Below are 57,671 nucleotides of genomic sequence, written 5' to 3' on the forward strand. Positions count from 1 at the left end.
CGTCGCACGAGCTTATGCAACTTCTAGCGATACAATAAGAAAACATTTTAAAAATCACAATGATGAGTTTTTAGAAAACGTTCATTATTTTTATGATATTAATCCTAGATTTCAATCAAAAGTAACCAAATGGACTTTAGAAGGCGTTTATATGTTAGGCTTTTTTATTAAAAGTGTCAAAGCAAAAGAATATCGTAAAAAAGTAGCAAGGCTATTGAGAGAACAAAGCGAAGAAAAACTAAAAAGCCTAAATAATAGCATCTCAAACCTAGAAAAACGAAATAAGCGAGTTGCACTAGGCTATAAATCACAATTAGCACAGCAGAAAGAAAAGTATGAGTTAAAGCTCAAGGTTTTAGAGTGCGAACTAGAACATAAAAACAAGATTGATTATGATAAGCCAAGCCAAGAGCTAAAGAAAGCATTGGCAGAGCGTGGGTGGTTGCTTATGAATAAGAATGATTTTTTATTTATCGCCGAACACTTAGCTACTAAAATCAATAATGGAGTTTCTTATATTTTAGGCACAAATAAGCCAAAGTGCTTAAATCAATTAGCAACAATCGCGCACCACGCTTGTATTAAAAAATATGAGAGTAATATTGATTATTTGCTTGGTAAAAAAATTAAATATTGGGGACTAACAGATCATATTGAAGAACTAAAAATAAAAAGAGCTGATAGCGTATGTTCGCCTATTCATAATAAATGGGTTATTGAAGATGGAGAACAAATCGCAGGTTGGGAGCTAATGGCTCCCTAATACGGAAATAAATTTTATTTTAATTTATTTACTATGGCTTTGCAAATTAACCAAATAAACACTATAATTAAAATGTTTCAGCCTTGTTGGCTTAGTCGCCCCCTTATCGCAAGATAATGGCTCGGGTTTCCCCCACCTTTTAGGTGTGGGGTTAATTTATTACTTCATTTATAAGTATTTGTTTTATATTTAAAAAATCATTCTTTAGCAATTTAATTTTAGCTTGATACATAACTCTTTTATTATCAAACACTTTAATTTGAGATAATAAAGCAGTTTGTAAGCTTCCATTACTATCAAAAACATAACGATATTTATTAGCCTTTTCATATATTCTAGAACTTAGTGGCACACCTAAAAACAGCCTATTACCAGCACTATCAAAAAGCTTATTAATCACTAGTACAAGTCTAGCATAGTCTTTACCCTTGCCATATACTTCATTACCTATATTTAGTCCAACTTTGACCCAATAAACTTCTCCGACTTTTATATTTTTATATTTGTTAGTATTGTTATGTGTTTTCTTTTTTATTTCATTCCACTCATCGTAATTCATAGAAAGTCCTTAATATACTTCTCTAAATAATCTCCCCACCATTGCATTAATTCCCTTTTAGCTTCTAGCTTATGACTTCTATCATATATACCTTTTACCCCACCAACAGTATGGGCTAAACATAGCTCTATAATCTCGCTTGAATAATTATTATCGTTAGCTATCGTGCTAAACATTGCACGAAATCCGTGTGGGGTAAATTCATCTTTAGTAATGCCACCACGCCTTAGGATTATTCTTAAAGTGTTATCACTTATGTAAGGTTCTTTTTTATTTGTTCGGCTAGGAAAAATGAATATCTCATCAGCTTTTAAAGTTGCTTTCATAAAGTTTAAGATTTTTAATGCTTGAGAGTTTAAAGGCAAGTAAAAAGGCTTTTTTGTTTTCATTTGTTCGCTAGGTATTGACAAAAAGCCATCATTAAAATTAATCCATTCCCAACGCATTGCCCTAATATTTTGAGTTCTTAGAGCCGTAAGAGATTGTAAAATCAAAGCGTATTTATATAATATATTAGTGTTAGCAGTGCGTATTATTGTGAATAGCCTTGTTAAATCATCATCATTCGTAAGGGTTGCATAATTTTTTGTATCCTTTTTGCCAAGCAATACGCTAGGCTTTACTTTAGCTAGTGGATTTATAACCTCATCGCCGTTACAAATAGCAAATTCATATAATTGATTAATCAAAGTAAAAGCACGATATGAAGCTTCTTTCTTATCACAAGACTTTAAGCACTCTACAATTTGCAAAGCTTTTAAATCACTTAGGTTATTGTTTTTCAAGCTTTCAAATATCCTAAAGGTGCTAATATATCTTTTGTAAGTTTTATCAGTTACAGCCTTTTCTTTACTTGCTAAAAACTCATCAAATAAATCATTCAAACTTTTATTTATAGTTTTAGTAAATCCTCTTGAAATATTTTCAGCTAGTTTAGTGTAGTCATTGATGGCTTGTTCTATTCCATAGCTTATATTAAAATTATTTAGCTTTTTGATTTTATCCTTGCCGTTGTCATTGTATCTATAATAAAAAGTTTTGTTCCCATTTGTTCCCACATAAATATAAATATTATTATAAACGCTTACTTTATATCTTTTGCTTTTAGGCTTTAATGCTTGTATTTGCTTATTTGTCAATGCTTTCCCCTTTTTATGACTGTTCCCAAGTGATTTTTTATAAAAATCCCAAGTGTTCCCAAAATTGTTCCCAAAATTATACGGATTTTATATAAATAATTATAAAAGAATATAGAATACTAAAGTTTTTAACAAGGCTTAAATATCGTATTTAAAGGGATTAAACGGTATTTTTATAAAAAGATAAAATTAAGGGAAAATGATTGAATGGTGTCCCCAGCGAGATTCGAACTCACGGCCTTAGAATTAGGAATTCTACGCTCTATCCAGCTGAGCTATGAGGACAAAGTGTGCATTTTATCTTAAAAAATATAATATTAAGCTATCTTAAAGTATTTTGTAGTAATATAAGCTTTTTTTTATGAGTATAGTTTATAAAAATAATAAATTTTTAACTTTTAAGCTGATGTTTAAGGCTAAATATGTTGATTTTTAGTAAAAAATAAATTATCTTTGATTTTAAAGGAAATTAAATGAAAAATAAATTATTGTTAAGTTTGTTAGCTTGTGCTTATTTACAAGCTTTAGAATTTGGTTATATGGGTAATATTTCTACTAGTATGGGTGGAGCTGGAGTTGCTTTAGAAGATAACGATTTTGCATTATATTACAACCCAGCATTGCTTACAAAAAGTAAAGATTCTTTTGCTTATAGTTTTGGAATTTCTTTTTCTCAAAATAAGCTTTTTGAATTAAGTAAAATTGATAAAAACACTGATGATAATTTAAAAAATCAACTTGAAAAGGTTAAAAATATTTTTGTTAAAAACAACAATGTGTTAGCAGCTGCTAATAATACAAGTTCAACAAATAATAAATATGGTAACTTTTCTCCTGTAGTTAGTGATTTTATAAAAAACAATAAGGATACAAATAATGAATTTAGCGAATTAGCTAAGGCGCTAGAAGGTACAAACGGACAACAAAACACTAGCTTAGAAACAGCAATTAAAAATATTCAAGAAAAAGCTAAAAATGACCCATCTATAGAAGAAAGACTAACAGAACAATTACTAAAATCAACAGAAAATTCTAAAAATGATTTAGAAACAAACAATGTTGATGCGGCTTTACTTGGCAATATAATAAGTGCTACTGATTCAACTAAATTTCTTGATATTGTAAATAAAAGCTCAAAAGATAACAATGGTGCAATTGATATAGGAACATTTTTAACAGATTTAGGCGATATTGACTTAACGAATTTGGTTGATGATAAAACTGCTAGTGATATTAGCGTTGTGTATGATAGCGCAAATGGCAAAAATGATATTAGAATAATTTCACAAAATGGTTTTGTTTATAACTTTGCAAAAAACGATAATCGTGGGGCGATTTCTTTTGGTATTTTTACTACACTTAATGCCAATGCAAATGCTGCTTTAGACCCTAATCACAATGTTTTAATAGTAAAACTAAGCGATAATAAAACTTATATAAAACTTGATATAAAAGATGGCAAAATGCACGCAATTTCAAGCACCAAAGAAGAATTTGAAGCATCATCAGCACTAAACAAGCAAGTTAATCACGCACTTAATGCAGGAAGTTTAGCTTTACTTGAAGTACCTGTTGCTTACGCTGATGAGTTTGCTTTAACATACGGTGATTTAAGTTTGGGTACAACTTTTAAATATATTTTTGCAGCTGGTTATGATATTAGAAAAAATGTAAATATTGATTTAAATGGTATTAATAAAATTAATTTTAAAAATGACTTAAAAGACCCAACCTACACTCACACAATAGGACTTGATTTAGGTGTGCTTTATTCATTAGATGATTTAAATCTTGCTATGGTGATAAAAAACATAAATAATCCTAAAGTAAAATTATCTAAAAATACTGCTACACATTTAAATCCGCAAGTTCGTATCGGTGCTGCTTATAAATTAAACGACCTTAGTTTTGCAATGGATTTAGACCTTTTATCAAACAAAACCCTATCGCTTAATTATCCTAAATCTCAAACAATAGGCGCTGGTGTAAAATGGGATATTTTTAAGAATTTTAATGTTCGTGGCGGTTTGATGTATGATTTTAAGCAAGATCAAGGTGCAATAATTACTGCTGGTATGAATGTATTTAATTTCTTTGATTTAAGCATTCAAAGTAGCTTTAAAACTGCGCAATGCTCTAATAATGTATGTTCAAAAAATATTAAGCTACCACAATATTTTACTTTAAAACTAGGCGGTAGTTATAGTTGGTAATTTTATACTAAATATGGCGCCTTGCTGGGTATTTTTTGCCCACAGGCTGCCTTTTAAATTATCCTTAATAATTACATTGCACATATACAACCCTATTCCAGTTCCACTACTAGCGTGTTTTGTGCTGATGTAAGGTTCAAAGATTTTTTCAATAGGTTTTATGCTAATACCTTTGGCGTTATCTTCTATATTTATAATAACTTCTTCTTTTAAGTTTTGTAAATATATTTTTATCCAAGGATTTTTAACTTTGCGTTCTAGTAGCATATCTTTTGCATTTGCTAAAATATTTAATATAACCTGTGAAAATTGATTTGCATAAGCATAAATTTTTATTTCATCTTTTTCATCAAAAATTATATTAATGTTATGATTATGCAAAGCAGGTTCTATAAGATTTAATGCTTTATTAATATTTGTTATAAGATTAAATTCTTCTTTTATTTTATCGCTTTTAAAAAAGTTTCTAAAATCATCAATAGTTTTTGACATATGTATGATTAAATCTTGTGCTTTTTGTTCTTGTTTTTTAAATTCACTTTTATTTAATTTATTTAAATCATATAGTAAGCTAATATGGGTAATAATACAACTAAGAGTAGCTAAAGGCTGCCTGTACTGATGAGCTATATTTGCAATCATTTCGCCCATACTTGCTAAGCGATTTTGCTGCATAAGAATTTTTTCTTGCTCTAGTCTTTTTGCTAATTCATTTTGTACTTTTTGCTCTAGAGTTAAGTTTAAATTCTTTAAAGAATTTTCACTTAACTCTAACTTTTTTATAAGCACTTTAAAACCAAAATGCAAAATACAAATAATAACAAACATTAAAGCAATAGATATAGCAATAGCCTCATAAAGAGTATTTTTAATATTATTTTGTTGCGTACTTATATCCTGATAAAATACCATTTTAGCAATATTTTTTCCATCTTTGTTATTTAAATTTATGATATGCTCTATTAAATTTATATTATCTTTGCCTTTGTTATTAAAAACAATATGCGCATTTAAATTAGAAAATTCTTTTATTTGTTTAATAATATAATCAGCTTCAAATGAAAATTCTATAAAGGCTACTATTTTTTCTTTTTCAAAAAAAGGTGTTATTATGTGGTAACTTAGCTTGTTGTCTTCAAGATAAAAATAATTTTTTTCATTTGGTTTATGTGATTTATTTAAACTACCAAGATATGTAATTAAGTTACCTTTATTATTGTAAAATTTCATATTAATTAAATAGGGGTTTTCTTCTTTTAAAATATTCCATCTATTAATAGATAATTTTTTTAGCTCTTTGGCATTTTCTTCTTTTAAAAAATGTTTTATTTGTTGAGATTTATAATTTGCTTTTGCACGGCTTTCATAAAATTCATCGCTCTTTTTTAATACTGTTTTATAAATATACTCTACTTGCTCTTTATAATCTTTTAAAGATAAGGCTATAAGCTGCTTAATATCTACTTGTCTTAAAATGCTAAAGATAACAATAGTAAATAAAAACAAGGCAAGAACTAATATCATAGTTTTGTTTTTTGTAGATAATTTTAAAGATTTTATTCGCAAAGGCATTGATATCCAACCCCAAAAATGTTTTTAATAATTTTATTAGGAAGCTTTTTTCGTAATTGTTTTATAACCGCTTTTAAAGCGTCTTTATGTTCGTTACTATCATTGTAAAGCTCAAATTCTAACTGCTCAAAACTCACTACACAGTTTTTATGCTTTAATAAATATTCAAATACTTGCTTTTCTTTTTTTGTTAATATATGAGTTTTATTTTCATAGCTTATGCTTGATTTTAAAGGCTCGTAAATAATGTTTTTATTAATTATTATTTTATACTCATCAGTGTAATCATACATCCATTTAGCAGCATTTTTTAAAGAAGTTAAAAAATCATCTTTACTAAAGGGTTTTATTAAAAATTTACATATATTAAGCTCAATTGCTTGAAGAAAGTATTCTTGCTCATTGTAAGCACTCATAATGATAATAGGGATTTTTTTATAATTATTTCTAAGTTCTTTTAGCACTTTTATACCATTAATTTTAGGAATACATATATCCATAAATATAACATCAGGTTTTTTTTCATAAAAAATATCTAAGGCCTCTTTACCATCTTTAGCCTCATAAACATTTTTGAAAAATAATGACAAATTAGCACTTAAAGCCTTTCTTACTTCTTCTTCATCTTCTACATTAAGCACGGTTAAATGTTTAAATATATTTATTAATTCATTCATTTTAATAGCCTTTAGAAAAATATATTTTAAATCTCTCTATTTTCTCTCAAAATATATTTAAAATATATTAATTTTACATTAAAAAGGAGAATAAGGTGAATAAAAGGCGTTTTTTTCTAAAGCAATCAGCTGCAATAGCCTTAGGAGCTAAAAGCTATGCTTTAACACCAAAGCAAGAAAATAAAAAATACGCTATGCTTATTGACTTAAGAAAGTGCGTAGCCTGTCATTCTTGCACAGTAAGCTGCAAGATAGAAAACAAAACTCCAGCTAATAAATTTAGAACTAATGTAGCCGAGTTTGAAATAGGACTTTATCCTAATGTAAGAAAGGCATTTTTACCATCACTTTGCAATCACTGCGACAATGCACCTTGCATAAGCGTATGTCCTACAGGTGCTACTTTTAAAAGAAAAGATGGCATTGTTGTTGTAGATGCTAGTGTTTGTTGGGGTTGTGGATATTGTGTAAATGCCTGTCCTTACGATAAAAGATTTATAAACCCAATTACAAAGGTAGCGGATAAATGTAATTTTTGTCTTCATAGACTTAATGCTAATTTACTTCCTGCTTGTGTGCAAAATTGCGTTGGCGGAGCAAGAATTATAGGAGATTTAAACGATAGCTCTTCTTTAATTTCTAAATTATTAGCTACACATCAAAGCTCTGTTTTAAAACAAAGTAGCAAAACAAAACCTAATGTTTATTACATAGGCTTAAACGGGCAATTAAGCGATAATATTTTTTCTTTAGATGATGTAGATGGCATTTTAAAAAGTAAAAATCAAACATCAATATGGCAAAGCAAAGGAGAATAATATGCAAGTAGATTTAATTCATAGCCTAGTTAATATTAGCCCTGAGCGTCCTTGGGGGATTATGATTGTAAATTACTTTTTTCTTACTGGCATTAGTGCTGCTAGTTTCATCATTGCGAATTTGTATTTTGTATTTAAAAAGAGCGCATTTAAGTCTTTTAGTTTTTTTGCATTATTAATATCTTTTTCATTTTTAATAGTTGCACCACTTAATTTAATTGATGATTTAAGTAAGCCATCTAATCTTTTAAGTGTATTTTTTTATGGTTGGGAAAATTTTTTTACAAGTCCTATGAAATGGGGTGTTTTATTGTTAATATCTTATTTTTTTATTAGCCTAATGCAGCTTTTTTTTCTTTGTAAAAAAAATAATTTTCAGTATGAAAAAAATATATTTTACTTAGGAGTTTTAGGAATTATTTTAGCAATAGCAATAGAATTTTATACTGCTTATTTAATTGCAATATTAAACTCTTTTATTTTTACACATACAGCCTTGATGCCAGTTTTATTTTTAGCATCAGCTTTATTTAGCGCTAGTGCTACTTTAATCATATTATTAGTTCTTTATGAGAGTTTTTATTTAAAACAAAAATTAAGCATAACAAATTACATAACTTTAATTAAATTCCTAGCCCTTTGCGCCTGTATTGACTTTATTTTAAAAATATTTTGGTTTAGCTTTTTATTTTTGTTCAATACTCAAAGCCAAGAGCTTTTACAGATTTTTTTAAAAAAAGAAAGTTTTATGTTATTTTTTGTTGATATGGGTCTTTGTTTATTGTTACCTATATTTATAGCTTTTAGGTTTTATAACAATATTTTTATGATACTTATTGCAGCACTATTAAGCTTAATTGGGACATTTATTTTTAGATACAATCTAATAATAAAAACTCAAAGTTTTCCCAAGCAAACAACATCTTTTTTAAAATACCACTTAGATTTATCTTCGTTTATAAGTATTGCGAGTAATTATGCTTTGCTTTTAGCTTTATTTTGCTTTGTACTAGCTATTTTTGATAAGAATATTTTAAAAGGAAAATAAGATGAAAAGAAGAAAATTTTTATTAACATCAGGACTTAGCTTAAGCCTATCTGCTGCTTTAGGTTATAAAAATACAATAAAAAAGATTTTTACTAATGATGAATTTAGCGATAATATTTCTACTAATTCTTTAGAATGCGAAGTTTTTATAGAAAACAACACTGTAAAATTTAATGATAAATTTAGCATTGCAACTAGCCTTTGTAATGGTTGTACAACATTTTGTTCTGTTAGAGCCTTAATAGATAACAATAAAGTCATAAAAACATTTGGAAATCCATACAGCCTTCTTTCAAGCGACCCTTGGCTTGATATGCAAGTATCCTTAAAAGATAGCTTTTTGAAACTAAATGATATAAATAGTCTAAATTCACGCTCAACTTGTTGTGCTAGAGGTAGTAGCATTCATCATAAAATGTACGATGAATTTAGGGTAACAAAGGCTTTAAAAAGAGTTGGTAAGCGTGGAGAAAATAAGTGGAAAAGCATTAGCATTGAAGAATTGATTAATGAAATTGTAAATGGTGGAAATTTATTTAACGAAGGTTATGTTGATGGACTTAAGAGTATTTGTAATACTAAAAAACTTATTGATGAAAATAACCCAGATTATGGACCTGTTGCAAATCAGTTATGTATTTTAGGTACAGCTGATGAAGGAAGGCAAAATTTTTTAACACATAGATTTGCTCAAAGTTTTGGAACTATTAATTATTTAGGACATACTGCTATATGTGGTTTATCTATGAGGGCAGGAGAAGCTGCTTATTTGGATGATTTTACTTCTTATGCACATTTAAAACCTGATTATGAACATTGTAAATTTTTATTAAATATCGCCACAGCACCAGCACAAGCTGGAAATCCTTTTAAAAGACAAGCTCATCTTTTAGCACAAGCAAGAACTTATAATAATTTAAAATATGTTTGTGTAACCCCTAATTTAACAAATGCTGATAGCTTTGCAGTAAATGAAAATTCTCGCTGGATAGCTATAAAACCAGGTGAGGATTTAGCATTTGTAATGGCTATGCTAAGGGTGATTATTGAAAATAAATTTTATAATGAAAAATATTTACAAATACCTAGCTTAAAATCACAAATAGCCTTAAATGATGTAAGTTTTACTAATGCAAGCTATTTAGTTTGTAAAGATAAAAATAAAGAATTTTTAAAAGATGAAGGTAGTATTTTAGTTATTGATAGCGTAGATAATAAAGTAAAAAAAGCAGACTTTGTCTTGCAAGCAATTTTGGATTTTAACGGAGAAGTTGAATATAAAAATAAAAAATATCAAGTTCAAACTAGTTTTAATATTTTAAAAGAAAATTCTTTTTTAAAAAGTGTAAAAGAGTATGCAAAAATATGCGATGTTAAAGAAGAAATAATTTTTGAACTAGCAAAAGAATTTTGTTCTTATGGTAGATGTGTAGCAACAGATTGTCACGGTGGCACAATGCATACAACAGGTTTTTACACAGCCTATGCTATTATGATGCTTGGTGCTATGGTTGGTAATTTAAATCATAAAGGCGGAATGAGCGTTGGCGGTGGAAAGTACGCAAGTTTTAATGGCAAATGTTTTAATCTTTTATCCTATAAAGGTAAGGTAAAACCTTTTGGTACAAGAATTGATAGAGCAAGAAAAGCATATGAAACAAGCACTGAATTTAAAAATAAAATAAAAAATAATCAAAATCCATACCCAGCAAAAGATAAATGGTTTGCTTTTACAAACGCTTTAGAAAATGAAGTTTTAAGCAGTAGCGCTAATGCTTATCCTTATAAATTAAAAGCCTTGATTACTTGGGGAGCTAATATAGTTTATGGTCAAAATAATAATAAAGATGTAATTGCTTTATTAAAAGACCCTTCAAAAGCTGCTCCTTTATTTATAGCAATTGACCCTTTTATAAATGAAACTAGCATTTATGCTGATTATATTGTGCCTGATAGTGTATTGTTTGAAACTTGGGGAGTATTATCACCTTGGGCAGCTTATAATACCAAAACTACGCATTTAAGATACCCCATAGTAAAATCTCCTAATGATACATTTAAAAATCAAGAAAGCATTTGTATGGATAGCTTTATAATAGAACTTGCAAAAGCACTTAAATTACCGTCCTTTGGTAAAAATGCAATTATGGATAATGAAGGGAATTTTTATGATTTAGACAGACCACAAGATTTTTATTTAAGAGCCTTTTTAAATGTAGCTATGGATGAAGATGAGCTTAGCGATATAAGCGATGAAGAGTTAAAAATAAGCTCCTTGCTTGAATATAAAGATAGTTTAAAAAAGATTTGCAAAGATAAGTGGCGTAAGGTGGCTTTTTTAATGAGTCGTGGTGGAAGATTTGCTAAAAAGAATACAGCTTACAAAAATAATGCCTTATCTAATTCTTATACAAAAGCAATAGCTATTTATAATGAAAAATTAGGAACTAGCATTAATTCTTTAACAGGCAAAAGATACAATGGCAGCGTAAAATATTACCCACAAAGCTACGCTGATGGAAGTATGATTAAAATGAATAAAGAATTTAATCTTTTAGCCTTTAGCTATAAATCTAATATTTTTTCATCAGCTAGTGCTACTTTAGATATTTTAAAAGAAATAAAATACGCAACATACGCAGATATTAATACAAAAACTGCTAAAAAATATAATATTAAAAATGCTGATAAGATTAAAATAAGCACAAAAGATAGTAGCATTATTGCCTACGCAAGATTAAAAGAAGGTATTTATCCTAATGCAATAGGCATAGAATATGCAAGTGCAAGAAGGGCAGAAGGAGCTAGAGATTTGATTATTGATAATGTTTTAATTAAGGCAAAAAAGATTAGGCAAACAGGCGTTTATTATAATCGCTTAGGACTTGATGATATTAGCAGATTAAAATATAAAGGAATTAGTGATTTTGTAGTAGGCTCAAACGCTAGAACAGCCCTTGCAGTAAAAATTGAAAAAATATAATTTTATCCTTAAGCTTAACTAGGCTTAAGGATAAATTAAAATTCATTCTCAAATCTTTTTTATGGAATAATAGTTACTTTTAAAAATTAAAACTTTCAACTTATAAAGAATTACCTTATTTATCTATAACTTTATTCGTTCATAAATATACTATCAAGCAATACATATTTACAAACTTTTATGTGCATTATGAAACTTCTTTAACTTTAATAGCTAGTTCATAATAAAGTTTATTTTTAAATTGTAATGTAAATTAAATTAAGCACAAATACTTTTATAATTTAAGTTAAAGTTAAGAATGGGGGGGGGGTATAATGCTTTTTTTAATTTTTTCAAAGGAATTCTTATGTCTTATGTAGAACAGGTTTTAGGCACAGATGAGAATGTTGTTATGAAGGCAAAGGTTAGTATTTTTGCTTTTGTGGTTGAGTTGCTTGCTATTTTAGTTTTAGCTATTCTTTGTTTTAATGCAAGCTTTTTATTTATTGTTCCTATTTTATTTCTTGTTGCTCGTATATATATAACCATTACAACAACAGAACTTGCTTTAACAAATAAAAAAGTTATAGCAAAATTTGGCTTGATTAGAAGAAATACAATAGAGCTAAGATTAGAAAAAATAGAAAGTATTAGAGTTGATCAAGGAATTCTTGGCAGGATTTTTAATTACGGCACAATATTTATAAATGGTGCTGGTTCAGCTGCTCCAATTCCATTTATCGGAACACCGATTGATTTTAAAAGAAAAGTAGATGAATACATAGAAAATAAATTATCAAAATAAGCCCTATTTCTAAGGCTTATTTTTAAAACGAATATCTTAAAGTTGCGTTTATATTATAATTTGTGTTGTACTTGCCACTGAATGTTTTTTCAGTATCTAGGCTAAATTTCGTATTGTTTCCTAAGTTAAAATTAGCCCCTATACTAGCAAAGCCACGACTATCTTTAAAACCTTTTTCAACTCTTGTAATTACACCATCGCTTAAAGCAAGTTTAGTTGCACTCGTAAACTTAGCTTCGCTTTTTAAAGTAAGCTCAATTTCATTAGTATTATTCATCTACACCTCAATTAATTACATTTTTTATAAACTCTCCTTAAAAATATTTAATAAATTTTAAATGATTTTTATTTTAATTTACATTAAAAATTAAATGGAATTTAAAATAAGAGTTAGAAAAACTTTGTATTATAAAATTATTAAATGATTTAAAGGATTTTTATGAAGTTTCTTCCAGAAAATAAAACAGAACTAAAAGAGCTTTTAAGTAATAAATCTATCAATTTAGCCGATATAAACACAAGCTTAATAACTGATATGAGCTATCTTTTTTACAATACCACAAGATCTAATTTTGATGGTATTAATACTTGGGATACTAGCAAGGTTGAAAGCTTTGAAGGAATGTTTGCTAAGGCAAGTAACTTTAATGAGATAATCACTTTTAATACTTGCAATGCTAATAATCTTAGCAAGATGTTTTTTGCATGTGAAAAACTAAATCAAGCCTTAGTTTTAGATGTAAAAAACGCTAGTGATATTAGCGAAATGTTTTATGGTTGTGAAAATTTAAATAGTAAAATTAGTTTTAAAAATAGTGAAAATATACAAAATGCTTCTATGCTTTTTAAAAATTGTAAAAAGCTAAATGTTAAGATAAATTACGAATTTGCTAATCTTTTAAACGCTGATGAAATGCTTAGTTATTGTTATAAATTAAATCAAGAAATAAGACTTATTGCGCCAAAACTAAAAAGTGCAAATGCAATGTTTAGCTACTCATCAAATCTAAATAGTGATGTATTAATAAAATCAAATGATTTAATAGAAGCAAAAGAACTTTTTAGCAATTGTTATGAAATGAGAGCAAAAATCACTCTTGATATTGATTTTAGCAAGTTACTTTATACTAGCTTTATGTTTTTATCTTGCAATAATTTACGCCATGTAGATATTGCGTTTAGAGAAGATGTAGATTTTTATACAGCGTTTATAGGTTGTGATAAATTAGATAAAAAAATAATAAGAATTCATAATAGTAACAAATATTATAAAATCAAAAATTTTGAAGGTTATAAGCGTGATGATATAGACGCAAAAACTCTTTTAAAACTTCGTAATGATAGTAAAGTTAGCAAGATTTATACACATAAAATTGAGTATATTGATGGACTTATTTATCTTGCTAACACTGATGAAGAACTATTAAATATGGAGTTTAAAAATAATTGTTTTATTCCTAAAAATAAAGATGAATTAAAAAGGCTAATTTATGAATTTAATGCTAGTTTGGACATGATAGATGTTTGTAAAATTGATGATTTTAGCTATTTATTTGCAGATAAATTGAGTAATGATTTTGATTTTAAACCTTTAAAAAACTGGAATACTAGCAATGCTATTAATATGCAAGCAATGTTTTTAGGACAAAGTAATTTTAATCAAAAAATCACTTTTAATACAAAAAATGTGAAAAACTACAAGCAAATGTTTGCAGGGTGCAAAAATCTTAGCAAGGTGCCATTATTAGATACATTTAATGCAGAAAATATGCAAGAAATGTTTAATAACTGTCCTAGAATTAAAATTATTAACGAAAGTAAAGAATTTGTAATCTTACAAGGCAGTGGGGATTTAAATAAAGATAAGATAAAATATAAAATACCAAAAAATACAATAATAAAGGCAAAAAATGATTGAGTATGCAAGTAAGCAAATCCGTTTTATAAAAGAGCTTTTAAGATGTAAATATTATGGAAATATTGATAATAAAAAATTTGTTTTAGACTACGAGCAAAACGAATATGAAAATTTTCCTTTAGAATTTTGCTCAAAAAATCTAAGAGATGATTTAAAGGTAGTAAAACTAGCAGTATATTATGAGCCCTTTGCTTTAGCACTTGCAAGCGATAGATTAAAAAATGAACGCAATTTGATTTTATACGCATTAAAAAATGAAGATAATAGACATTATCCTATTTTTATGTTTGCAGACAAAAGATTAAAAGACGATGAAGAATTAGCATTAAAAGCGATGTATGCAAATATAGAAAACGGTTTTTATGTAAGCCCTAGGCTTAAAAAAAGTAAAGAATTTTGGCTAAAAGCTGAAGCAATGCTAATTTATAAAGCAAAAGGAATTAATGAATATTACAAGGATAATTTTTGTGATTGTTTGCCACACACTTTACATTTTTTACATAAAAGTATAAAAGATGATGAATTTATAAAAAAACTCTTAGCAGTAAAGCCGCATTATCAATTAGATGAGTTTAAAACAAAAACTAATTTAACACACATAACAACAAATAAAACACTAAAAACAACAAAACCAAAAACTCATAAAGTTAAAATCAATATAAGTCAAGAAATAAATCGTATGACAAATATACAAAGGCAATATTTTGCACAAATAGAAAAATATTATGATGATGATTTGCCTTTAAATTTGAGTTTAAATATAAATAATTTTATGATGAATTTATCACAGAAATTTTATGGCGAAAAAGATACTGAAGAAACAAATACTATTGAAAATGATAATAATATGATTTATAAACCTAAAAATAAAGATGAACTAATAAAACTAATTGATGAAGATATAAGGCTTCATCAAATTGATATTAGTTTAGTAGATGACCTTAGTTATTTGTTTAAAGATAGCATTAGAAGTAATTTTAATGCTATTAATGATTGGGATTTTTCTCATGTAAAAAACCTTAAAGCTATGTTTATGAATGCAAAGAATTTTAATCAAGCACTAAGGATTAATACTAAAAATGTAGAAGATTTTAGCCAGATGTTTAGTGGTTGTATAAACTATAATCAAAAAATAGATTTTGATTTTAGTTCAGCAAGAAATGCTAGTGCTATGTTTAGCGATTGTACGGCATTAAATAGTGATATTAATTTACATAATTCTACTAATTTAATAGATGTTTCAAAAATGTTTAGAAATTGTACTAATTTTAATGCAAAACTTAATCTTAATACAAGCAAAGTTACAAGTATGAGAAAAATGTTTGAAAATGCAAAGAATTTAAATCAGGAAATTGATTTTGATACTTCTAATGTAACTGACTTTTCTGCTATGTTTAAGGGTGCAAGTAGTTTTAATCAAAAGCTTAATTTTAATACTAAAAACGCTAAAAATATGAGCTATATGTTTGCGTATGCAAGTAGTTTTAATAAAGAACTAGATTTTATTACAGATAATGTAGAAGATTTAAGCTTTATGTTTTGTACGGCAAATCGCTTTAATAAAGCGGTTAATTTTAACACCTCAAATGCTATAAATATGGCTGGTATGTTTTGTAGAGCGTTTTCTTTTAACCAAGAGCTTAGATTTAATACTAGCAAGGTAAGAAATATGAGCAAGATGTTTAGTGATACATATAGTTTTAATCAAGAACTTGATTTTGATACTAGAAGAGTTATTAATATGAGCTCAATGTTTTATAACGCAAAAAAATTTAACAAAAAGCTTAATTTTAATACTTGCAATGTGGTAGATTTTTCATATATGTTTGCAAGTACGAGCAAATATAATCAAAAATTTGATTTTAATATAAAACAAGCCGTTCATATAAATGGTCTTTTTTCAGGAGCTTTAAGTTTTAATCAAGAGATTAATCTTAATTTGCCAAAGCATATAAAATCACTTAATAATTTTTTAAGTTTTACGCATAATTTTAATTCAAAAATCACTTTAAATACTGAAAATATAAAAGATTTTTCATCTATGTTTGAAAATGCAAGAGTTTTCAATCAAGAACTTAATTTTGATACAAGAAGTGCTACAACAATGCAAAGAATGTTTGAAAATGCAAGAGATTTTGATAAAGAGCTTAATTTTAATACGGCAAATGTAACAACAATGAATAGAATGTTTAAAAATTGCGAAAGATTTAATTCAAATGTAAATTTTAGCGATACTTCAAAGGTTAAAGATATGAGCGATATGTTTGCTGATACGCTTTTATTTGATAAAAAAATTAATTTCAACACTAATTCATTGATGTTTGCTTTTAATTTTTTAAACGGAGCAAAATCTTATTCAAGGGTTGTTAAACTAAAATTAACAAACATTATAAGAGATGAATATGTATTTAAACCAGGAGATAGTTATAGATAAAGCTATTTGGAATGTAAAATAAGCATTTCAAATTCTTAAAATACATTTATGTATTTATTTTAGCGTTTCGCTCCATTCTACTTCGGTTAATTTTTTAAGACTTTTAGCCATAAAAGCACTATAAGTTTTGCCTAAAATAACGCCTATTGCATAGTCTTTTCCGACTGAACAAATGCTACCCTTATCATTATATTTAAAAGGTTCGTTAAATTCAGTTCCTTCAAACTTTGCATTTAGTCTTTTTGCTAGGTATTTTCCTTGCTTACAAGCAATTTGTGCAGTAGGTGCGAAATTTGAAACAATCGCCGAATCTCCTAAAACATAGCAATTATCAAAATTAGGCGCCATCAAATATTCATTTACTAAAACTCTATTATTTTTGTGATTAAAACCACTATTTGCAATCACTTCACTACCCTTAACTCCAGCTGTAAAAATTATAGTTTTAGCTTCTATATAATTATTTTCATCGTTTAAGAATAATTTATCATCAACTTTTTTAATGATTTTATGAGAACTTAGAACTTTTACTCCTAGATTTTCTAAATAATTTCTAGCTTTTTTAGCTAAATCTTTAGCATAAACAGGCAAAATCTCATCCATTGCTTCAACCAAATATAAATTAATGCTAATTCCTAGATTTTTACAAGTTGTAGCGATTGAGCCACAAAGCTCTACTCCGCTAAGCCCTGCACCGCAAATAATTACATTTTTATTTTCATAAAGCTCAAGATTTTTATAAAGTGTTTCAGCAGTATTTAAAGCGTTTTTATAATTTATTATATTTAAGCACTCATCAAGCCCAGCAATGCCAAAGGTATTTATGCTCGCACCAAGCCCAACATAAAGCTCATCATAATCATAATTCGCATTCTCGCAAACAACCTTGCCGTTTTCAATGCTTTTTACCTTATCGCAAATTAAAGTTACATCTTTAGGTAGTATGCTTTTTAGATTTATTACTATGTCTTTTTCGCTTTCTCTTGCTGCGATTTTGTGTAGTTCTGTGGTTTTATAATGATATGGGTTATTGTTTATTAGTATAAATTCTGCTTTGCTTAGATTTTTCTTTTTAATCTTTTTAATTAGGGTTAAATTCGCATACCCAGCACCTAAAAATACAATTTTTTTTATAACCTCTCCTTTAAAATTATTTAATAAATTTTAAATGATTTTTACTTTAATTTACATTAAAATACACGAAATAAATTCCTTAATTTAATTTTATGTGTATAGTAATATAAAAGTCTTTTTAAATAAACATGTTTTATTCAAAAAATTTGCAACTATTATTTTTTAAATTAAAATAAATGCCTATAATCATTTACCTTACTTATCTTCGTTATTTTCTTGATTTATATTATTTGTTTCTATTTTAATTTGTGATTTTTGACTTACCTCTTTTTTAATATTACTTTCAATATCATCATTATCTTTTATAGGTAAAGTATAGAATAATGCTGATATAACAAAAATAATAAATACATTTAAAGGTCTTATCAATACCCAATGAAAATTTATCCATTGATCTTTTGTTATTTCAGCTTGTGTTTTTTGGTTTTTAAAATCACTTTTATATATGATTGATATAAAATTATAAAAAGATAACAATAAAAATAAAGTAAAAATAGCAATAAAAATAATTAATAAAATTTTATCATCATTTTTGATAAAACTCAATAATTCAAGCTCTATTTTCAACCCACTGTCAAATACCATGAAAATTGCTGCAAAAACTCCTAAAATGGTTATAAATTCTTTTTTTAAATTATTAGCATCACTTTTTATTATATCAAATTCTGATTTAAAGCTATCAAATTCTGATTTAAAGCTATTGAATTCTGATTTAAATTTTAATATTTCATTTATATTTTCTTTTGTACTTTGAAAGTCTTTTAACCTATTATATTCTAAATTTATGTGATCTATAAGTTTAATAAATTTTTTCCTTATACCTTCAATCTTATCGTCTATATATTTTTCAATTTCTGTTAGATTATTAATAATAATTTCCATGCTTGCAAAATTATCTTTGACAAATACACCAATTTCCGAGTAACTATGCCTAAAATCATTATTTTTATATATTGTTTTAATTGTATTGGCAATATCTTTAAAATTATCTTCAGAAACTTTATCATCAGATAATTTTTTCAAAATATCTAATAATATTTTAGTATAGCTTTTGACACTAGTCAACTGAACTGGTTCTGTATTTTTAATGCTTTCTATTAGTTTATCATTTAAATCCATCTATAAACCTGCATCTTTTTTTATAAGCTCTTTACTTATAACACTATCGTTATTTTTGCAAGTCTTATCCCATGCACCATCTGGCATATGACTCCACTCAACAAGCCTCCACGGTTCTATATTAACCAATCTATCTATATTGTAATTTAAAAATTCTGACACTTCATTATCAACATCACAATGTGGTTGCTCAAGCCCTATAGGAATCCCACCATAACAAGAAAATCTATCATATACACTTCTTATAACAGGTCCATATCGCCAAGCCTCAAACGGATAGTCATCCAAATCTTCTATCAAAAACTTGTTATACTTTCCAAGATATATCAAATTGATAAAATAAAGCATTTTTTGGAGCTTCAAATTACTTACTGGTAACCCAAGAGCTATAGATCTATTAACGATATACGATGCTAAATCATATATTTTCAATTACTTATCCTTACAATGTTTTTATTAGATTATACACTTTTTAGCTTTAATTGATGATTAATTATAATTATTCCTTTATAAAAAATATAGTAAAATACAAACAAATAGTTACATAATAAAAACACTAATAGCTCAGTATTTTATAATGTAAAATGCTTTAAATAATTATTTAAATAAACTACAAAAAACTATTGAATTTAATTAAAATTTTCAAAAAATATATTTGAATAAAATCAAAAATTGATTTAGTAAAACTAGTATAGAATATAAATAAAGATATTAAATATAAAAAATTAATTTTAACAATACCTCAAAAGCTTATAAAGACAAATAAACTAATAACGCAAACGATATAAACTAACTTAGAAAATAAAAATACATGTAACTTATAAAATATTATCTATGCCAATAAAAACATTATTATATAAGCTATACTGCACCCATAATAATCTTACAAATTTAGAAAAATCAAACACTATAATCAATAAAATAGATATAAAAATATAAAAGAAGTTATTAATATAAAAGAAATTAACAGGCTAATCATTGATAAAAAATATGAAATTTTGCCAAATTTTATTGAAATAATTTCAAACAATGCAGGTATCACTAAAAAGTGTAGTAAAAATTTTATCAAAAATAAATAATAATGTATTTAATACTATTTTTAATAATCCACAAAACTTTTGTGAAAAAGTTAGCAATAAAATCAATGAAACCAAAGCATTATTGCTTACTGTTGGGCTGGAGCATAACAAGACCGATGAATTAAACAAAAGTTCAAAAAGAATTTATAATATAATAATGCTTAATTCTAATATAGAAAAAGAATTTTTACAGCACTATAAAAAGCACAAACAAATCAAACTTTTTATAAAATTAACTAATTAGTTTAAAATCCAAACTCCTTTAGGTGTTTATAATCCTGATTAAATAATAGCTAAAGATAATAAAGTTTATTTTGTAGTAGAAACTAAAGGAAATTTAAGTGAGCTTAATAGAATAAAAAATAAAAATCATAAAATAGAATGTGATAAAAAGCACTGTAAATTGTTTAATGTAGCATACAAAGAAGCTACTAATATAAATAATATTTTATAAAATCACTTATATTCCTGTTTTAAATTCCATAATTTTTGAAAAATTTGAAATAAGAATTTATAATTCTTAATTTTATCTACATTTTTAAGATGATAATCGCTGTTAAATACGGCTTTTATTTCATCAGTGTTTAAAAGACTTTTAATTTCTTTATTTTCATTTATTGCTTCCGCTAAACTAAAGTTTTTTGCTCTATATTTTTTTATAGCTACATTCTTTTGTATGTTTTTAATTTCACTTTTAACACTATCATATAAAGCTTTAAATAATTTATATTTTATATGCAATATATATTTATTAATAATAAATTTAAAAATTAAGATTAAAAGTTATAATCGCACCTTTATTGACACTTTCTATACTAATTTTTCTATCTACTAAGAAATAACTAATCATACCAGCTAATAATCCTCCTGCTATTACATCATGAGTGTAATGTTTTCTAGCTTTTACTCTAGAATATCCAACATAAGTAGCTAAAATATAAGGAATTATTGCTTGATTTAATCCGTATCTTTTATGAATAAAAGAAGCCGATGTAAAAGAAGCAGCAGAATGACCACTAGGAAAAGATAGACTATTTGATTTATTGGGTCGTTCTTCTCTTACAACTCGTTTTAAGATTTCTACACTAGCTTGAGTACTTACAAAACTTATTAAAAAATTTTTACCACCATCTACAAAATCATCATTGTAAATAGTAGTTACAATTGCATAAAAAGGCAAAGAAATTTGCACTATATCGCCTATCTTTCTAGCCTTTTCTTTATCTGTAAAAATATTAGCATAAAGATTTGATAAAATTACGAAAAATATTATAATTTTTTTCATATACAGCCTTTAAAATTACATAAAAGCCGTATTTTACCCCCCCCCTTAAAGTAAGCTGAAAATCTTTTAAAGACTAAATAGTTAAAATAAATATTTAAAAATTATTAAATATAATATGCAAATAAAAATAAAATTTAATTTGATTTTTCTAAAATATTCAAGCACCTTAAAGCATTCAAAAAACACAAATAAGCATATTTTATATAAAGCCATTAACTAAATTTATTAAAAATTAAAATAGCCTGTATTTAAAAACCACCACCTAAAAGAACCTTAAAGTAACAAGTAAAACTACTAGCAACAATTTAGTAACAATCAAGCTTATTAAAAAATATCAATAAGCAATAGCTTTACTCCTTACGTAAAAGACTAATAATCAAACTTATTAAAAACACTAAAAACTATTTATTTTTCTTATCTTTTTTAGTACTAATCTTTTATTTTTTCTTATCTTTTTAGCATTAATCTTTTATTTTTTCTTATCTTTTTTAGCATTAATCTTATTTATATTATCTTGATGCTTTTGCTTTATTTTTCTTTCTTTTTCTTCTAGCTTAGCTTCTTGTGCTTTTAGTTTATCTTTAGCCTTAGTTATCTTTTGCATTTCATAAGAATGTTTTTCTTCTTCTTTTATTTGTCTTAAACTTGTGTTATCTATTAAGCCATTATTACAATTACTTTGTATTCTTTCTTTTAAAGAATTTAAATAAGTAAGCTTTTCTTGATTTATCTTTTTAGCTGATTTAGCCTTTGTGATTTGATTATCTATTTTAGTTAATTCTACATTACATTCTGCAGCAAATAAAGTTATGTAACTTAAGCAAAAAATACTTAATATTTTTTTCATCTTGTCTTCCTTTTGTTTAAAATAAATTATATTATATTTATAATTTATAAATTTATTGTAATAAAAAAAGTATTTTTTTATATAAATTCTAAAAGATAAAAAATAGCTTGTTTATTTTATTATTAATAAGCATTACATCTGTTATATTAAGTTTATTTGCTATGTTTTTTGGATTTTTATTTAAACTTTGCTCCTTTATTTTTATTTATTATTTGCTTTTGTTTTTTTATTTGTAGTGTTTGTTTTTGTTTGTTGTTTGTTTTTTTGTTTGTAGCATTTATGTAGGTGTTTGTCTAGGTATTTGCTTTTGCGATAAGATTATTTCCTTTAAATACTCGTTATTACTTGCATATATATCATTTATTATATTTTGTACTTGATTTTGTAAGTTTTACTTTTTTGATTATATTATCTTTATAAATTAGCTTTTTATATTAGTATGAGATTTTACTTACTGCTATTGTGTTTTTTTAATGATTTCATCTTTATAGGTTGGATTTTCATCTAAGAATTTTATTAACTCATCATTATTCACGCTCTATACTCCTTTAATTTTTAAAAGAGTTTAGCCTTTTGTAAAATTTAGTTTTAGTGCTATAATCTTTAAAAAAAAGAGATTATAAAAAATATATATCTTAACCTTTAATTAAAAAGCTAAAATAATATGAATTTTATTTAAGCAATCTCATACAATCTCATACAATCTCATACAATCTCATACAATCTCATACAATCTCATACAATCTCATACAATCTCATACAAAAACATTTAGCATATAAATATAAAAACACATAATTAAGCTAAGTAAAAAACCTTATATTAATCCTTAAATTAAGTAAAGAAGTTAAGCTAATATGACTATTTATAATTTTTGTATTTAATAGTCTTTGTTTTCATTAAATAATCTAAACTTGATAAAGAGCTATTTATATATTGTCCTATTAATATCTACTTTTTAATACATAATAATTCATCTTTTAATACTTTTAATGTACTTAATATCTTTTAATATACTTAATAACTTTAAAAACTTTAATAGCTTAGCTTATTAATAATAAAAAACAAAGTAAATTCTTATACACTTTAATAAACATAAATAAAGTATAAAAATTAAGAGCTTAAATAATAAAAATAATAAAAATAATAAAAATAATAAAAATAATAAAGATAAAAATAAAACAATAAGACAAAGATAAAATTACTAAAGATAATTTAATAATTTTGTAATTTCACAATAAAATTAACCAAGATATTTAATCCAATAAAAACAAGTAAAATTATACAAGGAATAAAGATAAAAATAAAACAATAAGACAAAGATAAAATTATTAAAGCTATTAACAATAAAAACAAATAAAAACGATTATAAAAAGTAGATAAATAATAAAGTCTAAAAATAAAAAAAAGAATATTAACAAGTCTGCAACGAGTTACTTTCCCCATGCCAGTAAGGCGTAGTATCATCACCCACAATGTGCTTAGCTTCTTGGTTCGGGATGGGACAAGGCGTTTCCACATTTGTATAATCACAGACATTGTTATTTAAATCTATTCACAAGTAATAAACTTAAATAACAATGTAAGAGCAAGTAATCAACTTCTTACTAAACTTTTTAAAGCTAAAAGTGATGCAGTTATTTTAAAGGAGAGCTAAAAGAACGACTAAGACTAGACTTTGTGTCTGCCAAAGGAGTTCAACGACGCTATCGTTTAAAAAACAAGTCAATTAAAACCTTAGCAAGGAAGTAATGCTTATAAAGATAAGCGGACGGTCTATTAGTATTGGTCAGCTAAATGCCTTTCAGCACTTACACACCCAACCTATCAAGCAGCTAGTCTTGCTGCGACCTTAAGAGAAGATTCATCTTAGAGTTGGCTTCGAGCTTAGATGCTTTCAGCTCTTATCACTTCCAAACTTAGCTACGCTGCGATGCTCTTGGCAGAACAACAGCTACACCAGTGGTTTGTTCAACCCGGTCCTCTCGTACTAGGGTCAAATCTCTTCAATCTTCTTACGCCCACGGCAGATAGGGACCGAACTGTCTCACGACGTTCTGAACCCAGCTCGCGTACCGCTTTAAATGGCGAACAGCCATACCCTTGGGACCTGCTCCAGCCCCAGGATGCGATGAGCCGACATCGAGGTGCCAAACCTCCCCGTCGATGTGAGCTCTTGGGGGAGATCAGCCTGTTATCCCCGGGGTACCTTTTATCCTTTGAGCGATGGCCCTTCCACACAGAACCACCGGATCACTAAGACCGACTTTCGTCTCTGCTTGATGTGTTTATCTTGCAGTTAAGCTGGTTTATGCCTTTATACTCTACAAACGATTTCCAACCGTTTTGAACCAACCTTTGTAAGCCTCCGTTATTTTTTGGGAGGCGACCGCCCCAGTCAAACTACCCACCAGACATTGTCCTATATGAGGATAACTCATACTAGTTAGCTACCCAAATAAGAAAGAGTGGTATCTCAACAGTGGCTCATAATAAACTGGCGTCTATTACTCAAAGCCTCCCACCTATCCTGCACATTCTTATCCAAGTAGCAGTGTCAAGCTATAGTAAAGGTCCACGGGGTCTTTCCGTCTTGCCGCGGGTAGGAGGAATTTTCACCTCCACTACAATTTCACTGGATCCCTCTTTGAGACAGCTCCCATCTCGTTACGCCATTCATGCAGGTCGGTATTTAACCGACAAGGAATTTCGCTACCTTAGGACCGTTATAGTTACGGCCGCCGTTTACTCGGGCTTCGATCAAGAGCTTCGCTAATGCTAACCCCATCAATTAACCTTCGAGCACCGGGCAGGCGTCACACCCTATACATCCTCTTACGAGTTAGCAGAGTGCTGTGTTTTTGGTAAACAGTCGGGAGGGACTCTTTATTGTAAGTTTCCTTGCTTTCGGAGTAAATCCTAATACAAGGCTAACCACACCTTATACCGAAGATACGGTGCTATTTTGCAGAGTTCCTTAAAGAGAGTTCTTCCACGCGCCTTAGAATACTCATCCCACCCACCTGTGTCGGTTTACGGTACGGGCAACATTATCTAAACTTAGAAACTTTTCTTGGCTCGACGGCATCAGCAAATCTTTCTTCCATCCGAAGACTTCAAAAATCCCATCAGTTCTCGGTGTATTCTTATACGGATTTTCCTGTATAAGCACCTACGACCTTAGACTAGCACTTCCATCAGCTAGCTTGCTTAGCCCTAAGCGTCCTTCCATCGCACAATAATGTTGGTATTGGAATATTAACCAATTTTCCATCGCATACCCCTTTCGGACTTTGCTTAGGACCCGACTAACCCTACGATGACGAGCATCGCGTAGGAAACCTTGGGTTTACGGCGTTAATGATTCTCACATTAATTATCGCTACTCATGCCTGCATGCTCACTTCTATACGCTCCAACGCTCCTTACCGGTACATCTTCAACGCATATAGAACGCTCTCCTACCACTTGCACTTAACTCTAAGTACTTTTTATTTATTCTAGCTCTTAGTATTTTAAAGAATAAGACTTTAAAGTAAAGCTTTTTATTAAATAATTAGAGTTAAGTGCAAGTCTACAGCTTCGGTACTTATTTTAGCCCCGTTATATTTTCCGCGCAAAATCACTAGACCAGTGAGCTATTACGCTTTCTTTAAAGGATGGCTGCTTCTAAGCCAACCTCCTGGTTGTTAAAGTAACTTCACATCGTTTTCCACTCAAATAAGATTTAGGGACCTTAGCTGGTAGTCTGGGTTGTTCCCCTCTTGACGACGGATTTTATCACTCGCCGCCTGACTGCTGTGATTACACTATAAGTATTCGGAGTTTGATAGGGTTTGGTACATTGGTGTATGCCCTAGCCCATTCAGTGCTCTACCCCTTATAGCTACTACACAACGCTATACCTAAATATATTTCGGAGAGAACCAGCTATCACGAAGTTTGATTGGCCTTTCACCCCTATCCACAAGTCATCCGGAGCCGTTTCAATGGCCGTCGGTTGGGTCCTCCACTAGCTCTTACACTAGCTTCAACCTGCTCATGGATAGATCACTTCGTTTCGGGTCTGCAGCATCTGACTTAATGCTCTATTAAAACTCGCTTTCGCTACGGCTTCGCGTTTGCTTAACCTTGCCAGACACCACAACTCGCAGGCTCATTATGCAAAAGGCAGTCCATCACACTGTATTGCTACATAGTGCTCTGAATGATTGTAAGCAAATGGTTTCAGGTTCTATTTCACTCTGATCACCTCAGTTCTTTTCACCTTTCCCTCACGGTACTTGTGCACTATCGGTCAAATAGTAGTATTTAGGGTTGGATAGTGGTCTACCCAGCTTCAGACAAGATTTCACGTGTCTCGCCCTACTCAGGATACTGCTAGGTATAAAAAAGATTTCATATACGGGAGTATCACCCTCTACGCTTTTGCTTTCCAGCAAATTCTACTATCTCTTTTAAGTCCATATTGCAGTCCTACAACCCCCAGTGCAAGCACTGGGTTTGCCCTCTTACGCTTTCGCTCGCCGCTACTAGCGTAATATCTATTGATTTCTTTTCCTGTAGGTACTAAGATGTTTCAATTCCCTACGTTAGCTCCATTAGTGGTAATATATATCTCTATATATTGGGTTGCCCCATTCAGAAATCTACGAATCAAAGCCTCTTGACGGCTCCTCGTAGCTTATCGCAGTCTAGTACGTCTTTCATCGCCTCTATTTGCCAAGGCATCCACCATTCGCTCTTTATAGCTTACCTTTATATAATGTTTAAATATTTTTCATAAGAAATATATTTGCATGCATTATTGTTATTTTTTATTCTAAAACGCATTACTTCCTTGCTAAAGTTTTCTTAATCCAAGACGGAAAGCATTTGCTATTTTATATACTAGTAAAAGAATATATAAAATCGTGTCAGCAAAAGTTATAAACTTTTAAAACTTATTAATAAAGATTAAAAGTGATTAAGTCTTTAACAAGAATATGAAATTGTTTTACTTGCTTGTGACTCTTAACATTGATATGTAAAATAACTTATTTTATAACATTTAAAGTATTAATAAAATTGGATTTTTTATTTAATTTCTTTATCGTTAAAAAACATAAAGATGAAATAATACATTTTTAAGCTTAAAAAATACTTAAATATATAAAAAATAAAAAATATTTTTATAGTGTTTTATGGTGTTTTATTTTTGGAGGTGTTTTTTTGGCGGGGGGGGATAATTATGTATGGTGTTAAATAATACATATAAACTAAGATATAAACTAAGATATAAACTAAAATATAAACTTAAATATATTAGTTAAGGGCTAAAAATAATAAAAATAATAAAAAGATTAAAAAACCAAGCAAGTAAAATAAAGAAGTAAAAATAATTATAAGCAAATAAATTAAAAAACATTTATACTAACTTAATTTCTTTTCTTAGATATAAAAATAAATTAAAAACAATCTAAATTAGCTTAATTAAAATTAATACATTCGCTTTTATCTACTATTTTAGAAAAACCTATGTAATTAAGCTTTATGCAAATATAATCATCCTTGCTTGAAAGTTTTATATAATAGTGCTGAATACTATTAAAATCATATATATTACTTGATAAATTACCAAATTCATTAAAATAAATCGTACTAGTTTTTTTAATTTTTGCTTTATTATCATAATAATAAAAAGCAGCTTTAATAATATTTGCACTTTTACTTAAATTAGCTCTTGGGGTAAATAAGCTTTTATCTATACTAACTCCACTAAAAGGAGCTGCTATTAATAAGCTTTTATTTATATAATCTTTTACTATTTCATTTTTATCAGGATTAGAACTTGACTTACCAGCTTTGTCTGCAAAGATTGTATAGCCTATTTCTTTATTTTTAGAACAAATATATTTTTTGTATTTTGCATTATAAGTATTTGCTATACAATGAAACCTAAGTCTAAAATATTTTTTCTTATAATCATCATTATTTGCTCCATCATAAAAATCATAACTTAAAGCATTTATTTGTGCATACTTAATATCATTCATCAAAGCTCTTGCACTTTCTTCTAAGCTATTAATACTATGTATTTTAGATAATGCAACACTTGATAAGATTGCTATTATTACAATAACTATAACTAATTCTAAAAGGGTATATGCTTGTTTGTTATGTGTGAAGTTGTTTGCTTTGTTATATGGGAAGTTGTTTAAAACCTTATTTAAGTCTTTATACTTGCCTTTGTTTGTGTTTAAAACTTTGCTTATATTTGTGTTTAAAACTTTGCTTATATTTGTGTTTTTTATTTTATTGATACTTGTTGTATTGATAGTTAGTTTTTTGATAGATTTTGTATTAATATCTTGCTTGTTGATATCTTGTTTGTTGATATCTTTTGTATAAAAAGAATAAATAAGAAATGAATTTATGAAATTATTATTATATTTTTTAATGCTTAGCATAGATATTGTTACTTAACCTTTATTTTTATTTTATGTTTTTTAAATATTTTATATGATATTAGTAAAATAAATTAATGTAAATTAAATAATTGTATAAAAATAAAAGTTAAAGATGATGGGGGTGCATATAATTATTCTTTAATATCTAATTTTAAAGCTTCTTTATAGGTTTTAATATCATAATTTTCTAATTTTGTAATAAATTTGTTAAATTCTTCTTCCATATTTTCCACTGTAATGATATTTATCATTTTGATAATTATTTATATTATCACTAAATTTTTCATTAGCAAAAAAATAAATTTTCACATTTTTGTATTTTGATAATTCTTTAATACCAACTGTATAAATACCTATCAAATTATCGATATTTTTTATAAAATAAATATTGCAATATATAATCTCTTTCTTTTATTGTAGAACCATTTAAAGTAATATTGATATATTTTCCATTTTTTAATTCTTTTAAATCACTCATTAAAAGCATTGATGTTCCAAGCATAACACTGTCAAAATTATAATTATCAATTACTCTTTTTGCTGATAATCTAGTATCGCTATTATAATAGTTAGGATATTTTTCGCTAAATTATCGCCACGGATCATAAAAATACATTACACTTGAAACATATAAAATTCCTAAAATTCCTAATAATAAAACTAAAATGCTTATGGTTATTCTTTTTAAATATCTATTCATAAATGCTCCTAAAAATTAAAATATATAAATTTTGTATAAGGAGTTACGTTAATTTGTAAAATACTCCAAAGTAAAATTAATCCAATAAATATAAAATATCTATCTTTTAATATAAATTTCTGATAAATATTTATTTGCGAAGCTCTAAATACCAAAACAAACACCATCATTAAAAGCACAACGTTTAGCATAGTACTTTGTCCTATAGTAAAATGATCTCCCCATTTGCCAAATGAAAACAAAGAATTATCTTTAAATAGTCTTTGCATATTAGGGCTTAATACAATTTGTCCATGCAGCAAAAACATACTCTTAACAACGCTTAAAGCATCATTTATACTAGTAGCTCTAAAAAATACCCAAGTAATATTAATAAACTCAAATGTAATAATCCACATTATTACTTTATAAAGCTTATAATTTAATCTATTCTTAAACAAATTAACATTAGCAAACACACTCATATATGCTTTATGAATACATATAGCAATTCCATGCAAACTTCCCCATACTATAAAGCCCCATCCAGCTCCATGCCATATACCACTTATTAAAAAAACTATAAATAAATTTATGTATTGTCTAGATTTGCCAACCCTACTTCCTCCAAGTGGAATATAAATATAATCTTTTAAAAATCTTCCTAAACTAATATGCCATCTTTGCCAGAACTCTGAAATACTTAAAGACTTATAAGGAGAATTAAAGTTATAAGGTAATTTTATATTAAAAAATAATGCTAAGCCTATAGCCATATCACAATATCCGCTAAAATCAAAGTAAAGCTGGGATGTATAAGCATGAGTTAATACCCAACTTTCAATTAGATTTAATACTCCGCCACTTTCAACAAACTTATAAGTTGCATCAATACTGGGTGCTAAATAATCAGCTAAAGCTACTTTTTTAAATAAACCAATCACAAAAAACAATAATCCTAAAGCTATGTTTTTATATCTTACTATAAAGTTGTTTGGATTAATAAACTGTGGCATCATTTCTTTATAATGCACAATAGGTCCAGCAATTAGTTGTGGAAAGAAGCTTACAAATAAACTAAAATTTATAAAGCCTACAACGCCCCCACCCACTAGAGTTTTTATATCACGCTGATATTTATAACAATCACTTAAAAATGCAATTTGCTGAAATGTAATAAATGAAATTCCAAGCGGGAGTAATATTGTTGGATTTATAATATCAAGGCTAAGTATATTATTTATGTTATCTATAATAAAATATTTATATTTAAAATATCCTAGTATTGATAAATTTAAGCCTATTCCAAGACTTAGTAAAAGTTTGCTTTTATACCTCATTAATAAATAATAAAAACTATAATTTATTAAAATATAAGCTATTAATATAAATACAAGTGAATATTTAAAATAAGCATAGAATATAAAGCTAGCAAATATCATGAAAACTTTTGCTAGATTTATTTGCTTATAGTAATTTAGTAAGTGGTATAAAATAAATGTTATTGGTAAAAATATAAATATAAATAAGTTAGAATTAAAAAGCATTTTACTTTTCCTTATTCTTATTTAGCTCTAAAATAACACGATTTAAATAATTATCTAATTCTTGCAAAAAATAATTTTTAATTTTAAATCTACTGTTTTCATCTAAATCTTTATAATCACATAAAGGAATTTCTAATTTTCTACATAATAACTCATAATATTGTTTGATATACTTATACGAATTATTTTTGCTATGAACAATTGTATTTCGTACAGCATATAAATATTTCATAAAATTATCATTATCTTTATTAACTTTTTTTGGAAAAAATTTATTTTTAGCCATATTTTCATAAAATAATTTATACATTTCATTAATAAAATCTGTTACATTATTGGTTTTAAATAAATTTTCAATATCTTTTTTTGATATTTTATCTACAATAATATTATTATTTTTATTATAAATATTTTCATATAATTTAAAAGTATTTTTTGGATATTTTTCTTTTTCTTTCACAATATAATACATACTCCCACAGCCAATAGCAGCTAATGCTACTGTTATACCTGTGCGTATAAGAATAATTGGTAACATTAATACACACTCCTTAAAAATTACTTACACGATTATATATTGTACAGAAAAAATAACAAAATATAAGCAAAACATAAAAAAGAATTTAAGATTAAATAAATAAATAAAAATGGTGGAGAATAAATGGTGGAGAATAGCGGGATCGAACCGCTGACCTCCTGCGTGCAAGGCAGGCGCTCTCCCAGCTGAGCTAATTCCCCTTAAAACAACATCAACATTTCAACCTTTGATATCCAAACAAGGACAAGAGATAAATGAATACTCTTTTGTGAGAAAGAGTATTTGTACTCTAGAAAGGAGGTGATCCAACCGCAGGTTCTCCTACGGTTACCTTGTTACGACTTCACCCCAGTCGCTGATTTTGCTGTGGACAGTAACTATTTTAGTATTCTGGCTTAAAGCACAATCAACTCCCATGGTGTGACGGGCGGTGAGTACAAGACCCGGGAACGTATTCACCGTAACATAGCTGATTTACGATTACTAGCGATTCCGGCTTCATGCTCTCGAGTTGCAGAGAACAATCCGAACTAGGACATATTTTATAGATTTGCTCCATCTCGCGATATTGCGTCTCATTGTATATGCCATTGTAGCACGTGTGTAGCCCTAGGCATAAGGGCCATGATGACTTGACGTCGTCCACACCTTCCTCCTCCTTGCGAAGGCAGTCTATTTAGAGTGCTCAGCCAAACTGTTAGCAACTAAATACGTGGGTTGCGCTCGTTGCGGGACTTAACCCAACATCTCACGACACGAGCTGACGACAGCCGTGCAGCACCTGTCTTATGGTTCTAGCAAGCTAGCACCCTCTTATCTCTAAAAGGTTCCATAGATATCAAGCCTAGGTAAGGTTCTTCGCGTAGAATCGAATTAAACCACATGCTCCACCGCTTGTGCGGGTCCCCGTCTATTCCTTTGAGTTTTAATCTTGCGACCGTACTCCCCAGGCGGTATGCTTAATGCGTTAGCTGCATTACTGAAATGACTAGCATTCCAACAACTAGCATACATCGTTTAGGGCGTGGACTACCAGGGTATCTAATCCTGTTTGCTCCCCACGCTTTCGCGCCTTAGCGTCAGTTAAGTTCTAGCAGATCGCTTTCGCAATTGGCATTCTTAGTAATATCTACGGATTTTACCCCTACACTACTAATTCCATCTGCCTCTCCCTTACTCTAGACTATCAGTTTCTTAAGCAGTTTAATGGTTAAGCCATTAGATTTCACAAAAGACTTGATAATCCGCCTACGCGCCCTTTACGCCCAGTGATTCCGAGTAACGCTTGCACCCTCCGTATTACCGCGGCTGCTGGCACGGAGTTAGCCGGTGCTTATTCTTACAATACAGTCAGTATTCTTCTTGTAAAAAAGGAGTTTACGCTCCGAAAAGTGTCATCCTCCACGCGGCGTTGCTGCTTCAGGCTTTCGCCCATTGAGCAATATTCCCCACTGCTGCCTCCCGTAGGAGTCTGGACCGTGTCTCAGTTCCAGTGTGTCTGATCATCCTCTAAGACCAGATATGCGTCATAGCCTTGGTAAGCCATTACCTTACCAACTAGCTGATACAATATAGCCCTATCCCTTACCGAAAAACTTTCCCACCTTAACTTATGTTAAAGCGGAGTATAGAGTATTAGCAGCCATTTCTAGCTGTTGTCCTCTTGTAAGGGGCAAGTTAGCTATACATTACTCACCCGTGCGCCACTAATCCGTCTAGCAAGCTAGACTTCATCGTTCGACTTGCATGTGTTAGGCACGCCGCCAGCGTTCACTCTGAGCCAGGATCAAACTCTCCATAATTTTATGAAGTGTTTAAAAGAAATGCTATTAAATAAATAATAGCTTTTGTAACTAGCTCTTGATCACTTGTTTAGATATCAAAGATTGACGTTGAAAAATGTTTTAACAAAAATAAATAAAAATAACGATATTTAATAACAATAATAAAAGTAATAAAGAAAATTAAAAACTTTTTATAAAGCTTTGTTTATGGCTTATATATTAAGTTAATTTGATTTATTCTTTCTATGGTTAAAAAACATAAAGATGAAATAATACATTGTTAAGCTTAAATAAAGCTTAACGATTAGGAATTTTATTTTAGATTATTGTTTTTTTTATTAAATATGCTAAAAAATTTAATAAGTTATTATCAATATTTATATTGTAATTTTCCTTCACTATTGAGCTGTTAAAAAGACTGTCTTTATCTTTAAAATACTTGTCTTTTATATATTTATTGCCTTGAGCAAAGTATTTTAAATACTCTTCTTGAATATCTTTTGGTAAAGAAAAATTATTATTCTTGTCATTAAAAAATTTTGCTATCAGTTGATTTAATTCTCTTCTTTTAGGATTTACCTTGCCATCTTTATAAAAAGGATAGTCGTTATTTAAAAACTCTAAAATCTTTAATCCTAATAAATCTATACTTTCATTACTTTTTGATAAATTTATTTCTAAATCAGGAATATTAATATTACAAGCTTTGCAAAAATCACTAATTAAATCATTATTTTCAAATTCGTTAAAATCAAAAATTCTAACATTAATATTTGTAAAAAATTGCTCGTATTTTTTTATCACACTGGAGTAATCACATATATTTAAATACCAATCATTTATACTATAATCTAGTATATTTGCGGCTTTTATTGCTTCACTGTATGCTGAATTTATAGCTTTTATTTGTTCTCTTATATAAATAATTACATAAACTTCATCAAAAATGCTTAAAAAATCTTTTAAATTTTGTATTTCTTCTTCATAAAATAATCTAGCAGTTAAGTGTTCGCTTGAAAAAATAACACTTTTACAATTACTTTTTAAAATCTCATCATAAATTGCTTTTTTTCTTTTTTCAGTATGTTTAATAAAATCATCTTTATTTTTTATATTTTTATTTACTAAATAGAAGTCATTTTCATCTTTGTGCTTGTCATAATTATAATTTATTGCTGCTATGCTCCACTGAGATGAGTTTTTTCCAGCTGATAATGGATATAAAATACCGTTTTGTAATAATTTTTCATAATTTTGAGTAAGGAATTTTTGAATGCTAGTTGTACCTGTTTTTTGAACACCTATGTGAAGATAACATTTCATTAATTACCCCCCCCCATAAGTAAAATTTGCTCTAAAGCAAACAAAGCTATTACGGTAAGCTTAAACATTAACACCCCCCCCGTTGCAAAATGATTTTCATCTAACATTTTGTAATTAAACTTTAAAAAATCTTCTTTGTATAAGGCATTTACCGCTTTTACTTCATTTTCTTGATAATATTTTAAATATTCTTCGTGCTTTGAGCGATTTAGATGCGGTAAAAATATATTTTTATTCAAATAAATTTTAGTAAAAAGCAAAAAATCTGCAGCAATTTTTTCATATTTTCCTATAAAATTTACTATTATTTCTTTTTTTGCATTGCAAACAAATTTATATTGTTCTCTAAAATGAATATGAGATAAAACTTTATTTTTATATTCTTCATTATTTAAGATATTAAAACAAAACTCACTAAAACTAGTATCTTTAATAAAATAATAAATTTCTAAATCGCTTCCACGCATTGCACCACCATCTTTTAAATAAAAAAATGCGGATATAAATCTATCATAAGGATTTCTAACAAAAGCAAAAGACTTTAAAGATAAAAACTTATTTTCATCTTCTTTAAAATACCTTATAGCAGGAGTGTGACCTACTAGCCAATTTGTGTTATAAATACTTTTTTCAATACTTGTTCCAGCATTTTTTGGAATATGAATAAAAAGCACATTTTCTTTAAAAAATATATCTTTAAAAAGCATTAATCTTCCTTAAAAATTTTTTTATCCTTGCAAATATGTTTAATTTATTTTTTATAGAAATTATATACTCTTTGTTTGCTTTTAGTTTAATAGAATTTTTACTTTTTATATTATCAACTTCTAATATTTTATTATTAGATATGCTTATATTTATATCTTCTAAGGATATAGCTTTTATTTTAAAATTAGCATTACTCAAAATATATATTTTACCTTCATATTCAGCAATATTAGGATTTTTCAATAAAAGTAAATCTCTTTTAGAATTTCTTATATTTCTAATTTTTATATAAATATCTTTTTTGCTACTTTTAAAAGCAATATTAAATACATCATTATCCTTACATCTAAAACTGTATTTAAATGGTGTTGCTTTATTTACAAGATAATCATCTTTAATAATTTGTTTTGCATTAATAAACAAATCACTTATGTAAATATTTGCATCTGAATAAAGCTCCATTTTTATCAAACCGCTATTTTTCGCCTTAATAAAAAAATTATTTTCTTCTTTCTTAAAAGCAAGCAATAAACCATTAGATTTTTTTGTTTGAATTTTAGATATTAACTGTGCGGTATTTTCTACTATACTTGCGTTTTGAATATAGTTTAAATGACTTAAATTATTTGTTTTTAAGAAAGCTAAAATATTTTGATTTCTAATTTTATATTTTAAATTTAAAATAAAAAATGATAACAAAAGTTCATCTTTATACTTATTTTTTAAATTATTATCAAACTTATCATAAATATTATATAAAATACCAACATAAGAATATAAATATTTATAAAAAATGTCATTTTCTATATTCATTTGTTTTAACAATCTCATTAATAAAATTGTCATTTTAATTCTATCTTGAAAATTATTATTAATATTTGCTGTAATTGATTTATTATTTATGCTTCTATAATAAATATTTTTTCTTAAAAGTGAAATTCTTTTTGCCTTAAATAAAGCCTTTGCAAAAAATAAATTATCTTCATAACATAATCTTTCATTAATAAAAAATATATCATTTTCTAATAAAAAATCTTTTTTATATGCAGTTAAACAAGAAGATACTGCTATTCTTGTTATAAAATCTTTGCAATCTTCATAATTAAAAACTTCTTTAAAATTATTTGCAAAAACTTCTAAAGAATAGTAAGGATTTTTTTCTATTTTTTTACTTGATTCAATGTAATTACTAGCTTTATATAAACACATATCAAGGTTATTTATCTGCATTTTATTATAAATTTTACTTAAGCAATTTTTATGTATAAAATCATCAGCATCTAAAAAGAAAATATATTTTGCGTTAGCCTTTTTTATACCTTCATTTCTAGCAATAGCCAAACCTGAATTTGCTTGATTAAAGATGCTAATTCTATAATCATTATAAACTCTTATTATATTTAAACTTCTATCTGTACTACCATCATTTATTATAATAATTTGTATTTGCTTAAAGGTGTTATTAATAACACTATCTAAACATCTATTTATAAATTCTTCTTTATTATAAACACAAATTATAATACTAATTTTAGGACACTGTAATAAAAAAAACTGCTTTACTTCTTTATAATCTTTAAAAACAAATTCTATTATTTTCTCAATAGCATCATAATCTAAATTACAAAAAGATTTTTCATATAAAAAAGAAGATTTTATTCTTTTATAAAAACTATCCTTTACTAAATCAAAAATTCCAAGCGATAATAATCTTAAATAAAGCGCTTTAATTGCTTTAAAAAAAGCTGCTATATTATCCCTTTTTGCTGAAATATTAGTACCGTGATTTATTCTATAATACACTAAAGGCTGATTTAAAAAAGCTATTTTTTTACTACACGCTAAAGCACTATATGTAAAAGTTAAGTCATTTGCCATAGGTAAATCTTCAAAATATAAGTTATTTTCTAGCAAAAAACTTCTTTTAAATAATTTTGTCCAAGCATTTGGATTTGTAAGTAAATATAATTTATCATAAATATCTTTTGTATATTCATAGTCTTTTAACATAGGGTTTAAACTAAGAGTATTAATCACATTAGCACTTTCTTCGCAATAAATATGATTTGTAAAAACACACAAATCACAATCTTTTATATGATTAACGCAAGTATTTAACATATTAGATTCTAAATAATCATCAGAATCTAAAAAATAAACAAAATCTCCACTAGCCTTGCTTAAACCATAATTTCTAGCATTAGCACAACCTTTTTTCTCATTTAAAAAATACTTAATCCTTTCATCTTTATATGAAAATACAATATCTTTTGAGCCATCAGTAGAAAAATCATCAACTATAATAATCTCATAATCACTATAACTTTGTAAAAGGATTGAATCAAGGCATTCTTTTATATATTTTTTAGCATTATATAGCGGTATAACAATACTTACCATTGATTATACCCCCCCCCATTTTCTTATAATAAAATTTATTTAAATTTTCTTTAGTAAAAAGGTTGCAAGTATCGTAAATATTGGGTTTTTGCATTAAAGAGTGTATTTTATCTAAATTAGCGTTTTTATAATCACTCCAAGGAACTAAAAACACTGCTAATTCTTGATTTTTAAAGCATTCATAAAAATCTTGTTTATAAGCTATCTTATTAGCAAAATATTTTTTTGCATTATTTAGGGCTTTTGGGTCGTGAAGGGTGATTTTTACATTGTTTTTTAATAATTCTTCTATAAGCAAAATAGCTTGAGAATATCTTATATCATCAGTATTTGCTTTAAATGAGCAGCCAAAAATCGCAATATTTTTTACATTAAATTCTAAAATATTTTTACATATTAGCTTTACTCTATTTTGATTTGATTTTATACTTGCATTTAAGATACTAAGATTTACTTTTTTCTTTTTTGCAAAGGAATTTAAAGCAGTGCTATCTTTTGGAAAACAAGAACCGCCATAACCTATTGAAGCATTTAAAAAATAAGGTGCTATTCTTTTATCAAGCCCCATTCCTAAAGAAACTAAATTAATATCACAATTACTTTTTTCGCATAAATTTGCCAATTCGTTTATAAAAGCAACCTTTAAAGATAAAAAAGAATTAGAAGCGTATTTAATCATTTCAGCATCATTAATTGATGTAAAAAATAATTTATCGCTATTGTTATAAAGCTTAGTTAAAAGCTCTTTACTTCTTTCATCTTCAACCCCGCATATAATTCTATCAGGATTTAAAAAATCTTCTAAAGCACTACCTTCTTTTAAAAATTCTGGCACGCAAGCAATGTGGAATTTTAATTTTGGATTTTTCTTTTGCAATAATTTTTTTATACTAAGAGTTGAACCTGGAATTACGGTTGATTTAATACAAAGCAAAACACCATTTTTTAAATACTTATAAATACTATCAATAACACTTTTTATATAAGATAAATCAATTTGATTATTTTTGTCATTTGGTGTTGGAACACAAATAAAGATAATATCTTGGTTTTTAACATTTTTAAAATCACAACTAAATTGAATATTATTTTGTTTTAAAAGCTCTTCATTTAATTTTTTTTCATAAAAAATACTTTTTTTAGATTGTAAGTTCTTAATTCTATCTTTATCAATATCAATAACGCTAATTACCCCCCCCCTATTGGCTAATAGCATATTAAAGCCAACCGCAGTAGGTAATCCCACATAACCACTACCTATTATTTGTATATTCATTAACACCTTCCTTTTTTAAATACAAGCAGAAAATTCTGCTTGCCAACCATACAATATTTGTGTTTTTATTTTTCTTTAGCTAAAACTTGAGTTTCTATTTTTACTTCGTTACCAACAGCAACTGCAGCGCCAAATCCTTGACCTACTTTATAATCAGTTCTATCAAGCTTTAAACTCATATTAAAACCTAATAGTGTTTTAGAATCTTTTTGTACGCTTGCAATATCGCTAATTATAAATTCAACTTGTTTTTTAACACCTCTCATTGTTAATTCACCGCTTAAAATACCGCTAGTTGCGTCTTTTGCTGTATATTTATTCATAACAAAGGTAATTTTTGGATTTTCTTTTGTATCAAAAAAGTCCTTTTGCTTTAAATGGTTATCTCTTTTTTCATTGTTTGTAAATACCGAATCAACATCAATGCTAGCATTAAAGACCAAGAATTTTCCATCGCTAAATTCAATATCAGCATCAAAAACTTTAAAATTACCCTTTACTGTAGTAAGTTGAGCATATTTTAATGAAAATTCCACATTTGTGTGAGCTTTATCTAATGTAAAAGTTGCAGCACACAAAGAATAAGCTAACGCTGTACTTAATAATATTTTTTTAATCATTGTCTTTCCTTTATAATATATTTTAAATTTATTGTATTTTTTTGAGTTTTCTTGCCATAATATAACTCATCATCTGCGATTTTAAAATAAGTATCAAAATCGCTCCTAATTGGATTTTGTATATATACACCCCCTATTGTTATGGTTGGCTTTTGCTTTAAAGCTGTGTATTCTTGCTCTTTTATATGAGTTTGTATTTTATTTAAATACGCATAAGCTGTTTCTTCATCGCATTTTAAACAAAGCAAAAATTCTTCTCCGCCCCATCTTAAAGCATTTGCCTTATAATTTGTACTAATTGTAAAAAGCGAATTTGAAATTAATTTTAAAATCAAATCCCCAGTATCATGCCCTAAATTATCATTTATTTTTTTAAAATCATCAATATCACAAATTGCTAATAAAATACTTTCATTCTCATTAAATGTTGGTAAGATTTTATCTTTAAAATACTTTCTATTATATAAACCTGTAAGAAAATCCATATAAATTTGATTTGTAAGTTCTGAAATCTTTTGAGTTTGGCTAAGATTTGCTAAAATTCCATAAAGGCTCATCATAGAAGCAGATAAAGATGTATTTATGTAAAAAAACATTGATTGTATCCAATCATCAGCTGCTGTGTAAGATGATTTATAATAATACATAACACAAATTGTACTTATTAAAAATATACTAGATAAAATTCTAAATATATTTGAAGTAAAAAAGCTACTTTGAATAAATAATGTACATAATAACAAATTAGCAAAACCACCATTAAAACCTACAAAATAATTTACAAAAATTTGATGGATATATATTTCTATATAAGTTAAAATATAAGAAGCAAGCTTATTCCCTTTGTAATAAAGAATAAAAACTAAAACATAATTAATGCAAGAATAAATATTTACATAAACCATTTCTTTTATATTTAATATATTAAAAATTATTAAAAATAAAAAGTGCATTGATGAAATAAGCATCAAAAGCCATAAATTTATTTCTATTTTTGTAAATAATTTTTTAACAAATAATGTTAAGCCAATTTGCATTAATTTTCCTTAGATATTTTTTTAAAGTGATGATTTTGCCCAAGATTATTAAACATAGTGTAAGATTTAAAAATAGGAGTTATTTATATGGAAAGTACATTAGTAGCACTTGGGGTTTCTACCTTTAAAATAGCATTATTATTATCTTTACCTATGCTTTTAGCGGGTTTGATTGCAGGTTTATTAATAAGCATTTTTCAAGCAACAACTCAAATAAACGAAACAACCTTATCCTTTGTTCCAAAAATAATCTTAGTAGTTATAATAATCATCTTTTTAATGCCTTGGATGATGAATCAAATGATTGATTTTACAACTATGGTTTTAAATAAAATTCCTCATTTTACTCGTTAAAAAACAATTCTTTATCAAAGTCTAAAAGCAAAACAGCACAAGCTAAAGCACATTCTTTTTGCATTAAGGCTCTGCTTGAATTTAGCTTTAATTTTTTACTGATATTTTTTTCATTATTTGCAACACAAATAAATACATCTCCGCTTTTAATCTCATTAAAATCATCCTTTCCTAAAAGCCCTGTAGTGCTTATTGCATAATCAGCCTTAGTTAGCGCTAAAGCCCCTTTAGCCATCGCTATTGCGCATTCATTTGAATACACATTATTAGCACAATAATCATCAATTTTTAACCACTGTTTTTTGCTATTTACCGAATAAGTAACAACACTTGCCATAAGTATATTAGAGCAACCATCAAGCTTTGAAAATTCATTTACTAAAGCACCTGCTGTGCAACTTTCTGCAAAAGTGATTGTTTTATTTTTTTCTTTTAATTTATTTAAAATGAAAGAAAAAACATTTATTTCTTCAATTATTTTTTTATCAAACAAAGCTCTTACGCTTTGCATAAATCCATCAAGGTGTGAAAATTTTTCTTTAAAAATATTTACACAAATTAAGCCATTAAATAAATTAAATACATAAACTTTAACCCCGTAAGGTTTTGCTTGAGTGTTTAAAATTACATTCACCCCATCAAAATCATCATCTAAAATATAAAAAACATTCATCATAGTATCTTCATACAAAAATTCAGGTAAAAAATAATCCTTAGCTTTTAAAATATTCACAAATTTATCATTTAATTTTATTAGCAAACTTGAATTTTGATATTTTAAATTATCCTTTAAAATAAAATCATCATCGCTTTGAATAAGCTCACTTTCATTCATCGTTGCTAAAAATTTATTAACAATGCAAAAGCTGCTCTCTTCTGTAATTATGCTTATATGCGTGTATTTACTATCTTGCAAATTTATAAAAAAATCTAAATTAGCAGTATTTACATCAAGCACAATATATTCATCAACATAAAGCCTATATTCTTTTAATTTTTCTTCAACAAGCTCTTTAAAAAGCGGGTTTAAATGAAGGGTTTTTGTAAAATAAACTAATAAATGTTTCATAACTTTCCTTAAAAGATTTTTAAAAATTATAGCAAAGATTAAAAAAAAGAAGTTATTATTTAAACATTTTAATTTCTAAAAAGGTGATTTATGAAAGATACATTATTACTCCCACAAACCGAATTTGCAATGAGAGCAAATTTATACGAAAACGAAAAACACAGTTTTGATGAATTTAGCAAATATGCTTATAAACTAATGTCAAGCAAAAAAGCAAGTACCTTTATTTTGCACGATGGTCCTCCTTATGCAAATGGGCATTTACATGTCGGGCATGCAATTAATAAAATCTTAAAAGATATGATAAATAAGACTGAATATTTTTTAAATAATAAAAGCATTCATTACACAGCAGGTTGGGATTGCCACGGATTACCGATTGAACAACAAGTAGAAATTAAATTAAAAGATACAAATCCATCAATTAAGCAAATTCACGATGCTTGCACCGCTCATGCAAAAGAATTTGTGCAAATACAAAAAAAAGAATTTCAAGATTTAGGAATAATTGCAGATTTTGATAATCCTTATTTAACAATGGATTTTAAATTTGAAGCAAATATTTATAAATGCCTTTTAGAGGTTGCAAAAAATTCATTATTAATTCAAAGACAAAAGCCAGTATATTGGAGCTGGGCAGCAAAATCAGCCTTAGCAGAAGCTGAAGTTGAGTATCAAGATAAGCAAGATTATTCAATCTTCGTTGCTTTTAAATTAAATGATGATGCTAAAAATAAACTAAAAAGTTTAAATATTGCTGATGAAGTTTTAAATAATGCAAGAGCAGTAATTTGGACAACTACTCCTTGGACACTACCAGCTAATCAAGCAATAGCATTAAATAAAGATGAAGAATATATAATCTCAAAAAATGGTTTAATTGTTGCTAAAAAAAGAGTGCAAGATTTAAGTGAGTTTAATTTAGAAGAAATTGCTAGTTTTAAAGGAGATTTTTTAGAAAATACCCACGCTATAAATCCACTTAATAATCGTTTATCAAAATTAATCGTAGGCGAACATGTAACAATGGATGGCGGTAGTGGTTTAGTACATACTGCACCAGGTCATGGTGAGGATGATTATTATGTATGTTTAAAATACAATATACCTGTAATTATGCCTGTTGATGATGGTGGTTGTTATGATGAAAGTATTTTAGAATTAGTACCTAAGCAAAATCTAAAAGGAATGCATATTTTTAAAGCAAATGAAGTAATCTTAGAACTTTTAGGCGATGCTTTATTAAAACAAAGCACTTTCATTCACTCATATCCATTTTGTTGGAGAACGCATAAACCTGTAATTTATCGTGCTACAAAGCAATTTTTCATAGCAATGGATAAAAAATTTTATAATAATATGAGTTTAAGAGAACTTGCTTTAAGCGAGATTGATAAAATTAACTTTTACCCACAAAGTGGTAAAAATCGCTTAAAAACTATGATAGAAAATCGCCCTGATTGGTGTATTTCAAGACAAAGAAGCTGGGGTGTGCCTTTAGCCTTTTTCTTAGATGAAAATAATGAATTGATTATGGATTATGAACTTTACGAGCATTTAGCAAGTTTATTTGAAAAAGAAGGCGTTAGAATTTGGTGGCAAAAAGAAATTAAAGATTTACTTCCACAAAATTGCAAATATGATGCAAATAAGCTTAGTAAGGTTAATGATATTTTAGATGTTTGGTTTGATAGCGGTAGCACCTTTGCTTGTGTTTTAGATAGTGGTAATTACGGTATTAAAGCAAAACAAGCTTCAATGTATCTTGAAGGTAGCGACCAACATAGAGGCTGGTTTCAAAGCTCTTTATTGCTTAGCTGCATTATAAATAAACAAGCACCTTACAAAAGTGTTTTAACTCACGGATTTACCGTTGATAAAAACGGAAGAAAAATGAGTAAAAGTTTAGGAAATGTAATAGCACCAAGTGATATTGCTAAAAAATATGGAATTGAAATTTTAAGACTTTACATAGCAAGCAGTGACTATTCAAGCGATATTAAATTAGGAGAAGATATTTTAAATCAAGCAAGCGAGCAGTATAGAAAAATAAGAAATACAATAAGATTTTTACTAGCAAACACAAATGATTTAGAAAAGATGTGCTATGAATTTAGCGAACTTGATTTATTGTTTTTAAATAAAGCCGATGAAGTGTTTAAGCTATGTAAAAAATCATTTTTAGAATATGATTTTGCAAAAGGAATTAACGCTCTTGCAACATTTTTAAGCGCTGATTTAAGCGGAATTTATTTAGATGTATGCAAAGATAGTCTTTATTGTGATGCAAAAAATTCAACCAATAGAATGGCATCTCAAAGTGCTATGGTGCTTATTTTACAAAAACTATTTATATATTTAGCGCCTATTTTAACGCATACAATAAATGAAGCATTTAAAGTCGCAAATAAACTTGTAACAAAGAATGTGGAAAATATTTTTATGCTTACTGAAGATGAAATTAATGTTAAAAAATCTAGTTTTGAATATGAAAAATTAGTTGAATTTAGACAAGATTTTTATGAGCAAATTGATATCTTAAAAAAAGATAAAAAAATAAAATCAACCTTAGAATTAGCAGTAATTAGTAGCAATGAAGAAATGAATTCATTCAAAGAAAATTGCAAATTTTTAAATATTTCAGCATTTTGTAAAAGCGATTTAGACTTTGTAAAAATTGCAGAATTTAAACAAGGTTTTATAGCTTATGCAAAAGATTGCAAATGTCCTAGATGTTGGAGATATTTAAGTAAAGATGAAAACAGTTTATGCTTAAGATGTAGCGAGGCTATTAAGTGAGTGAGCCAATTAGTTTTTTAACTATTATTTATAGCATTGTGATTTTATTATGCGTAAGTGCTATAGGGGTATTTTTAGTAAATAAGAAAGGTAAAAAATGATAAGTTTAGAAAAAGCTTTAAAATTAAGTGATAATGAATTAATTGAGCTAAAAAAAGAAATAAATAAAAAAGCACAAGAAACAAAACACCTTGGTGCTTATGTTGAGCAATTAATTAATAAAGATTTAGATGATGTTGAATATTTAGGTGTGCCTGTTGCTATTAAAGATAACATTCAAGTAAAAGGCTGGAATATTAGCAGCTGCTCTAAAATCTTAAAAGATTACATAGCACCTTACGATGCTAGTATTATTACAAAGATGAAAGAGCATAAACTAGCACCATTTGGAAGATGCAATATGGACGAATTTGCAATGGGAAACACAACAAAAAGTAGTTGTTATGGTAAAACATTAAATCCTTTAAATAACGCATTAGTTCCAGGCGGAAGTAGCGGTGGTAGTGCGGCTGCTGTTAGTGCTAAGATTGCTGTTTGCGCTTTAGGCTCTGATACTGGCGGCTCTGTTAGACAACCTGCTGCACTTTGCGGTTGCGTTGGTTTTAAACCAAGTTATGGAAGAGTAAGTAGATACGGGCTTGCATCTTATTCTAGCAGTCTTGACCAAATTGGAGTTTTAACTCAAAATGTAAAAGATGCTAGTTTATTATATGACGCTATTGCTGGTAAATGCGAGTTTGATAGCACTAGTGCTGATGTTGAATTTACAAGCACATTTGATAAATTAAATGCTGATAAAAAATACAAATTCGCTGTAGTTAAAAATTATTTTGATGCTTGTTCTGATGATATAAAAGCACAAAGTTATAAAATGATAGAAAAGTTACAAAATGCAGGGCATAGTATAAATTATGTTAATCTTGAAGATAGCAAAATTGATGTAGCTGCTTATTATTTAATAGCTTGTGCTGAAGCTAGTACAAATCTAAGTAGATACGATGGTATTCGTTATGGATATAGAGCGGATGCAAATTCGCTAGAAGAACTTTATGTAAATACAAGAAGTAAGGGTTTTGGTTTAGAAGTTCAAAAAAGAATTTTACTTGGTACCTTTGTTTTATCAAGCGGATATATTGATGCTTACTACAAAAAAGCAATGCTAGTAAGAGAAAAAATAACACAAAAATATAACGATATTTTAAGTAATAACGACTTAATATTAATGCCTGTTACTCCAAAACACGCTAGAAGTTTTGAAGAAAAATTAAGCTCTGTTGATGGCTATTTAGAAGATATTTTTACTATTTCAGTTAATCTTGCAAAACTTGCAGGAATTAGCGTTCCTATTCACACACAAGATAATCTTAATACTTCAATTCAAATAATCGCTCGCCGTTTTGATGAGCAAAATTTATTAAATGCAGCTTTAAGTGTTGAGAATTTAAAATAATTAGTCTTTTTAGGCTAATTATTTTTTTATTTTAGCTAAAATTAAAATGAGTATGGCAGATAATCGCTTTAACAAAAGAGGAAAGTCCGGGCTGCAATAAGACAAGGTTCCATCTAACAGATGGCTAGAGCAATCTAAGGGAAAGTGTAACAGAAAATAAACAACTTTTATAAGTTAAGGTGAAAAGGTGAGGTAAGAGCTTACCAGTGCTACGGTGATGAAAAAGCCTAGCAGCTTATAAACCCAACCTGCAGCAAGAAGGGGTGGTTTTAGTCTTATGTTTTTAGCCCTTCGCTAGAGCGTTTTTGTGAAAAAACGAGTAGATAAATGATTATCAAATACAGAATCCGGCTTACAGCCATACTTTTTACAATAATTTTACATTAAATACAATTAAGGCTTATTTTTAGTAAATAAAAAAATATACATTAAAATCCATTATAAAAATTTTATTATTTACTTATTGCATAAAAAATATTTCAAGCAAAAACTATATTAATAAGTGAATACAAAGGCTTATACGGGCTATTAAAATGATTAAAAGTAGATTTAACCTACTCATAATGTTTGCATTTTAACAAAAAAATTATATAAAATTTTAACATATTTTAAAAGGGCTTTAAAGTCTATTTGATGAGATTTTATAAAGTATATTATAAATATTTTGAAAAATATTTTTATAAAAACTAAACTCAAATAACAACCATACAAAGCTAGGTTACGAATAGTTTTTATAATATTAGTCCCATTTTTATCCTTATAAGTTTTTGTTTAATTGTCAAATTCCTATTTTAAAATCTTTGAATTAAAAAGAATTTAAAATAAAAAACTTCATAAATTTAAATAAAAGTAATATTTATAAATTATTTTTATTGTGTTGGCATTAACTTTTGAATGAGTTGTATTTATGTTTGAAGTGCCTTTATTAACATTAGCTTAGTTTGCTTTACGATTAATATTTGTAGCATTCATATTTACCACTTTCTTGTTTTTCTAATACCCCCCCCAAGAACTTAAATAAAGCTTAAATTTAAAGCAAAGGAGCAAAAAGCAGCTTTAGCTTTATTTTATTTTCAAAATTTTCTGGCTTATATTCTAAAGTTTTTCCTTGCAAAACATCGTTTAAAAGTGGATATATAAGCCACACTTCACTAGCTTTAAACTTTGTTGCATAAGCAAATACTTGATATAAATCAGCTTGGCTAATATCACTTAAATCATTTATAATTTTATACTTTGTATCAGCAATAATCGTTTTATCCTTAAGCTTAATCAAAATATCAGGTCGCATTAAAAAATAATCTTTTCTCTCATCTTTTATCAAATATCTGTTTGATACTTGAGTATGTATGCTTATATTTGGATTTTGTTTTTTAAGCATAAAAGCTACAAAATCTTCAAAAAGTCTATTCATATCAAAAAGCAAAGCATAAGAGTGATTATCTCCTGCAAATGGCGTAAAACTAAAGCCGTTTAGAAATAACTTACACCATAAAAGTATATTTTTATAATAACTATAATGCTTATTTTTTACACTAAATTCGCATTTTTTAATGCTAATTAAACTTATCTCATCAAAAAAGCTTAAATATTTCAAAATATTTTTATTTTTGACTTAGTTTTTTTAAATGAAAAAGCGTGGTTTTTATGGTTTGATTTGTCGCATTATCTATAATGTATTCATCATTTTCAGTAAAAAATCGCTCTTTATGAGCTAAATTTTGCCTTAAATGTTCGCTAAAAATCAATTTTCCTTTTAAAAATGCTTTATTGTTTGATACTTTTATATAATCACTCATAAGCCCTTTATTTAAAAGTACGAAAAGTTCTTCTAAAAACATCTCAATAAAAACTTCAAAAAGTGGCATTTTTTCATCTTTTAGCGTTGCTTTAAGTGATTTTTTAAATGGACTTTCTTGTAAAGTTCTTAAAAGTTCTAAAAGTAGCTTTTTAGGATTTAACTCTCTTGCTTTACACTCCTTAAACATCTCATCTTTTAACTCATAAGCCTTGCTTAAATCTATGCTGGGCATTATCTCATCGCTTGATTTTGAAACCTTAGGATAGATTTCCAAAACCCCACTTTTTGTTTTTATAAGCCCTACGAAATTCCTTGTTTTTAGCTTATTTTTACCGACTATTCTTAAAAACTCTGGGTTGTTTTCAGCAAAGCTTATAAGCTCGTCTAAAAACTCGTCGTTATCACGTAGGCTTATAATTTCATGCTCGCAAACTTCAATCTTCATAGATTTTCTTAAAATCCACTTCGCTAAAATCATCGCTTAAATAAAGTGTATCTGTATTTAAAATATTTTTAGTTTTTATCATGCCGTTATCATTAAGCACCAATTTTATCTGCGAATAATCATTATAAAAATACTCTTCTAAAAGTGGTAAAATCTTATTTTTAAACACAGTTTTAAGCTCATCAATGCTGTTTATATCCATAAAATACGAATGTCCGATAAGCTTTTCATCGCCTATTAGGCACTCAATTCTTTCATTTATTTTATTTAGCAATTCTTGAAGATTTACCCCATCACAATCAGAACTTAAAAGAAAACTTGCAGGCTTAATCTTTTTAAACTCAAACCTACGCCTAAGCGCTGTATCAAGTGTAGTGATACTTCTATCTGCTGTATTCATAGTGCCTATTATATAGACATTATTTGGCACCGAAAAACGCTCTTTGCTATATGGTAATATTACTTCTAACTCTTCAGTATTTCCTAGCCTTTTACTAGGCTCAATAAGCGTGATAAGCTCTCCAAAAATCTTACTAATATTTCCACGATTTATCTCGTCAATGATGATTATATATGGCTTTTTTATTGGATTTTCAGTATATTCTTTTAAGCCTTGAGTTTTTAAATATTCTATGATTATTTTAGCGTAAGCAGAATTATAAATACCTAATTTTGGATTTTTATATATTTCTCTTATTGATTCTATATTAACTGGATAATCTTTATATTTATCACTCATTCCATCAAATTTAATTCTAAAAGTTACACCATCTCTAAACTGAATATAATATTTTGTATTTGGAATATTAAAATATTTTTCAGGGTCGGCTAAATCTATTGATGATTTTTCTTTTAATCTTTCTATTAAAATATCAAAATTATTAATTAACTCCATATTACCCTTAGCATTTTCACACAAACTCTTAAAAATACCTTTAGATACAACATATTTCATTTCATCTTTATTAATATCAGGTCTAATTCCTTCTACAAATTCTTCATATCCGTAACTTTGATGAAAGGTGGTAAATACAATTTGTCCGTTTTTTACATAGTCTTTAAATCTTTCTTGCATAGCCTTTCTTTTTAAAGTTTTATCTGAGTAATTAGAAAAATCTTCGCCCAAAATCTCTAAAGCTATATTTATTGTATTGTAAGTCTTTCCAACCCCAGGCGCTCCATATAAAATCTGATTTAGTGGATAATCCATATTTACCTCTCTTTTATTTTTATTTATTATTAAATAATCATCTTCTTGAAAATTATTCATATAGTTAATTAAAAATACAAATTTATCATTATTTTTATTAAACACACCATCTAATTATCAAAGGTAGCATAATTATCGCTTTAAACTGTTTATGAAAAGCAAAACCTTTGTAATCTTGTTTTTGCAACACTTGTATATTTGTATATATTTTAAAATTAAACTTATTTAAAATTTTATTAAAAAATAATATTTATTTTAAGTTTTTAATAATTAAGTGTGTTATAAAACAAAAAAACCTATGCTAAAAAATAACATAGGTTTATAAATTAAAATGTGTAGCGTAATGTAGCGTTTAGTTCGTAATCTTGTTTAAATGATGTGCCAAAGCTTCTTTCAAGACCTAGGTTTAATCTTAAGTTTTCATTAAAGCTATAAGCTGTTTGAATACTTGCAAAGCCGTGATTGTTTTTTGAAAGTTTTATGCTTGAATTAGCACTAATTCCTGCAATTAAATCTCCAATATGTAAATTAGCCTTGTTATTATGCAAATTAACAACCGCTCCAAGCCCTGCTCTAAAAATAAAGCTATCTAAATTAAGCCCATAATAAACTTGTGGTTTTACAACAAATGGTACATATTTATTAACACTTATTATTGTGCCTTTATACTTATCTTCATATTTGCCAACATAGCCTGTAATAAATTCTAAACTAGGCTCAATGTAAGAGCTTGTAAAAATATCAAATCTATATCCAGCTTCCATAGAAAGCAAGAAAGAATTTTGCTTTTTAAAACTATGTTCTTTTTGTGAATAAGATGTGTTTAAGTATTTTAATACCGTATCAGCAAAATATCCATCATTGTTAATATAGCTAAAATAAGCTCCTATGCTATAAGCCTTTGTATCAGTAAGTGAATTAATCTTATCAAAGCCAATTAATGCTCCGCTTAAAAGTTCTGCGTTTGATAAATCGCTTTTTTTATCTATACCAATTTGGGTTGAGTAATAATTAAAATGATTGTTATTTCCGCTGTATCTACCTCCATAAGTTCTTAGCCATACACCAGTTTGAGCGCCCATTGCTCTAACTTCACCTAAACGCTTATTCATATTATTAAGTTGCACATTAATTGAGCTTGTAGCGTTTTTACTAATATCATCTATTTTTGCTTGTAAGCTTTCTGTTGCTATTTTGTTAGCTAGGTTTTTTGCCTGAGCTTTATCTTCTTCGCTAAGATTGCTTGAGCTTGCTACTAATGTAATTAGCTCTGTTGCGGCTTTTGAATTGTCGTTATAAAATTCTCCTAAAGAGTTCTTAATTTCTTCTTTTTTAGCTAAGCCTTCTTTGGTTTCGTTTTTTATTTTATCTAAGATAGTTGCGATTTCATCTTTTTTTTGTTCAATTTCTTTGTTTAGTGCGTCTATGTTTTGGCTTTTGTTATCTAATTCTAATTTTGCTTGCTCTATCTTGCTTTGAGCGTCTTTTAATTCTAGTTCTTTTGCTTGTAGTTCTTTTTTAAGCTTTTCGTTATTTGCGTCGGTTGATGTTAGTTGCTCTTGTAAAATTTTTTTCCAAAATTCTGCATCATCAATATTTTTTTTATTAGCACTAATGTCATTTTCAAAGCTCTTATTTTCATCCATTAATTTATTTATAGCACTAATTCCATTTTGATAAAATTGCAAAGCTTCATCTTGTATCTTTTCTTTAGTTTTAATATCTTCACGCTTTAATTGATATTGAATATTAAGCTCTTTTATTTGCTTTTGCAATTCATCTTTTTGCTTAGTTAATTCAGTTTTTTTAACATCTTCTAAATTTTTATCAAGTTCATTTAAAATATTGTTATATTTATCTATACAATCATTTTTTTGCTTATAATAAGGTTCAAGCTCTCTTACTGCTGTTTCATATTCTTTTTTGGCATTTTCATATGCCTTTAAATTTTCATCTTTTGCTTTTGTAAATGCTGATATTGAAGATTCGTTAGCTTTTATTGTATTTTGTAAGTCTTGATTTTTTTTAGTTAAAGCCTTAATTGTCATATCAAAATTTTGATTTTTACTATTAAGTTCTTTTAATTTATATTCTAAAGAAGAAATATTATGTTGTAACTTTTCATACTCATTATTTATATTTTGTTTATTTTTAATAGCATTTTTATAAAATAAATTTGCTTTTTCATAATTTTCTACGATATTTAATTTTTTACTTGATAAATCACTAATTTGCTTTTGTAATTCTTGTTTTTGTGTAAGAAAATCTTTTAAATTCTGTATGTTTTCACTAGCAAAAACATTTGCATTACAAAGTGCAATAGCACACAATGATGAAAGAAAATATTTTTTCATACTAAACTCCTTTTGTAAAATTCAAAAATATTTTAGCACTTTTTTCATATAAAAAGTTACTTAATTTATTATAAAAATAACATTAAGTTAATATTAATTCTTTTAGTTTTTTAGCAAATATCTGTATATAAAGTAATCAATTTAGATAACAGTTTTATCATAACTAGCTATTTGCTTGTAAAAACTTTAGTCTTGTAAATAATATTCTATGGTAGAAACCACTCTTATGGTTTTTATATAAGGGGTATTTTTATCTCTATTGCTGATGCTAAATTGCCCTTGAGAAGCCTTTTTTATCTTGCCTAGATGACTGTTTGAATCTTGTGCGAATTTTATCGCTGCATTTCTAGCATTGAGCGTTGCTTCTTCTATCATTTGAGGTTTTATATCATTTAGCTTGGTGTAAAGGTATTCTATGTCGTAATCATCTATTTTTGTTACTATGCCAAATTTTGCAAGACTTGAAATCTTTTCTAGTATGCTTTTTCCAAGCTTTACATTTTGCGTGTAAATGAGTAAATTCGCAGTGCCTATGTATCGGTATGTAGCTTGAGTGTCGTTGCCATAAGGATTGCTTAAACGGTCTATGATATTTGGCGAATTGTAGCTAATCTCATCTTCTTTTATGCCTTGTTCTTTTAAAAATTTGATGATATTTTCTTTATCTTGTTCTAGTTCTTCGTATAAATTTGTAAGATTGTTGTTTGACCTTGTGAATTTTATAGGAAGTATCAAAGTATCTGCTTTAACTTCTTTTTGGCTTAAACCCTTTACACTTACACTTCTTTCAAGAGTTTTAAAATCACTTAAAGCCTTGTTAAATCCAAAAGCTAAAATCAAACTCGCCAAAACTATGGCTAAAGCCATAAGGATATTATTTGTTTTCATAAAATTCCTATTTTAAAATTCTTGGTAGTGTTATTCCTGTTTGGTTTTGATATTTACCGTTTTTATCATCATAAGCAACGCTACAAGGCTCATCTCCTTGCAAAAACAATACCTGTGCAATACCTTCATTAGCATAAATTTTTGCTGGAAGTGGGGTTGTGTTGCTGATTTCAATAGTTATGTGACCACAAAAACCTGGTTCAAATGGAGTTACATTTACAATAATTCCGCATCTTGCGTAAGTGCTTTTACCTAAACAAATAGCTAAAACATCTTTTGGCATTCTAAAATATTCAATCGTTCTTGCTAAAGCAAAAGAATTTGCAGGAACAATACATACATCGCCTACAAAATCAACAACATTTTTTGAATCAAATTCTTTTGGGTCTACTATTGTATTATTTACATTTGTAAAAATTTTAAATTCATTGCCAACACGAATATCATATCCATAAGAGCTAAGCCCATAACTTACAACATTTTTGCCTATGTTTTTTTCGCAAAAAGGCTCAATCATCTTATGTTCTTGTGCCATTTTTTTTATCCAATTATCGCTTTTTAATCCCATTTTTTTCCTTTCTTTACTTTTGCTTTATTGTAGTAAAAAAAATCAAGAATTCAATAAATTAATCTCTTTTAATAAAACTGATTTTGGGGTAAGCGATAAAAATCTTTTTTTTAGCTTTCCTTCTTTATCGTAAATAAACATAGCAGGAACTCCATAAATGCCACCAACAATAGAGCTTAAATACTCAACATCATTTGGGTCATAAATAGTTGCAAATTCTACACCTTTTAGCTTTTTTTTAGCATCTAAATAATCTCTTGCTCCGCCTAAGACTGCTATTAATTTAATTTTATTTTCTTTGTTTAGTTCATTTAAAATAGGTATTTGTTCGTTACAAACCCCGCAATCTTGTGTATAAAAAAACAACATAAAAGCTTCATTAATTCCTTTAATAGCCTTTTGTTTTGCATCAAATTTTATCATTATTAATTCTTTAGAATTTAAAGCACTCATTTTTTCTTCGCTACAAGCGCAAAAAAGCAAAACAAAAATTAAAAATATTTTTTTCATAAATAAGCCTTTATTCTTTCTTGAATATAATTAAATCCTCTATCGCCTAAGATTTTTTCTTTTACAATACCATCTTTTATTATAAATAAAGTTGGTAAGGCAAAAATTTCATATCTTTGCCAAGTAATATCTAAACTATCTTGTAAAAAAATCATACTTGAATAATTGTGAGTTTTTTCATATTCTTTAATTAATTCTAATTTATCAACCGAATTTATTGAATAAATTAAAATATTATTTTTCTTAGCAAATTCATCTAATGAAGCCATTACTTTAAGACAAGCAGCACAACCATTTTGCCAAAATTCCACAAGCTCAATTCCATTAAATCTTAAATTTACTTTTTGATTTTGTGTATTAAAGGCTTTTAAATTTGGTGCTTTTTGATTAAGTTCTAATTTTTCATCATTACAAGCTGCAAAAAAAAGTAAGAAAAATAATAAAAATATTTTATTCATTGCTTAAAACACCATCTTTTATTGTAATTATTTTATCGGCATTTTGTGCTAAATCAGGATTGTGAGTAATTAAAACTATAGTTTTGCCTTCGTTTCTTAAACGCTTAAATATCTCTAAAACTATATTTCCATTTTCTTCATCTAAATTCCCTGTTGGCTCATCTGCTAATAATAATTGTGGGTTGTTTATTAACGACCTTGCAATACAAAGCCTTTGCTGCTGACCACCGCTTAATTCACTTGGTAAGTGGTTTAATCTATCTTTTAAGCCAACCTTATCTAAAATACTAATTGCATCATCTTTATCAGTGCTTGAGTGATAATATTGAGCTAACATTACATTTTCTAACACACTTAAATATGGGATTAAGTGAAATTGTTGAAATATTAAACCAATCTTTTCACGGCGGATTATTTGTTTATCGTGCTGACTTAGATTAAGCACATTTACTCCGTCTAAATAATACTCTCCGCTACTTGCATTATCTAGCATTGAAAGAATGTTAAGCAAGGTTGTTTTTCCACTACCGCTTTTGCCAACTATGCTTAGCCACTTACCTTTTTCTAAAGAAAAATTAATATCTTTTAAAACATTTGCCTTATCAAAACTTTTATATAAATTACAAACCTTTATCATCACTCACCTCTTAAATTATCTATAATATCTACTTGCAATGTGCGTTTTATTGGTAAATAAGACGCTAATGCTGCAAAAAATAAAGATATAAAAATTGCAGCAAAAAATGAAAAAAATCTAAAATCAATGCTAGAATTAAAAATGATTTTTCCTAAAATCTGTGCTAAAACATAACCACCAACACAACCTAAAAGACTTGAAAGTAAAGCTATTACAAAAACTTCACAAGAAAATAGCTTAATAATATCTTTTTTACTAGCTCCTAGTGCTATGTGTAAGGCTATTTCTTTTTTTCTTGCAAAGATTATTGAGCCAAGTGTTGTATTTACACTAGTTGAACTAATAATTAAAATTACAAGAGAAATTAAAAACATAAGTCCTTTAATTTTTTCTAAAATAGCACCTTCTTTAACACTAACACTTTTTATAACAGACAATGAAATATCGTCCGTACTAAGCTTTTTTGAAAGCTCTTCAAGAGAGGTAAAATCATCATCATAAATTATATTTACATAAGATATTGCATCTTTTATGTTTGTAAATTCTTGTGCTGAATTAAGTGGAATAAAAGCCATAGCATCGTTTTCATCACCGCTGCTAAAAATGCCTTTTACATAAAAACTTTTTTCAATAATTTGAGAATTATTTGTGTAGGTTAAGGTAATTTTACTATCTACACCTTTATCTAAGGTAGCGGCTAAATCAACTCCTAAATAAATTACGTTATCTGCTTTGTAATCACTTGGATTTAAAGAACCTTTTATAACTTGTAAAAATTTATTTACACTTTTAAAATTATCAAATTCTACCGCATTAATCAAAAGTTGTCTACTTGAATAACTTGCACTAAAAAATAAATTTTTATTAAAGGCTACTAATTTCTTTTTATCTAATTTACTTTTAATATTATTTACTTCATCGTTTGTTAAGTAGTCTTTATTTACTGAAAATAAGCTCATATTAGCACCATAAGCTTTAATTTCTTTGCTCATTTTATTATCAATATCAAAATACACATTTAAAAAAGAATTAGCTGTAGCAGCACCAATAAAAATAGCTAAAAATATTATAAATAGCCTTTTTTTTGAAAAAAACAAGCTTTGTTTTATCATATTGAAAAAGAAATTATTTTCTACCATAAAGCACCTCAACTATTTGCATATTTGCATAATTTTTTGTAGCAAGTAAAGCACCAAGTAATGATATAATTGCTGCTATTAACATACAAATAGGATAAATAATAAAGTTATAATTAATAGTATGCAAAAATATTTTTAAAGCAATTAAATCGCTTAAGAAAAAGCCAAAAGTACTTCCAAAAACACTTGCAATTAAACTTACAATCAAGCAATCAATTGCAAAGATTAAATATATTTGAAAATTATTAGCGCCTAATGCTTTTAAAAGTCCTATTTCCTTTTGTCTTCTAAACACATCAGAATTTATTAAAGAAGCCATAGCAACACTAGCTACCACTAAGCATATTATAAAAATTAAACTCATTAAACTTTGAATTTTTTTAACGATTGAACTTTCAGCATCAGCTACCTTGCTTAATGCCTTAGCACTTGCACCTGCATAATTTTCTTCTATTTGAAAGGCAATTGAGCTAACATAAGCGGTACAATACCATTTATCGTACTCAAGAGAATTTAGACTATCTTTGTCCTTTCTTGCTCTTTGTGATAAATCGCTTTCAGGGATAGTAAGAGCACTAACTTGCGCTCTTTCATAATTTCCATCTTGTTTTAAAATCTTATTTAAATTATCAATATTAATTAAAATTTTATTTTGATACTCGCTAGCATTTTTAATAATACCAACTAATTTTAATTTTATATTTTCATTATTTATTAAAACACTAAATTCATCATTTAATTTTAAATTAAGACTACTAGCTAGCTCTTTACTCATATTTACTTCATAATCTTTGCTTAAATCATCAACCCACCTGCCATCAATCTGCCAAACAGGATATAAATTAATAAAACCTGTACGATAATCACTTTCTCCATCAATAGGAATATTTTTATCAAAATATGTTCCTAAAAGTGCAATTTCTCTTGATGAAAATAAAGCATTTTCTTCTTTAAAAGGTGCAAAAGCTGCTATATTATTTCTCCAAAAGATTTCTTTAATCTTATACAAATCCTTTAATTCTAAATAAGTTTTATTTGCAAAAGGCTTAATTGATTTATCGCCTACTTCAATATTTAAAGACGTACCTTGCGGTAAAACTACTATATTTGCACCATAATTTCTTAACTCTTTTCCAAGCTCGTTACCAACGCCTAAAGTAATATTTAGCATACAAGATAACAATAAAGTTGCTAAAAATATCGTGCTAAAACTTAAAATCTTTTGAGTTTTGTTGCCTAAAATTGAATTTTTTACTAT

45 protein-coding genes, 2 tRNA genes, 3 rRNA genes, 1 other RNA gene and 1 pseudogene (2 of these 52 only partly in view) are annotated in these 57,671 nt (G+C 27.4%); 14 read left to right on the forward strand and 38 right to left on the reverse strand.

Annotated features, from left to right (window positions below; all coding sequences use genetic code 11):
• Positions 1 to 763, forward strand: partial view of a hypothetical protein gene (locus tag CCANL266_RS08075; protein WP_172233878.1) — the 3' portion only. Its footprint begins 29 nt before the window's first position; only the last 763 of its 792 coding nucleotides appear in the window; its start codon lies beyond the left edge, outside the window; its stop codon occupies positions 761 to 763.
• Positions 764 to 914: 151 nt separating this feature from the next.
• Here the strand turns inward: CCANL266_RS08075 and CCANL266_RS08080 are convergent, their stop codons facing one another.
• The 3 genes from CCANL266_RS08080 to CCANL266_RS08090 form a co-directional block, all read right to left on the reverse strand.
• Positions 915 to 1,322 (reverse strand): type II toxin-antitoxin system PemK/MazF family toxin, encoded by a 408-nt coding sequence (locus tag CCANL266_RS08080; RefSeq protein WP_172233880.1) that lies wholly within the window; start codon positions 1,320 to 1,322, stop codon positions 915 to 917.
• The gene (locus tag CCANL266_RS08085; RefSeq protein WP_172233882.1) at positions 1,319 to 2,461 is read right to left on the reverse strand and encodes a tyrosine-type recombinase/integrase; all 1,143 of its coding nucleotides are present in this window, start codon (positions 2,459 to 2,461) and stop codon (positions 1,319 to 1,321) included. Before CCANL266_RS08085 ends, CCANL266_RS08080 begins: the two co-directional genes overlap by 4 nt.
• Positions 2,462 to 2,669: 208 nt before the next feature.
• A tRNA-Arg gene (locus CCANL266_RS08090) sits at positions 2,670 to 2,746 on the reverse strand.
• Between the two features lie 188 nt (positions 2,747 to 2,934).
• Between CCANL266_RS08090 and traF the strand changes: the two genes are divergently transcribed.
• A complete protein-coding gene (gene traF / locus CCANL266_RS08095) occupies positions 2,935 to 4,674 on the forward strand; it encodes a conjugal transfer protein TraF (RefSeq protein WP_172233884.1) in 1,740 nt (579 codons plus the stop codon).
• Here the strand turns inward: traF and CCANL266_RS08100 are convergent.
• Entirely contained in the window at positions 4,651 to 6,246 is a 1,596-nt protein-coding gene (locus tag CCANL266_RS08100) for a sensor histidine kinase (protein WP_172233885.1), read from the reverse strand. The genes traF and CCANL266_RS08100 overlap by 24 nt on opposite strands.
• Positions 6,231 to 6,923, reverse strand: a complete 693-nt coding sequence (locus tag CCANL266_RS08105; RefSeq protein WP_172233886.1) for a response regulator transcription factor — start codon at positions 6,921 to 6,923, stop codon at positions 6,231 to 6,233. Before CCANL266_RS08105 ends, CCANL266_RS08100 begins: the two co-directional genes overlap by 16 nt.
• A gap of 95 nt (positions 6,924 to 7,018) precedes the next feature.
• Between CCANL266_RS08105 and CCANL266_RS08110 the strand changes: the two genes are divergently transcribed.
• The 4 genes from CCANL266_RS08110 (at position 7,019) to CCANL266_RS08125 (ending at position 12,556) form a co-directional block, all read left to right on the forward strand.
• Positions 7,019 to 7,741: a 4Fe-4S dicluster domain-containing protein gene (locus CCANL266_RS08110; RefSeq protein ID WP_224316076.1), complete on the forward strand. Its 723-nt coding sequence runs from the start codon at positions 7,019 to 7,021 to the stop codon at positions 7,739 to 7,741.
• A gap of 1 nt (position 7,742) precedes the next feature.
• Positions 7,743 to 8,789: an NrfD/PsrC family molybdoenzyme membrane anchor subunit gene (nrfD, locus tag CCANL266_RS08115; RefSeq protein ID WP_172233887.1), complete on the forward strand. Its 1,047-nt coding sequence runs from the start codon at positions 7,743 to 7,745 to the stop codon at positions 8,787 to 8,789.
• 1 nt (position 8,790) lies between these two features.
• On the forward strand, positions 8,791 to 11,772 hold the full coding sequence (locus tag CCANL266_RS08120; protein WP_172233888.1) for a molybdopterin-dependent oxidoreductase: 2,982 nt from the start codon (positions 8,791 to 8,793) through the stop codon (positions 11,770 to 11,772).
• 346 nt (positions 11,773 to 12,118) lie between these two features.
• Positions 12,119 to 12,556, forward strand: coding sequence for a PH domain-containing protein (locus tag CCANL266_RS08125; protein WP_172233890.1), 438 nt, complete (start codon positions 12,119 to 12,121; stop codon positions 12,554 to 12,556).
• Positions 12,557 to 12,578: 22 nt separating this feature from the next.
• On the opposite strand, the gene CCANL266_RS08130 is transcribed toward CCANL266_RS08125, so the two are convergent.
• A complete protein-coding gene (locus tag CCANL266_RS08130) occupies positions 12,579 to 12,833 on the reverse strand; it encodes an autotransporter outer membrane beta-barrel domain-containing protein (protein WP_172233892.1) in 255 nt (84 codons plus the stop codon).
• Positions 12,834 to 12,995: 162 nt separating this feature from the next.
• On the opposite strand from CCANL266_RS08130, the gene CCANL266_RS08135 reads away from it, so the two are divergent.
• Both CCANL266_RS08135 and CCANL266_RS08140 read left to right on the forward strand, forming a co-directional pair.
• Positions 12,996 to 14,474: a BspA family leucine-rich repeat surface protein gene (locus tag CCANL266_RS08135; protein ID WP_172233894.1), complete on the forward strand. Its 1,479-nt coding sequence runs from the start codon at positions 12,996 to 12,998 to the stop codon at positions 14,472 to 14,474.
• Positions 14,467 to 16,908 (forward strand): BspA family leucine-rich repeat surface protein, encoded by a 2,442-nt coding sequence (locus CCANL266_RS08140; RefSeq protein WP_172233896.1) that lies wholly within the window; start codon positions 14,467 to 14,469, stop codon positions 16,906 to 16,908. Before CCANL266_RS08135 ends, CCANL266_RS08140 begins: the two co-directional genes overlap by 8 nt.
• A gap of 54 nt (positions 16,909 to 16,962) precedes the next feature.
• On the opposite strand, the gene CCANL266_RS08145 is transcribed toward CCANL266_RS08140, so the two are convergent.
• The 3 genes from CCANL266_RS08145 to CCANL266_RS08155 all read right to left on the reverse strand — a co-directional run bounded on the left by CCANL266_RS08145 (position 16,963) and on the right by CCANL266_RS08155 (position 19,509).
• The gene (locus CCANL266_RS08145; protein WP_172234439.1) at positions 16,963 to 18,042 is read right to left on the reverse strand and encodes an NAD(P)/FAD-dependent oxidoreductase; all 1,080 of its coding nucleotides are present in this window, start codon (positions 18,040 to 18,042) and stop codon (positions 16,963 to 16,965) included.
• Positions 18,043 to 18,237: 195 nt separating this feature from the next.
• Positions 18,238 to 19,161 carry a hypothetical protein gene (locus CCANL266_RS08150; RefSeq protein ID WP_172233898.1) on the reverse strand — a complete coding sequence of 308 codons (924 nt, stop codon included), beginning with the start codon at positions 19,159 to 19,161 and terminating at the stop codon, positions 18,238 to 18,240.
• On the reverse strand, positions 19,162 to 19,509 hold the full coding sequence (locus tag CCANL266_RS08155; protein ID WP_224316089.1) for a Panacea domain-containing protein: 348 nt from the start codon (positions 19,507 to 19,509) through the stop codon (positions 19,162 to 19,164). It abuts the gene before it with no gap.
• A gap of 681 nt (positions 19,510 to 20,190) precedes the next feature.
• On the opposite strand from CCANL266_RS08155, the gene CCANL266_RS08160 reads away from it, so the two are divergent.
• The gene (locus CCANL266_RS08160) at positions 20,191 to 20,484 is read left to right on the forward strand and encodes a hypothetical protein (RefSeq protein WP_172233902.1); all 294 of its coding nucleotides are present in this window, start codon (positions 20,191 to 20,193) and stop codon (positions 20,482 to 20,484) included.
• Between the two features lie 45 nt (positions 20,485 to 20,529).
• Positions 20,530 to 20,694, forward strand: coding sequence for a restriction endonuclease (locus CCANL266_RS09840; RefSeq protein ID WP_224316087.1), 165 nt, complete (start codon positions 20,530 to 20,532; stop codon positions 20,692 to 20,694).
• A gap of 2 nt (positions 20,695 to 20,696) precedes the next feature.
• On the opposite strand, the gene CCANL266_RS08165 is transcribed toward CCANL266_RS09840, so the two are convergent.
• The 17 genes from CCANL266_RS08165 to CCANL266_RS08245 all read right to left on the reverse strand — a co-directional run bounded on the left by CCANL266_RS08165 (position 20,697) and on the right by CCANL266_RS08245 (position 40,731).
• On the reverse strand, positions 20,697 to 20,981 hold the full coding sequence (locus CCANL266_RS08165) for a lyase family protein (RefSeq protein ID WP_172233904.1): 285 nt from the start codon (positions 20,979 to 20,981) through the stop codon (positions 20,697 to 20,699).
• A gap of 22 nt (positions 20,982 to 21,003) precedes the next feature.
• Positions 21,004 to 21,525, reverse strand: a complete 522-nt coding sequence (locus CCANL266_RS08170; RefSeq protein WP_172233906.1) for a phosphatase PAP2 family protein — start codon at positions 21,523 to 21,525, stop codon at positions 21,004 to 21,006.
• A 469-nt stretch (positions 21,526 to 21,994) separates the two neighbouring features.
• A complete protein-coding gene (locus tag CCANL266_RS08175; protein ID WP_172230878.1) occupies positions 21,995 to 22,372 on the reverse strand; it encodes a hypothetical protein in 378 nt (125 codons plus the stop codon).
• Between the two features lie 1,418 nt (positions 22,373 to 23,790).
• Positions 23,791 to 23,907: ribosomal RNA gene (gene rrf, locus CCANL266_RS08180) — 5S ribosomal RNA — on the reverse strand.
• A gap of 222 nt (positions 23,908 to 24,129) precedes the next feature.
• Positions 24,130 to 27,128 (reverse strand): 23S ribosomal RNA (locus CCANL266_RS08185).
• Between the two features lie 710 nt (positions 27,129 to 27,838).
• On the reverse strand, positions 27,839 to 28,819 hold the full coding sequence (locus CCANL266_RS08190) for a prepilin-type N-terminal cleavage/methylation domain-containing protein (RefSeq protein WP_172233908.1): 981 nt from the start codon (positions 28,817 to 28,819) through the stop codon (positions 27,839 to 27,841).
• A gap of 361 nt (positions 28,820 to 29,180) precedes the next feature.
• Entirely contained in the window at positions 29,181 to 29,321 is a 141-nt protein-coding gene (locus CCANL266_RS08195; RefSeq protein ID WP_172233910.1) for a hypothetical protein, read from the reverse strand.
• Between the two features lie 206 nt (positions 29,322 to 29,527).
• On the reverse strand, positions 29,528 to 30,838 hold the full coding sequence (locus tag CCANL266_RS08200; RefSeq protein ID WP_244948136.1) for an MBOAT family O-acyltransferase: 1,311 nt from the start codon (positions 30,836 to 30,838) through the stop codon (positions 29,528 to 29,530).
• Positions 30,839 to 31,046: 208 nt separating this feature from the next.
• On the reverse strand, positions 31,047 to 31,583 hold the full coding sequence (locus tag CCANL266_RS08205; protein WP_172233914.1) for a hypothetical protein: 537 nt from the start codon (positions 31,581 to 31,583) through the stop codon (positions 31,047 to 31,049).
• Between the two features lie 124 nt (positions 31,584 to 31,707).
• A tRNA-Ala gene (locus CCANL266_RS08210) sits at positions 31,708 to 31,783 on the reverse strand.
• Positions 31,784 to 31,876: 93 nt separating this feature from the next.
• Positions 31,877 to 33,385, reverse strand: a 16S ribosomal RNA gene (locus tag CCANL266_RS08215).
• A gap of 300 nt (positions 33,386 to 33,685) precedes the next feature.
• Positions 33,686 to 34,690, reverse strand: a complete 1,005-nt coding sequence (locus tag CCANL266_RS08220; RefSeq protein ID WP_172233916.1) for a hypothetical protein — start codon at positions 34,688 to 34,690, stop codon at positions 33,686 to 33,688.
• A complete protein-coding gene (locus tag CCANL266_RS08225) occupies positions 34,690 to 35,397 on the reverse strand; it encodes a sulfotransferase family 2 domain-containing protein (protein WP_172233918.1) in 708 nt (235 codons plus the stop codon). Before CCANL266_RS08225 ends, CCANL266_RS08220 begins: the two co-directional genes overlap by 1 nt.
• The gene (locus CCANL266_RS08230; RefSeq protein WP_172233920.1) at positions 35,387 to 37,798 is read right to left on the reverse strand and encodes a glycosyltransferase family 2 protein; all 2,412 of its coding nucleotides are present in this window, start codon (positions 37,796 to 37,798) and stop codon (positions 35,387 to 35,389) included. The genes CCANL266_RS08225 and CCANL266_RS08230 overlap by 11 nt, the downstream gene beginning before the upstream one ends.
• The gene (locus tag CCANL266_RS08235; protein ID WP_172233922.1) at positions 37,770 to 39,074 is read right to left on the reverse strand and encodes a UDP-glucose dehydrogenase family protein; all 1,305 of its coding nucleotides are present in this window, start codon (positions 39,072 to 39,074) and stop codon (positions 37,770 to 37,772) included. Before CCANL266_RS08235 ends, CCANL266_RS08230 begins: the two co-directional genes overlap by 29 nt.
• Before the next feature lie 65 nt (positions 39,075 to 39,139).
• A complete protein-coding gene (locus tag CCANL266_RS08240) occupies positions 39,140 to 39,694 on the reverse strand; it encodes a YceI family protein (RefSeq protein ID WP_172233924.1) in 555 nt (184 codons plus the stop codon).
• On the reverse strand, positions 39,691 to 40,731 hold the full coding sequence (locus tag CCANL266_RS08245) for a GGDEF domain-containing protein (protein ID WP_172233926.1): 1,041 nt from the start codon (positions 40,729 to 40,731) through the stop codon (positions 39,691 to 39,693). The genes CCANL266_RS08240 and CCANL266_RS08245 overlap by 4 nt, the downstream gene beginning before the upstream one ends.
• Positions 40,732 to 40,818: 87 nt before the next feature.
• Here CCANL266_RS08245 and fliQ point away from each other — a divergent pair, with 87 nt between their 5' ends.
• Positions 40,819 to 41,085: a flagellar biosynthesis protein FliQ gene (gene fliQ / locus CCANL266_RS08250; RefSeq protein ID WP_172233928.1), complete on the forward strand. Its 267-nt coding sequence runs from the start codon at positions 40,819 to 40,821 to the stop codon at positions 41,083 to 41,085.
• On the opposite strand, the gene CCANL266_RS08255 is transcribed toward fliQ, so the two are convergent.
• Complete coding sequence (locus CCANL266_RS08255; protein WP_172233930.1) at positions 41,075 to 42,154, reverse strand: CinA family protein; 1,080 nt, start codon at positions 42,152 to 42,154, stop codon at positions 41,075 to 41,077. The genes fliQ and CCANL266_RS08255 overlap by 11 nt on opposite strands.
• Positions 42,155 to 42,244: 90 nt before the next feature.
• Between CCANL266_RS08255 and ileS the strand changes: the two genes are divergently transcribed.
• From ileS to rnpB, 3 genes are all read left to right on the forward strand, one after another.
• Positions 42,245 to 44,953, forward strand: coding sequence for an isoleucine--tRNA ligase (ileS, locus tag CCANL266_RS08260; protein WP_172233932.1), 2,709 nt, complete (start codon positions 42,245 to 42,247; stop codon positions 44,951 to 44,953).
• A 97-nt stretch (positions 44,954 to 45,050) separates the two neighbouring features.
• Positions 45,051 to 46,403: an Asp-tRNA(Asn)/Glu-tRNA(Gln) amidotransferase subunit GatA gene (gene gatA / locus CCANL266_RS08265; RefSeq protein ID WP_172233934.1), complete on the forward strand. Its 1,353-nt coding sequence runs from the start codon at positions 45,051 to 45,053 to the stop codon at positions 46,401 to 46,403.
• 47 nt (positions 46,404 to 46,450) lie between these two features.
• Positions 46,451 to 46,774, forward strand: an RNA gene (gene rnpB / locus CCANL266_RS08270) — RNase P RNA component class A.
• Positions 46,775 to 47,433: 659 nt separating this feature from the next.
• On the opposite strand, the gene CCANL266_RS09700 is transcribed toward rnpB, so the two are convergent.
• From CCANL266_RS09700 to CCANL266_RS08325, 11 genes and pseudogenes are all read right to left on the reverse strand, one after another.
• On the reverse strand, positions 47,434 to 48,000 hold the full coding sequence (locus CCANL266_RS09700) for a 5-methylcytosine restriction system specificity protein McrC (protein ID WP_172233936.1): 567 nt from the start codon (positions 47,998 to 48,000) through the stop codon (positions 47,434 to 47,436).
• Between the two features lie 7 nt (positions 48,001 to 48,007).
• Positions 48,008 to 48,649, reverse strand: coding sequence for a 5-methylcytosine restriction system specificity protein McrC (locus tag CCANL266_RS09705; protein ID WP_172233938.1), 642 nt, complete (start codon positions 48,647 to 48,649; stop codon positions 48,008 to 48,010).
• Positions 48,639 to 49,883: pseudogene (locus tag CCANL266_RS08285) on the reverse strand (McrB family protein); the annotation flags it as partial. The pseudogene CCANL266_RS08285 and the gene CCANL266_RS09705, both read right to left, overlap by 11 nt.
• A gap of 302 nt (positions 49,884 to 50,185) precedes the next feature.
• Entirely contained in the window at positions 50,186 to 52,213 is a 2,028-nt protein-coding gene (locus CCANL266_RS08290; protein ID WP_172233942.1) for an autotransporter outer membrane beta-barrel domain-containing protein, read from the reverse strand.
• 186 nt (positions 52,214 to 52,399) lie between these two features.
• Positions 52,400 to 53,101, reverse strand: a complete 702-nt coding sequence (locus CCANL266_RS08295; protein WP_172233944.1) for an SIMPL domain-containing protein — start codon at positions 53,099 to 53,101, stop codon at positions 52,400 to 52,402.
• Between the two features lie 7 nt (positions 53,102 to 53,108).
• Entirely contained in the window at positions 53,109 to 53,669 is a 561-nt protein-coding gene (dcd, locus tag CCANL266_RS08300; protein WP_172233946.1) for a dCTP deaminase, read from the reverse strand.
• Positions 53,670 to 53,711: 42 nt separating this feature from the next.
• Complete coding sequence (locus CCANL266_RS08305) at positions 53,712 to 54,179, reverse strand: TlpA family protein disulfide reductase (protein ID WP_172233947.1); 468 nt, start codon at positions 54,177 to 54,179, stop codon at positions 53,712 to 53,714.
• Complete coding sequence (locus tag CCANL266_RS08310; RefSeq protein WP_172233948.1) at positions 54,176 to 54,637, reverse strand: TlpA family protein disulfide reductase; 462 nt, start codon at positions 54,635 to 54,637, stop codon at positions 54,176 to 54,178. The genes CCANL266_RS08305 and CCANL266_RS08310 overlap by 4 nt, the downstream gene beginning before the upstream one ends.
• Positions 54,630 to 55,274, reverse strand: a complete 645-nt coding sequence (locus CCANL266_RS08315) for an ABC transporter ATP-binding protein (protein ID WP_172233949.1) — start codon at positions 55,272 to 55,274, stop codon at positions 54,630 to 54,632. The genes CCANL266_RS08310 and CCANL266_RS08315 overlap by 8 nt, the downstream gene beginning before the upstream one ends.
• The gene (locus CCANL266_RS08320) at positions 55,274 to 56,413 is read right to left on the reverse strand and encodes an ABC transporter permease (protein WP_172233950.1); all 1,140 of its coding nucleotides are present in this window, start codon (positions 56,411 to 56,413) and stop codon (positions 55,274 to 55,276) included. The genes CCANL266_RS08315 and CCANL266_RS08320 overlap by 1 nt, the downstream gene beginning before the upstream one ends.
• On the reverse strand, positions 56,400 to 57,671 hold the 3' portion of the coding sequence (locus CCANL266_RS08325; RefSeq protein WP_172233951.1) for an ABC transporter permease. It continues 12 nt past the right edge of the window; only the last 1,272 of its 1,284 coding nucleotides appear in the window; the start codon falls outside the window, past its right edge; its stop codon occupies positions 56,400 to 56,402. The genes CCANL266_RS08320 and CCANL266_RS08325 overlap by 14 nt, the downstream gene beginning before the upstream one ends.

This window comes from Campylobacter canadensis, assembly GCF_013177655.1.
GTDB classification, from domain to species: Bacteria; Campylobacterota; Campylobacteria; order Campylobacterales; family Campylobacteraceae; genus Campylobacter_E; species Campylobacter_E canadensis.

Bases quoted from the DNA above. Each gene is read 5' to 3' on its own strand.
- CCANL266_RS08080 (WP_172233880.1), bottom strand. From the start codon at position 1,322: ATGAATTACGATGAGTGGAATGAAATAAAAAAGAAAACACATAACAAT.
- traF (WP_172233884.1), top strand. From the start codon at position 2,935: ATGAAAAATAAATTATTGTTAAGTTTGTTAGCTTGTGCTTATTTACAA.
- CCANL266_RS08100 (WP_172233885.1), bottom strand. From the start codon at position 6,246: ATGCCTTTGCGAATAAAATCTTTAAAATTATCTACAAAAAACAAAACT.
- CCANL266_RS08105 (WP_172233886.1), bottom strand. From the start codon at position 6,923: ATGAATGAATTAATAAATATATTTAAACATTTAACCGTGCTTAATGTA.
- nrfD (WP_172233887.1), top strand. From the start codon at position 7,743: ATGCAAGTAGATTTAATTCATAGCCTAGTTAATATTAGCCCTGAGCGT.
- CCANL266_RS08120 (WP_172233888.1), top strand. From the start codon at position 8,791: ATGAAAAGAAGAAAATTTTTATTAACATCAGGACTTAGCTTAAGCCTA.
- CCANL266_RS08125 (WP_172233890.1), top strand. From the start codon at position 12,119: ATGTCTTATGTAGAACAGGTTTTAGGCACAGATGAGAATGTTGTTATG.
- CCANL266_RS08130 (WP_172233892.1), bottom strand. From the start codon at position 12,833: ATGAATAATACTAATGAAATTGAGCTTACTTTAAAAAGCGAAGCTAAG.
- CCANL266_RS08135 (WP_172233894.1), top strand. From the start codon at position 12,996: ATGAAGTTTCTTCCAGAAAATAAAACAGAACTAAAAGAGCTTTTAAGT.
- CCANL266_RS08140 (WP_172233896.1), top strand. From the start codon at position 14,467: ATGATTGAGTATGCAAGTAAGCAAATCCGTTTTATAAAAGAGCTTTTA.
- CCANL266_RS08150 (WP_172233898.1), bottom strand. From the start codon at position 19,161: ATGGATTTAAATGATAAACTAATAGAAAGCATTAAAAATACAGAACCA.
- CCANL266_RS08155 (WP_224316089.1), bottom strand. From the start codon at position 19,509: ATGCTTTATTTTATCAATTTGATATATCTTGGAAAGTATAACAAGTTT.
- CCANL266_RS08160 (WP_172233902.1), top strand. From the start codon at position 20,191: ATGCAGGTATCACTAAAAAGTGTAGTAAAAATTTTATCAAAAATAAAT.
- CCANL266_RS08170 (WP_172233906.1), bottom strand. From the start codon at position 21,525: ATGAAAAAAATTATAATATTTTTCGTAATTTTATCAAATCTTTATGCT.
- CCANL266_RS08175 (WP_172230878.1), bottom strand. From the start codon at position 22,372: ATGAAAAAAATATTAAGTATTTTTTGCTTAAGTTACATAACTTTATTT.
- CCANL266_RS08190 (WP_172233908.1), bottom strand. From the start codon at position 28,819: ATGCTAAGCATTAAAAAATATAATAATAATTTCATAAATTCATTTCTT.
- CCANL266_RS08195 (WP_172233910.1), bottom strand. From the start codon at position 29,321: ATGCTTGGAACATCAATGCTTTTAATGAGTGATTTAAAAGAATTAAAA.
- CCANL266_RS08200 (WP_244948136.1), bottom strand. From the start codon at position 30,838: ATGAGGTATAAAAGCAAACTTTTACTAAGTCTTGGAATAGGCTTAAAT.
- CCANL266_RS08205 (WP_172233914.1), bottom strand. From the start codon at position 31,583: ATGTTACCAATTATTCTTATACGCACAGGTATAACAGTAGCATTAGCT.
- CCANL266_RS08220 (WP_172233916.1), bottom strand. From the start codon at position 34,690: ATGAAATGTTATCTTCACATAGGTGTTCAAAAAACAGGTACAACTAGC.
- CCANL266_RS08225 (WP_172233918.1), bottom strand. From the start codon at position 35,397: ATGCTTTTTAAAGATATATTTTTTAAAGAAAATGTGCTTTTTATTCAT.
- CCANL266_RS08230 (WP_172233920.1), bottom strand. From the start codon at position 37,798: ATGGTAAGTATTGTTATACCGCTATATAATGCTAAAAAATATATAAAA.
- CCANL266_RS08235 (WP_172233922.1), bottom strand. From the start codon at position 39,074: ATGAATATACAAATAATAGGTAGTGGTTATGTGGGATTACCTACTGCG.
- CCANL266_RS08240 (WP_172233924.1), bottom strand. From the start codon at position 39,694: ATGATTAAAAAAATATTATTAAGTACAGCGTTAGCTTATTCTTTGTGT.
- CCANL266_RS08245 (WP_172233926.1), bottom strand. From the start codon at position 40,731: ATGCAAATTGGCTTAACATTATTTGTTAAAAAATTATTTACAAAAATA.
- fliQ (WP_172233928.1), top strand. From the start codon at position 40,819: ATGGAAAGTACATTAGTAGCACTTGGGGTTTCTACCTTTAAAATAGCA.
- CCANL266_RS08255 (WP_172233930.1), bottom strand. From the start codon at position 42,154: ATGAAACATTTATTAGTTTATTTTACAAAAACCCTTCATTTAAACCCG.
- ileS (WP_172233932.1), top strand. From the start codon at position 42,245: ATGAAAGATACATTATTACTCCCACAAACCGAATTTGCAATGAGAGCA.
- gatA (WP_172233934.1), top strand. From the start codon at position 45,051: ATGATAAGTTTAGAAAAAGCTTTAAAATTAAGTGATAATGAATTAATT.
- CCANL266_RS09705 (WP_172233938.1), bottom strand. From the start codon at position 48,649: ATGAAGATTGAAGTTTGCGAGCATGAAATTATAAGCCTACGTGATAAC.
- CCANL266_RS08290 (WP_172233942.1), bottom strand. From the start codon at position 52,213: ATGAAAAAATATTTTCTTTCATCATTGTGTGCTATTGCACTTTGTAAT.
- CCANL266_RS08295 (WP_172233944.1), bottom strand. From the start codon at position 53,101: ATGAAAACAAATAATATCCTTATGGCTTTAGCCATAGTTTTGGCGAGT.
- dcd (WP_172233946.1), bottom strand. From the start codon at position 53,669: ATGGGATTAAAAAGCGATAATTGGATAAAAAAAATGGCACAAGAACAT.
- CCANL266_RS08305 (WP_172233947.1), bottom strand. From the start codon at position 54,179: ATGAAAAAAATATTTTTAATTTTTGTTTTGCTTTTTTGCGCTTGTAGC.
- CCANL266_RS08310 (WP_172233948.1), bottom strand. From the start codon at position 54,637: ATGAATAAAATATTTTTATTATTTTTCTTACTTTTTTTTGCAGCTTGT.
- CCANL266_RS08315 (WP_172233949.1), bottom strand. From the start codon at position 55,274: ATGATAAAGGTTTGTAATTTATATAAAAGTTTTGATAAGGCAAATGTT.
- CCANL266_RS08320 (WP_172233950.1), bottom strand. From the start codon at position 56,413: ATGGTAGAAAATAATTTCTTTTTCAATATGATAAAACAAAGCTTGTTT.